The 56386-nt window shown below is 67.8% G+C and carries 51 protein-coding genes (2 of these 51 running past the window's edge); 24 read left to right on the top strand and 27 right to left on the bottom strand.

Annotated elements, in window-relative coordinates; all coding sequences use genetic code 11:
- On the bottom strand, positions 1–663 hold the 5' portion of the coding sequence (locus V5F26_RS09780; protein WP_394054481.1) for a polysaccharide pyruvyl transferase family protein. Its footprint begins 492 nt before the window's first position; only the first 663 of its 1155 coding nucleotides appear in the window; its start codon is at positions 661–663; its stop codon lies off the left edge, out of view.
- A gap of 280 nt (positions 664–943) precedes the next feature.
- Here V5F26_RS09780 and V5F26_RS09785 point away from each other — a divergent pair, with 280 nt between their 5' ends.
- Positions 944–2776 (top strand): capsular polysaccharide export protein, LipB/KpsS family, encoded by a 1833-nt coding sequence (locus tag V5F26_RS09785; protein ID WP_394947923.1) that lies wholly within the window; start codon positions 944–946, stop codon positions 2774–2776.
- Between the two features lie 9 nt (positions 2777–2785).
- On the opposite strand, the gene sseA is transcribed toward V5F26_RS09785, so the two are convergent.
- From sseA to V5F26_RS09805, 4 genes are all read right to left on the bottom strand, one after another.
- Positions 2786–3625, bottom strand: coding sequence for a 3-mercaptopyruvate sulfurtransferase (sseA, locus tag V5F26_RS09790; RefSeq protein ID WP_234052469.1), 840 nt, complete (start codon positions 3623–3625; stop codon positions 2786–2788).
- A gap of 112 nt (positions 3626–3737) precedes the next feature.
- Positions 3738–4769, bottom strand: coding sequence for a cysteine synthase A (locus V5F26_RS09795; RefSeq protein ID WP_394054477.1), 1032 nt, complete (start codon positions 4767–4769; stop codon positions 3738–3740).
- 71 nt (positions 4770–4840) lie between these two features.
- On the bottom strand, positions 4841–6277 hold the full coding sequence (locus tag V5F26_RS09800; RefSeq protein ID WP_394947924.1) for a cryptochrome/photolyase family protein: 1437 nt from the start codon (positions 6275–6277) through the stop codon (positions 4841–4843).
- A gap of 81 nt (positions 6278–6358) precedes the next feature.
- On the bottom strand, positions 6359–7240 hold the full coding sequence (locus V5F26_RS09805) for a LysR substrate-binding domain-containing protein (protein WP_234052466.1): 882 nt from the start codon (positions 7238–7240) through the stop codon (positions 6359–6361).
- A 229-nt stretch (positions 7241–7469) separates the two neighbouring features.
- Here V5F26_RS09805 and V5F26_RS09810 point away from each other — a divergent pair, with 229 nt between their 5' ends.
- A complete protein-coding gene (locus V5F26_RS09810; RefSeq protein WP_394054473.1) occupies positions 7470–7820 on the top strand; it encodes a YjiS-like domain-containing protein in 351 nt (116 codons plus the stop codon).
- A 375-nt stretch (positions 7821–8195) separates the two neighbouring features.
- Here the strand turns inward: V5F26_RS09810 and V5F26_RS09815 are convergent, their stop codons facing one another.
- The 3 genes from V5F26_RS09815 to V5F26_RS09825 form a co-directional block, all read right to left on the bottom strand.
- Complete coding sequence (locus tag V5F26_RS09815; protein ID WP_394947925.1) at positions 8196–9230, bottom strand: DUF937 domain-containing protein; 1035 nt, start codon at positions 9228–9230, stop codon at positions 8196–8198.
- Positions 9231–9486: 256 nt separating this feature from the next.
- Positions 9487–11328, bottom strand: coding sequence for a monovalent cation:proton antiporter-2 (CPA2) family protein (locus tag V5F26_RS09820; protein WP_394947926.1), 1842 nt, complete (start codon positions 11326–11328; stop codon positions 9487–9489).
- Between the two features lie 303 nt (positions 11329–11631).
- On the bottom strand, positions 11632–12234 hold the full coding sequence (locus tag V5F26_RS09825) for an invasion associated locus B family protein (RefSeq protein ID WP_234054545.1): 603 nt from the start codon (positions 12232–12234) through the stop codon (positions 11632–11634).
- Between the two features lie 571 nt (positions 12235–12805).
- On the opposite strand from V5F26_RS09825, the gene coxB reads away from it, so the two are divergent.
- The 9 genes from coxB (at position 12806) to V5F26_RS09870 (ending at position 20960) form a co-directional block, all read left to right on the top strand.
- On the top strand, positions 12806–13642 hold the full coding sequence (coxB, locus tag V5F26_RS09830; protein ID WP_394947927.1) for a cytochrome c oxidase subunit II: 837 nt from the start codon (positions 12806–12808) through the stop codon (positions 13640–13642).
- A 271-nt stretch (positions 13643–13913) separates the two neighbouring features.
- Entirely contained in the window at positions 13914–15518 is a 1605-nt protein-coding gene (ctaD, locus tag V5F26_RS09835) for a cytochrome c oxidase subunit I (protein ID WP_234052460.1), read from the top strand.
- Between the two features lie 89 nt (positions 15519–15607).
- Complete coding sequence (gene cyoE / locus V5F26_RS09840) at positions 15608–16567, top strand: heme o synthase (RefSeq protein ID WP_394947928.1); 960 nt, start codon at positions 15608–15610, stop codon at positions 16565–16567.
- 101 nt (positions 16568–16668) lie between these two features.
- Positions 16669–16848 (top strand): cytochrome c oxidase system small membrane protein, encoded by a 180-nt coding sequence (locus V5F26_RS09845; RefSeq protein ID WP_370640750.1) that lies wholly within the window; start codon positions 16669–16671, stop codon positions 16846–16848.
- Between the two features lie 22 nt (positions 16849–16870).
- Complete coding sequence (locus tag V5F26_RS09850) at positions 16871–17479, top strand: cytochrome c oxidase assembly protein (protein WP_394947929.1); 609 nt, start codon at positions 16871–16873, stop codon at positions 17477–17479.
- A 65-nt stretch (positions 17480–17544) separates the two neighbouring features.
- Positions 17545–18408, top strand: coding sequence for a cytochrome c oxidase subunit 3 (locus V5F26_RS09855; RefSeq protein ID WP_394054463.1), 864 nt, complete (start codon positions 17545–17547; stop codon positions 18406–18408).
- 12 nt (positions 18409–18420) lie between these two features.
- A complete protein-coding gene (locus tag V5F26_RS09860; protein WP_394947930.1) occupies positions 18421–18810 on the top strand; it encodes a DUF983 domain-containing protein in 390 nt (129 codons plus the stop codon).
- A 23-nt stretch (positions 18811–18833) separates the two neighbouring features.
- Positions 18834–19613 carry an SURF1 family protein gene (locus tag V5F26_RS09865; RefSeq protein WP_394947931.1) on the top strand — a complete coding sequence of 260 codons (780 nt, stop codon included), beginning with the start codon at positions 18834–18836 and terminating at the stop codon, positions 19611–19613.
- Positions 19614–19715: 102 nt separating this feature from the next.
- On the top strand, positions 19716–20960 hold the full coding sequence (locus tag V5F26_RS09870; RefSeq protein ID WP_394947932.1) for an NAD(P)/FAD-dependent oxidoreductase: 1245 nt from the start codon (positions 19716–19718) through the stop codon (positions 20958–20960).
- A gap of 57 nt (positions 20961–21017) precedes the next feature.
- On the opposite strand, the gene V5F26_RS09875 is transcribed toward V5F26_RS09870, so the two are convergent.
- Complete coding sequence (locus tag V5F26_RS09875) at positions 21018–21563, bottom strand: hypothetical protein (protein WP_394054457.1); 546 nt, start codon at positions 21561–21563, stop codon at positions 21018–21020.
- 204 nt (positions 21564–21767) lie between these two features.
- Entirely contained in the window at positions 21768–22781 is a 1014-nt protein-coding gene (locus V5F26_RS09880; RefSeq protein ID WP_394947933.1) for a P1 family peptidase, read from the bottom strand.
- Between the two features lie 180 nt (positions 22782–22961).
- Here V5F26_RS09880 and V5F26_RS09885 point away from each other — a divergent pair, with 180 nt between their 5' ends.
- Positions 22962–23693, top strand: coding sequence for a cytochrome c biogenesis CcdA family protein (locus tag V5F26_RS09885; RefSeq protein WP_234052452.1), 732 nt, complete (start codon positions 22962–22964; stop codon positions 23691–23693).
- Between the two features lie 157 nt (positions 23694–23850).
- Here the strand turns inward: V5F26_RS09885 and V5F26_RS09890 are convergent, their stop codons facing one another.
- The 6 genes from V5F26_RS09890 to V5F26_RS09915 all read right to left on the bottom strand — a co-directional run bounded on the left by V5F26_RS09890 (position 23851) and on the right by V5F26_RS09915 (position 29576).
- A complete protein-coding gene (locus V5F26_RS09890; protein WP_394054453.1) occupies positions 23851–24951 on the bottom strand; it encodes a branched-chain amino acid ABC transporter substrate-binding protein in 1101 nt (366 codons plus the stop codon).
- Between the two features lie 100 nt (positions 24952–25051).
- A complete protein-coding gene (locus V5F26_RS09895; RefSeq protein ID WP_394054451.1) occupies positions 25052–25498 on the bottom strand; it encodes a DUF6867 family protein in 447 nt (148 codons plus the stop codon).
- 1 nt (position 25499) lies between these two features.
- Positions 25500–26234, bottom strand: coding sequence for an ABC transporter ATP-binding protein (locus V5F26_RS09900; RefSeq protein ID WP_394054449.1), 735 nt, complete (start codon positions 26232–26234; stop codon positions 25500–25502).
- Positions 26231–27172 carry an ABC transporter ATP-binding protein gene (locus V5F26_RS09905; protein WP_394947934.1) on the bottom strand — a complete coding sequence of 314 codons (942 nt, stop codon included), beginning with the start codon at positions 27170–27172 and terminating at the stop codon, positions 26231–26233. The genes V5F26_RS09900 and V5F26_RS09905 overlap by 4 nt, the downstream gene beginning before the upstream one ends.
- A complete protein-coding gene (livM, locus tag V5F26_RS09910; RefSeq protein WP_394947935.1) occupies positions 27172–28659 on the bottom strand; it encodes a high-affinity branched-chain amino acid ABC transporter permease LivM in 1488 nt (495 codons plus the stop codon). Before livM ends, V5F26_RS09905 begins: the two co-directional genes overlap by 1 nt.
- Positions 28659–29576 (bottom strand): ABC transporter permease subunit, encoded by a 918-nt coding sequence (locus V5F26_RS09915; protein ID WP_234052446.1) that lies wholly within the window; start codon positions 29574–29576, stop codon positions 28659–28661. The genes livM and V5F26_RS09915 overlap by 1 nt, the downstream gene beginning before the upstream one ends.
- A 506-nt stretch (positions 29577–30082) precedes the next feature.
- Between V5F26_RS09915 and V5F26_RS09920 the strand changes: the two genes are divergently transcribed.
- From V5F26_RS09920 to V5F26_RS09945, 6 genes are all read left to right on the top strand, one after another.
- Entirely contained in the window at positions 30083–31126 is a 1044-nt protein-coding gene (locus V5F26_RS09920; protein ID WP_509210499.1) for a bile acid:sodium symporter, read from the top strand.
- A gap of 503 nt (positions 31127–31629) precedes the next feature.
- On the top strand, positions 31630–33855 hold the full coding sequence (locus V5F26_RS09925) for a GGDEF/EAL domain-containing response regulator (RefSeq protein ID WP_394945837.1): 2226 nt from the start codon (positions 31630–31632) through the stop codon (positions 33853–33855).
- A 9-nt stretch (positions 33856–33864) separates the two neighbouring features.
- On the top strand, positions 33865–35847 hold the full coding sequence (locus V5F26_RS09930; protein ID WP_394945838.1) for a sensor histidine kinase: 1983 nt from the start codon (positions 33865–33867) through the stop codon (positions 35845–35847).
- A gap of 191 nt (positions 35848–36038) precedes the next feature.
- Positions 36039–36659, top strand: a complete 621-nt coding sequence (locus tag V5F26_RS09935; protein ID WP_234052206.1) for a Maf-like protein — start codon at positions 36039–36041, stop codon at positions 36657–36659.
- Positions 36656–36868, top strand: a complete 213-nt coding sequence (yacG, locus tag V5F26_RS09940; protein ID WP_394059208.1) for a DNA gyrase inhibitor YacG — start codon at positions 36656–36658, stop codon at positions 36866–36868. The genes V5F26_RS09935 and yacG overlap by 4 nt, the downstream gene beginning before the upstream one ends.
- A gap of 340 nt (positions 36869–37208) precedes the next feature.
- The gene (locus V5F26_RS09945; protein WP_394945839.1) at positions 37209–38687 is read left to right on the top strand and encodes an aldehyde dehydrogenase; all 1479 of its coding nucleotides are present in this window, start codon (positions 37209–37211) and stop codon (positions 38685–38687) included.
- Between the two features lie 518 nt (positions 38688–39205).
- Here the strand turns inward: V5F26_RS09945 and tmpT are convergent.
- Positions 39206–39850 (bottom strand): thiopurine S-methyltransferase, encoded by a 645-nt coding sequence (gene tmpT / locus V5F26_RS09950; RefSeq protein WP_394059212.1) that lies wholly within the window; start codon positions 39848–39850, stop codon positions 39206–39208.
- 211 nt (positions 39851–40061) lie between these two features.
- Here tmpT and V5F26_RS09955 point away from each other — a divergent pair, with 211 nt between their 5' ends.
- Positions 40062–41483, top strand: a complete 1422-nt coding sequence (locus V5F26_RS09955; RefSeq protein WP_394945840.1) for an aspartate aminotransferase family protein — start codon at positions 40062–40064, stop codon at positions 41481–41483.
- 62 nt (positions 41484–41545) lie between these two features.
- On the opposite strand, the gene V5F26_RS09960 is transcribed toward V5F26_RS09955, so the two are convergent.
- From V5F26_RS09960 to V5F26_RS09975, 4 genes are all read right to left on the bottom strand, one after another.
- Entirely contained in the window at positions 41546–42151 is a 606-nt protein-coding gene (locus V5F26_RS09960) for a glutathione S-transferase N-terminal domain-containing protein (protein WP_394945841.1), read from the bottom strand.
- A 69-nt stretch (positions 42152–42220) separates the two neighbouring features.
- A complete protein-coding gene (locus V5F26_RS09965; protein ID WP_234052201.1) occupies positions 42221–43069 on the bottom strand; it encodes a 23S rRNA (adenine(2030)-N(6))-methyltransferase RlmJ in 849 nt (282 codons plus the stop codon).
- Positions 43070–43212: 143 nt separating this feature from the next.
- Positions 43213–43881, bottom strand: coding sequence for a ribonuclease T2 family protein (locus tag V5F26_RS09970; RefSeq protein ID WP_394945842.1), 669 nt, complete (start codon positions 43879–43881; stop codon positions 43213–43215).
- Between the two features lie 125 nt (positions 43882–44006).
- Positions 44007–44510, bottom strand: coding sequence for a hypothetical protein (locus tag V5F26_RS09975; RefSeq protein ID WP_394059215.1), 504 nt, complete (start codon positions 44508–44510; stop codon positions 44007–44009).
- A gap of 231 nt (positions 44511–44741) precedes the next feature.
- Between V5F26_RS09975 and V5F26_RS09980 the strand changes: the two genes are divergently transcribed.
- The gene (locus V5F26_RS09980) at positions 44742–46019 is read left to right on the top strand and encodes a type III PLP-dependent enzyme domain-containing protein (RefSeq protein WP_394946471.1); all 1278 of its coding nucleotides are present in this window, start codon (positions 44742–44744) and stop codon (positions 46017–46019) included.
- Between the two features lie 53 nt (positions 46020–46072).
- Here V5F26_RS09980 and msrP read toward each other — a convergent pair whose 3' ends face one another.
- From msrP to V5F26_RS10005, 5 genes are all read right to left on the bottom strand, one after another.
- Positions 46073–47038, bottom strand: coding sequence for a protein-methionine-sulfoxide reductase catalytic subunit MsrP (msrP, locus tag V5F26_RS09985; protein ID WP_394945843.1), 966 nt, complete (start codon positions 47036–47038; stop codon positions 46073–46075).
- Between the two features lie 147 nt (positions 47039–47185).
- Complete coding sequence (locus V5F26_RS09990; RefSeq protein WP_234052197.1) at positions 47186–47854, bottom strand: DUF992 domain-containing protein; 669 nt, start codon at positions 47852–47854, stop codon at positions 47186–47188.
- A 36-nt stretch (positions 47855–47890) separates the two neighbouring features.
- On the bottom strand, positions 47891–48415 hold the full coding sequence (locus tag V5F26_RS09995; RefSeq protein ID WP_394059218.1) for a DUF992 domain-containing protein: 525 nt from the start codon (positions 48413–48415) through the stop codon (positions 47891–47893).
- A gap of 240 nt (positions 48416–48655) precedes the next feature.
- Positions 48656–49123, bottom strand: a complete 468-nt coding sequence (locus tag V5F26_RS10000) for a DUF992 domain-containing protein (protein ID WP_234052195.1) — start codon at positions 49121–49123, stop codon at positions 48656–48658.
- Between the two features lie 134 nt (positions 49124–49257).
- Complete coding sequence (locus V5F26_RS10005; protein ID WP_394059222.1) at positions 49258–50460, bottom strand: pyridoxal phosphate-dependent aminotransferase; 1203 nt, start codon at positions 50458–50460, stop codon at positions 49258–49260.
- A gap of 364 nt (positions 50461–50824) precedes the next feature.
- Here V5F26_RS10005 and V5F26_RS10010 point away from each other — a divergent pair, with 364 nt between their 5' ends.
- The 3 genes from V5F26_RS10010 to V5F26_RS10020 all read left to right on the top strand — a co-directional run bounded on the left by V5F26_RS10010 (position 50825) and on the right by V5F26_RS10020 (position 53456).
- Positions 50825–51472 (top strand): glutathione S-transferase family protein, encoded by a 648-nt coding sequence (locus tag V5F26_RS10010; protein ID WP_234052193.1) that lies wholly within the window; start codon positions 50825–50827, stop codon positions 51470–51472.
- A 142-nt stretch (positions 51473–51614) separates the two neighbouring features.
- Positions 51615–52025: a hypothetical protein gene (locus V5F26_RS10015; RefSeq protein WP_394059224.1), complete on the top strand. Its 411-nt coding sequence runs from the start codon at positions 51615–51617 to the stop codon at positions 52023–52025.
- 285 nt (positions 52026–52310) lie between these two features.
- Positions 52311–53456 (top strand): PQQ-dependent sugar dehydrogenase, encoded by a 1146-nt coding sequence (locus V5F26_RS10020; protein WP_370640731.1) that lies wholly within the window; start codon positions 52311–52313, stop codon positions 53454–53456.
- Here V5F26_RS10020 and V5F26_RS10025 read toward each other — a convergent pair.
- Positions 53432–53794, bottom strand: coding sequence for a DMT family protein (locus V5F26_RS10025; RefSeq protein ID WP_394945844.1), 363 nt, complete (start codon positions 53792–53794; stop codon positions 53432–53434). The genes V5F26_RS10020 and V5F26_RS10025 overlap by 25 nt on opposite strands.
- A gap of 185 nt (positions 53795–53979) precedes the next feature.
- On the opposite strand from V5F26_RS10025, the gene uvrB reads away from it, so the two are divergent.
- Positions 53980–56386, top strand: partial view of an excinuclease ABC subunit UvrB gene (gene uvrB / locus V5F26_RS10030; RefSeq protein WP_394945845.1) — the 5' portion only. Its footprint extends 341 nt past the window's final position; only the first 2407 of its 2748 coding nucleotides appear in the window; it begins with the start codon at positions 53980–53982; the stop codon falls past the right edge of the window.

Below are 56386 nucleotides of genomic sequence, written 5' to 3' on the forward strand. Positions count from 1 at the left end.
GCTGGCGGAGACGATGCGCCGGCAGGCGAGGATCTCGTCGAGCCGCTCACGCAGGGCGGCCGCGGAAATGGCGGTGCGTGTGCGGATGATGCGGACGCTGTCGCGGAACTCCTCCGGCAGCTGATAGCGCAGCAGCTCGGGGCGCACGGGAGCGTCCAGGTCCGATCCGCTGAGGTCGGAAAGGTGGGCGATGACCCCGAGTTCCCACTTCTTCTCGATCTGCGGACGGTAGAATTGCGGGAGCAGCCACACCGGATCGCCGTAGGCTGCCGGGGCACCGGTTTCTTCCTGGGCGAACAGCGCGCGGGACACCGGGCCGCGCGTGGCGGCGATGCGGTAGCGGGTGCCGGGGTAGGGTGTGAAGGGCATGCGATCGGAGCGCGGCACCACATGGGGATTGCTGTAGCGCGACGCGCCTGTTCCCCACACGGTCACATCCCCGTTCTGCAGCATCTGGCCAATGGTGCCGACCGCGGCCATGCGGGTTCGCTTCGCATTGTGGCCGGCATGGACGACAGGAAGACCGGAGAGCAGGGCCACCATGACCGGGCTCAGTGCGTCGCCGAGATTGAGGTGAGATTGGTCCGCCGTCGCCGCGGCCCAGACCAGGGGCACCGCACCCAATGCTGCAGCTTCCTCTTGAATGGGGGATGTCTCCATCATTCCTCCCTGCATTCCTCCCTGGTGCATCCCAATTCGGTTCCGTTTGTGGCGTGCCGGATCCGGCGGGCGGGTTTGGTTTCGGTTTCCCGAGCGGTTGATACCCGGATTTGATCGCCTCGGCACCCTCGAAACGCGCGAGTTATACCGCTGATTCGCGTAGGGCGTGCGGCTGTGGCATCTCACGAAGCCCTGCCAAGGCGGATGGGTTCCTTTCTCGGGCGGGTGTGGAGCGGGCGAAAGCGGTCTATACCCTTTCGCAGCAGAGGCAGGTGGATGGGTGATGGTGGGTGGTCGGGCGCGACGGGCGGTGATCTTCCGCATGGTGGGGGAGGAATCGGCCACCAATGCCGCCTTGTTGGCGCAGACCGCGCGCGCCGGCGGCTTCGAGCCGCAGATCGTCCCCTTCTGGTCTGACGAGGCGCATGCGGCCTGCGATCCCGAGGGGCCGGTGCTGCTGCAGGGCGGCTTCGATGCCGCGCCGCGTCTGTCCGCCTTCGCCTTCCAGGCCCGTCATGGCTTCCGCCCGGATCTCATCGACCTGTCGGCCCACAGCCTCACCATCGACGACGCGCGCATCGACAGCCTGCTGACCGAATCGGTCTGGAGCCAGCAATTGCGCGGGGTGACGGGCGAAGCGCTCGCGGTGATGGAAAAGCTGGCGCCGGAGGTGGTGTTCGTGCCCCATGGGGCCGAGGTCCTCTCACGCCTTCTGGCGGCCGCGAGCAGCCATCTCGGCATCCGCTATCTGTATTGGGAAAGCCCCTTTTTTCCCGGCTACCACTTCGTGGATCCCTATGCGCCGCACTTTTTTCGCGGCGCCCATCGCATCGACCGCACCTGGCAGAGGGGCGAGGGCCTCGATGAGGGGGGGGCGGCGGTGCGTGCGGTGGGCTTCATTGCCCGCATCCGTGCCGAGCGCGGCTCCAAATATCAGCAGTCCACCGACAGCGGCGAGCTCGAAGGGCTGAAGGCGTGGCTTGCACAGCGGCCGGGGCCGGTTCTGTTCGTGCCGGGCCAGGTGGCATTCGATGCCAGCATCACCGTGAGCCTGCGGAACTATCCGGACCTGGCGAGTATCTACCGGGCGGTCTTCCGCAGCCTGCCCGAGGGGTGGCGCGTCATCTTCAAGGCGCATCCCCGCGGGCCCGATCCCGGCCGGGCGGAAGGGTTGCCGGAGCATGTGCGCCTGGTGCGCAATGTCTCCATCCACGATCTGTTTGCGCTCTGCGATGTCGTGGGGCTGCACTCTTCCAATGTGGGCATGGAGGCGCTGATGGCGGGGCGTCCCGTCATCGCCTGGGGAGAGCCCTATTACGGGCGCAAGGGTCTCACCATTGACATCGAGGACGGCGCGGACCTTGGGGCGGTCCTTGGTGCGGGGCCGCCGGCGGCGCCTGAGCCGGGCCGGGTCGCCGCCCTGGTGGGCCACGTTCTTGAGCAGGGGCTGGTGCGCCAGGATGATGGGGAGAGCCTGTGCCGGCGGGTGGAGGAGGCCTGCGCCCAGCCCCCCGCGCCGCGCCTGCCCTGGTATGGAGCGCCCATCCGCCGGCTGGCGAAGGCGGGGGCCGCGCTGGACGTGGAACTCGCGCGCAATGGCGGCATGGCGGCAGCGCTGCGGGCGCTTTCAAGCGCCGACCATCAGGTTCTGGAACAGCGCTTCGGCGCGCGCGCCTTGCGCCGTCACCGCCGGGGCGCGCCGGTGCTGGGGCTTACCGGCATGGCGCGGCGGATGCTGGCGGCGCACGGATTCTCCCGGCGTCTGGGCACACGGGTGACTTTCGAGCCGATTGACCTCCAGGCGGTGCATGACCCGGCCGCGGCCCTGGCCGCCGTGGCGGCGCGGGCGCGTCGCGGGGCGCGGTTGCTGCTGCTGGGCCAGCGGGCTCCCAGCCCGCGTATCATTCAGCAGATCGGCCCGGCGGAGGCGCTGGCCTGGTTTGGCGAGCAGGCCCCCGACCTCGTCGTGGACGTATTCGGCTGGGCCCATCACCGGCCGATGCGGGAGGTGGAGGGGGAAGCCCTGCTGCTCCTGCGACCGGCCGGCGCGGCTGCGCTCACCGAGGCGGACCGCGCCGCCCTGGCCGGGCCGGCGGAGGCGCCCGCCCGGCTGTGAGGGGCGCGTTCAGCCGACGGCGACAGGCTTGCCGCTGGAACCCCACTCAGTCCACGAACCGTCATAGAGCGCCTGCGGGCGCTTGCCGATGGATTCGAGCGCCAGCCAGAGGATGGCCGCGCTGACCCCGGAGCCGCAGGAGGTGATGACCGGGCGGGCCAGATCGAGCCCGGTGGCCTCGATGATGGGGCGCACCTGATCGGGCGGCAGCAGGCGGCCATTCTCCACCACGCGGGCGTGGGGCAGGTTGAAGGCGCCCGGCATGTGGCCGCTGGCCAGTCCCTCGCGCGGCTCCGGCGCCTCGCCCCGGAAGCGGGCTTCGTTGCGGGCGTCGAGCACCTGGGCGGAGCCGGCGGCGAGCACGCGCTCCACCGTGGTGATGTCCGCCACCATGGAGTGGTCCATGCGCGCGGTGAAGACGGCGGGGGCGCGGCGGGCCGGCCCATTGTCCACCGGGCGCCCCTCCGCCAGCCATTTCGGCAGGCCGCCATCAAGGATCATCACATCCTGCGCGCCGAACACCCGGAACGTCCACCACACTCGCGGCGCGGAGAACAGGCCGACGCTGTCATAAACCACGATCCGCAGGCCGTCGCCGATGCCCAGGGCGCCCGCCGCCTGGGCGAAGCTGTGCGGGTCCGGCAGCATGTGGGGCAGGTCGGTGGAGTGGTCGGCGATGGCGTCGATGTCGAAATGGACGGCGCCGGGAATGTGCTGGGCCAGGAACTCCGGCGCCCCTTCGCGCCCGCTGCCGGGCATGTGCCAGGAGGCGTCCACCACCACGAGGTCGGGCGCGCCAAGATTGGCGGCCAGCCATTCGGTGGAAACGAAGGGGGAGGTTTCGGCCATGCGCATTCTCCTGGTCGCAAGTGGGGCGTGTGCCCCATGGTTCTAGCCGGGCCGGTCCTCTCCGTCGGCGGACGCCGGGCGCGTCGTCCACAGGCCCGGCGTCGCAGGCCTGTCACAGGAAGACGCTGGGCACCTGCGCCTTGCGTTCCAGCCAGCCGGGAACCGGCAGGTTCTTGGAGCGCAGGAAGTCGGGATTGAACAGCTTCGACTGGTAGCGCGTGCCGTAATCCGCAAGGATGGTGACGATGGTATGGCCGGGGCCCATTTCCCGCGCGAGGCGGATGGCGCCGGCCACGTTCACGCCCGAGGAGCCGCCCACGCACAGGCCCTCGTGCTCCAGCAGGTCGAACACGACGGGCACCGATTCCGAATCGGGAATCTGGAACGCAAGATCCACCGGCGCACCCTCCAGATTGGCGGTGATGCGGCCCTGGCCGATGCCCTCGGTGATGGATGAGCCCTCCGAGGCCAGCTTGCCCGTGGTGTAATAGGAATAGAGCGCGGCGCCGGGCGGATCGGCGAGGGCGATCTTGATGGCGGAATTGCGCTCCTTCAGCGCCATGCCAATGCCCGCCAGCGTGCCGCCGGAGCCCACAGCGCAGATGAAGCCATCCACCTTGCCGTCGGTCTGGGCGTAGATCTCGGGGCCGGTGGTGTCCATGTGGGCCTGGCGATTGGCCACATTGTCGAACTGGTTGGCCCAGATGGCGCCGTTGGGCTCGCTCTTGGCGAGCGCCTCCGCCAGGCGGCCGGAATATTTCACGTAATTGTTCGGGTTGGAGTAGGGCACGGCGGGCACCTCCACCAGTGTGGCGCCGGCCAGCCGCAGCATGTCCTTCTTTTCCTGGGACTGGGTCTCGGGAATGACGATGACAGTGCGGAAGCCAAATGGAGCTGCCACCAGTGCGAGGCCGATGCCCGTATTGCCCGCTGTGCCTTCCACGATCACCCCGCCGGGGCGCAGCGCGCCGCGCGCGATGGCGTCCTTGATGATGCCGAGCGCGGCCCGGTCCTTCACCGATTGCCCGGGATTGAGAAACTCCGCCTTGGCGAGGATATCGCAGCCGGTTTGCTCGCTGGCACGCTTCAGCCGGATGAGAGGGGTGTTGCCAATGGATTCCACAAGGCCATTACGGATTGTCATCGATTAAGCCCTTAAAGAAAGTGGGCTCAATCTAACTCTTCAAAACGTGCTGTATCAAGGAAAAATACACATCATATTTTCGTTGATTTGAGCGCGAGCAGCGCCCGCTCGCGGGCGGCGGCATGGTCGACCACCGGCAGCGGATAGGTGGTGCCGAGCCGGATGCCGGCGTGCCGCAGCGTGGCCGCATCCGCCGTCCAGGGCTTGTGGATGAGGGCGGCCGGCAGCCCGGCGAGCTCGGGCACGAAGCGGCGCACATAGTCGCCCCGGGGGTCGAACTTCTCCCCCTGCAGCACGGGATTGAAGATGCGGAAATAGGGGGCGGCGTCGAGCCCGGTGCCCGCCACCCATTGCCAGTTGGCGGGATTGCTCGCGGGGTCCGCGTCCACCAGCGTGTCCCAGAACCAGGCTTCGCCGGCGCGCCAGTCGATGAGCAGATGCTTGGCCAGGAAGGAGGCGACCACCATGCGCACGCGGTTGTGCATCCAGCCGGTCTGCCACAGCTCGCGCATTCCGGCATCCACGATGGGATAGCCGGTGAGGCCCCGCTGCCAGGCCTTCAGCTCGCCCGGGCACTCGCGCCAGGGAAAGGCATCGAACGCGGACTGGATGTTGCGCAAGGCCATGTCCGGCATCGCCGCCAGCACATGGTGGCTGAACTCGCGCCAATAAAGCTCCGCCGTGAATTTCAGGGCGTCGCTGCCGGGCGCGGCGTCGCCCGCATAGGTCACCGCGGTGAGCATCTGGCGGGGCGAGATCTCCCCGAACCGGAGGTGGGGGGACAGGCGCGAGACGTTGGGGCGGGCGGGGAAATCCCGCCCCTGCTCATAGCCGGCGAGGCCTTCTTCGATGAAGTCGGCAAGGCGCGTCTGCGCGGCATATTCCCCGGGCCGCCAGGCCAGGCGCAGGCCGCCCGCCCAGTCGGGCCGTTCCGGCTCCAGCCCCCAGCTCTCCAGGGGCTCACTGGCAAGATCGGTGGGCGCGGCCGCGAGATGTCCCGGGGCGGGCAAGGGCGGACCGGGCGGCGGCGACGCAAGGCATGCCCGGTGGAACGCGGCGAAGGTGCGCGGCAGCCGGCCGGCGCCGGTCAACACAGTTCCCGGCGCATGCAGGAGGTGGCCGCAGAAGCGCTCCACCCGCAGCCCCTCGCGCCGCAGATGCTCGGTGATCTCATCATCCACGCGGCCTTCCGCGGCGCCCGAACGATCATTGAACAGCACCCGCTCCGCGCCCAGCTCCGCCGCCAGCTGCGGCACGATGCGCGCCGCCGGGCCGCGTCGCAGCAGCAGCCGCACGCCATGCTGGCCGAGATGGGCGGAAAGGGAGCGCAGCGACCCGGCGAGCCACCAGCGCGCGGCGCCGCCCAGGGGGCGGATGCCGGGGGAATCCTCATCCAGCACATAAAGGGCGGCGATCGGCCCGCCACCCTCGGCCGCCGCGTGGAGGGCGGGATTGTCCGACAGGCGCAGGTCGTCGCGAAACCAGATCAGGGCAGGGGCGCGCTTCATGTTTCTCTCGGGCGAAAGGCGGCGGCTAAGAGTTCCGCCGTTTCGCCCATCAGGCAAGGGCCCACTGCTGCCGGAGGCGCGCTACTGCGCCGCTTCCTGTTCCGTGAGGTTGTCGAGCCCCTGGATGACGTGCTGGGCCAGGGCCTCGGCCAGGGGCGAGGGCTCGTGGCGGTTGCGCAAGAGGCCGATATCGCAGGGCGGCAGGGGCGGAAAGCCATCGGAGGCGCCCAGCACCCGCATGCCCGGCCGCAACCCCGATTCGGGAAACACCGACACCGCGAGCCCCGAAAGCACAGCCGCCGCCACCGCGCCGCTATTGGGGCTGGAATAGAGAATGCGATGGCCGCGCCCGGCGGTGGCGAGGCGCGCGACAGCAATATCCCGCCACTGGCAGGTGGGCCGGCCGAGCGCGAGCGGCACCACCGGTTCCTGATGCACCGCATGGCGCGCCGACGACACCCACATGAGCCGCTCGCGCCGGATCACCTGGGCATTGCGGGAGGTGATCTCGGTGGCGGTGATGATGGCAAGGTCGATGGTTCCGGCGGCGATGCGCTGCACCAGCTCGGCGGTCGGCTCGCAGATCACCGTCAGTTCCACCGAAGGATGGGTGCGTGAGAAGCGGGCCATGATGTCCGGCAGGTAGCGGTCCGCATAATCGTCTGGCACGCCCAGGCACACCCGCCCCGAAAGTTCGATGTCGGCGAAGCTGGACACCGCCTCCATGTTCAGCCGCACGATGCGGCGGGCGAAATCCAGCAGCCGGTCCCCATCCTCCGTCAGGCGCGAGGCGCGGCCGTCGCGGGCGAACAGGGGGCGCCCCACGCGATCTTCCAGGCGCTTCATCTGCATGGAAACCGCCGACTGGGTCTTGTGCACCACATCCGCCGCGCGGGTGAAGCTGCCGGTTTCGGCGATGGCGACGAAGGTGCGCAACTGGTCGGGATCGAGCAAGGCGGTCATGGCGTCTCCCACGGGCGCGCGGAGCTCTCGCGGCCTCGGCTTATCCATCACGCAAAATGATATGTGAGATGAATAACATTCGCTAGCGTGATTCATGCGCAGGAGGCACAAGGGGCCGCGCTTCCGCGGCGGGGCGCGGGAAAAGACCGGTCCCGCAGCCGTTCGGAAGACACGACATTCAGCTCAGCAGAGGAGAGCGGCATCCCGTGTCGCAGTGATGGAGATGGCGATGAGCATGCACGGTGAAACCCGTAGAATGGTGATGGCTCCGGTGGGCGCGGTGGTCGCCTGCGTGGTTCTGGCGGCGATGGCTGGTATCGCCCGCGCCAACACCCGTGCGATGTCCTGGCTCAAGGCCGCGGGGCGCGTGCTCGAACACCGTCGCGTCATGGCCCGCCTGGCGGCTCTCGACGATCACATGCTCAAGGACATGGGCATCACGCGCGCTGATGTGTGCGATGCGGTGTCCGAGCCCCTTGGGGCGGACCCCACCCGCCTCCTGGTGCTGCGTGCCACCGAGCGGCGCGCCGCCCGGTGCCTGGACCAGCGTGACCGCGCGTCCAGGGCAGCGCGCGGCTGAGAGCCGGCGCCAGAGCGTCCGGGGCTTTCACGGAAATCCCGAAAACGGCCTATCCTTTTGTTTCCATGCGCTTCCTTCGAGCGAACCGGTTGCCACCGCGCTCGAAAACGCTTTGACCGAGATCTCGGCGGGTCCACCCCTCGGAGCCCGCCGATGCTGGACCCGCGCCGACCGCAACCGGCGCGGGTCTTTTTTATGGTCGTGCGGGCAGTGCCGCGGGCGTCGCCCGATAGCCCGTGCAAGAGGCGGCAAGGAAAAGCCCGCGAGTGCGCCTCGCGGGCTTTAGATTCTCCGATCATGGCCCGCCTCGTCCCCTGATGCGGGAAGCGCGGGGCGAAGGCGCACCGCCTTGTCGGGAGTGGCGTCCCGCGTCGCTTATTTGCCGTCGCCGCCCTTCTGCACGAGGCGCGGCTTGTCCGGCGGCAGGATCTCCGCTTCCGGCGTCGTCGGCCGCGAGCGGTTCAGCACGTCCAGCCAGAATTCGGGCACCGTGTAAGGCTGACGGTCAACGCCCGGCACGTTCGGCGGAAAGCCCTGGGCGAACAGCTTCGCGAAGAATTCCTGGAAGGGCTGCAACGGGTTCGCCATCGCATCGGCCTGGGCGCTCTGCGGCGGCGCCGGCGGTGGCGGCGGCGGGGGAGCAGCGGGGCTCGGTGCGGGCGCACCCGCCTGGGCCAGGGTGCTTGCCATGGCGTTCACCACGTCCTGCCAGGCATTGGCGGGGTTGGCCCGCTGCTGCGGCTGGGGGGGGCGCTGGAACATCGCCCGAGCGAACGAATCCGCCCACGGATTGCCGGTGGAATAGTTGGGGCTGCTGGCGGTGGTGGCCGAGAAGGCCAGGAACGCGTCAATCCAGGGATTGCCCGAGGAAATGGGGGCAGGCCGCGTTTCCGGCAGGCCGAGGGGCATGCGGCTGAGCAGGGCGGCGGTCATGGTCTGCAGCGCGCCGGAGGCGGCGAGCGACTTGGCGAGCCCCCCCACGAACAGGCTGGCGAAGGTGGGCATCATCTGCCGCACCATGGCGATGCCGAGCCCGGTGGAGGCCGCCACCTGGTTGGCGACCGCCCGGCTCACCTCATTGGAGCCGAACACCGCATTTAGGGCGTCGGCGCCGGCCTGGTTGATGTCCGGCTGCGAGGGGGGCGGCGGCGGCGGGCTGGGCTGGGCATAGGCGCCGTAGCCGCCGGGCTGGCCGTAGAACGAGCCGTAAGGACCGCTGAGCATCAGCGCCATCAGGGATGCCATGGCCTCGGGCGACTGGACGACATGGCGGAAGCCATCGGCGAAGGCGGGCATCATGGCGTCGGCCACAGCCTTGGTCTGCTGAGCGGACAGGCCATAGGCCCGTGCAAGATTCTCCATCCCCTGTCCCCCTTGAGCGGCGCGCAGCAGCTCCACGAACTGATCCATCCAACCTCCTCCGCCGGTTGCCGCCTGGAGGCTGAGATGGCGCCCCGCCGGTTCCGGTCCGTTTCCTCGTCCGCGAACCGCGGTTCTTGTTTTTCCGCACCCGCATGGGATGCGCAGGCATTTTTGGCAACCGCTCCGGAAGGCTGATGCCGCAGCGGATGGAGGTCGCTCTCGGTGGAGCATGCCGTCAGGCGGCTGTCGACGACAGCTTACGCCATGGCGGCGTCAAAATCACGAAGGGTTGTGGAAGGTTGCCCTAGCCGGAGAACTCGGTCTCGTGGCTCAGGATGTCCTGAGCCTCGGGATTGAGCGGGCGGGCGGGCTTCTCCGGGGTGTGGAGCGGTTCTGGCTCCACCTTGCGCCCGCGCACCAGCTCGGGCGCCGCGAAGATGCCTTCCTCGAGCTGGCGCTCAAGCCGGCTGCGGTCACGCGCGCGCACGTCCGCCACCCGCGCGTTGGCGCCCTCCGCGCTCACACCCAGGGCCCGAAGGGTGCGGCCGCCGAAGCCGAGCGCCGATTCCAGCGTCTCGCGAATCTCGAAGTCCACACCCAGCCGCATCAGCTCCATGGAGTGGATGCGGTCATAGCTGCGCACGAACAGCTTGGCGCCGGGAATGGCGGCCTTCACCACCTCCACGATGCGGTTGGCGTCTTCCTTGTCATCCACGCACACGCAGATGACCTTGCAGGTTTCCGCCCCCGCGGCGCGCAGCACCTCCAGCCGGGTGCCGTCTCCATAATAGATGTGGACGCCGAACCGGCCGGCGCTCTGGATCATCTCCACATCGTTGTCGATGATGGTGACGCCCACGCCTTCCGCCAGCAGGCATTGGGACACGATCTGCCCGAACCGGCCGAAGCCGATCACCAGCACCGTGCCGTCGGCATCGGAAAAATCATCGGCCTGCGGCTCCGGCGCGGCCCGCGAGATGCGCGGGAGGACGAGCCCCATGGCGGCGAACAGCAGGGGGCCGACAATCATGGTGAGCGCAGCCATGGCGATCAGCAAATCCGCCTGGTCCGGCTTCAGGATCCCGGTGCTGAGGCCGAGCGGGAACAGCACGAACGCGAATTCGCCCGCTGGCAGCAGCACCACTGCGGCCAGGGCCGATTGCTGCGGGGGGATGTTGTCGTTGCGGAAGACCGAATAGACCACCACGCCCTTCGTGAGCGACACCAGGACCGTACCGATGAGCAGGGGGCCGATATGGTCCACCACCACGGCCACGTTCAGCGACATGCCCACGCTCATGAAGAACATGGCGAGCAGCAGGCCGCGAAAGGCGTCCACATTGGCTTCCAGCTCATGGCGGAAGGTGGATTCGGACAGCAGCAGGCCGGCCAGGAAGGCCCCCAGCGCCATGGACATGCCGGCCGCTTCCATCAGGCCGGCAGCGCCCAGCACCACCAGCAGGGCCGCTGCCGTCATGGCCTCGCGCGCGCCCGAGCGGGCCAGCACCCGGAACAGGGGATTGAGCAGGTAGCGCCCCGCCACGACGATGAAGGCGATGGCGACAATGGCCGTGCCCGCATTGAGCATGGCCGTCATCGGGTCGCGGGCGAGCTTGCTCTCCCCCGGCGCCAGCAGCGGCACCAGCGCCAGCAGCGGCACCACCGCGATGTCCTGGAACAGAAGAATGGAAAATGTGCGCTGGCCGTAGGGGCTGGCGAGGTCCTCGCGCTCGTTGAGAAGCTGGAGGGCGATGGCGGTGCCGGACACCGAAAGCGCCATGCCGCTGACGATGGCCGCCGCGAGGCCGAAACCGAACACGAAGAAAGCCAGCAGGGCGAAGGCCAGCCCGCTCAGCAGCAGCTGCGCCGCTCCCAGGCCGAAAATGTAGCGGCCCATGGACAGCAGCCGCGAGGGCTTGAGCTCCAGCCCGATCAGGAACAGCAGCATCACCACGCCGAGCTCGGCCACCGTGGACACGAGCGAGGGGTCGGCCACGTTGAAGCCCACCGGGCCGATGGCGATGCCGACCAGCAGGTAGCCGACGATGGGGGAGAAGCCGAGCCGCTTGGCGAGGGGAACGGAGATCACCGCGGCTGTCAAAAGCGCCAGCGCCGCGACGAACAGCGCGTGATCCTCGCCGTGCATCCCCAAATCTCCCCTGCCGCCCGCGCTTGCCTGCCCCCGCGCGTGGCGGGTGCCCGTCGTTCACCTTCGAATCATCCCACGCGCGCCGGCCCGCAGGGCCGATCCGCAAGGCCGCAGGCCGGGCTGCGGGCAGATGGGAGGCGCGGCCGATGCTCAAGGCACCAGCACCCGCGCGGACCCTAAGAGCGCATCAAAGCGTGACCAAACCGTGCCGCCGATGGGGCAATGTCGGGGGTGACGCTCAGAAACTTGAACGCTGCGGCAAGCATGTCACGCCGCGCGCGGCGCGTGCTGCCGAGACGCTCACTTCAGCGCGTCCAGGCCCGGGCCGAAGCCCTCCAGGCTCAGCGGCACGCCGATGCCTTCCTCAGGGGTCTGAAAGATGATGAAGGTGGCCTGCTTGCCGCTCTTCAGGCGGGAGATGAGGTTGTCGTCCATCACCACCTCGGCCACGCAGCCGTTGGGCAGGCAGCGCACGAAGCCGGCCCGGCCCACGTCCTGGTCGTCGATCTTGAGGCCGAGGCCGGCCGGCAGCAGCACGCCGAGGGGGGCGAGTACGCGCAGCAGGCGGCTCTTCTGGTCGGCAGTCTTCAGCACGATGACGGTCAGGCCCACATTGGGCCGGTCCTCCGCCTGCACCGATTGCAGCAGCACGCACTGCTCACCCTGGGCACCGGGCGGGGTGTCGCAGCGGATCTGCCATTCCCCGTGCACCGACTTCACCACGCCCTGGGCTGCGGCGGGGCTGGAGGAACCGAGGGCGGCGACGGCGAGGGTCGCGACCAGCAGCAGTCCCTTGAGGCCGCCGAGAGCGGAAAAGGCGCGGGCCCACCACCCGGCTCCGCCGCGCAAAGCCACGCCGCGCGAGGCCGGGAAAAGGGGGAGACCACGGGACGACACGACCATCAACACGACTCCGGAAGCTGCGGGCGCCTCGACCACGGGCCGAGCTCCATCTCGAATAGCGGCATTTCGCAACGATTGCCTTAATGCTCAGGCGTTCCTGTCAACAATGGGGCGATTCCGCGTCGGGTCGCGCCATGCGCTCAGGTGGAGCCCCGGAAAGGCCCGTATCGGCGTTGCTGCGGCGCACACTGAACGAATTTCCGCGGGATGGGCTGCGGTAAATTGTCTCGCTTTGTCCCCACGTCGCCCGGGCGAGGCGCCTTCAGGCAGGCCAAGCGGAACCTCGCAATTCCATGATCCGCTGCGATAAATGCAGCGCGCACGAAAGGCTGCCTTGCTGAAAGGGTGCGTTCGCAGCGTAGGCGCTACTGTGTCGCATCAAAAAGTTGCCATGTCGCATTGCAAAGCACAATCGAATGTGTTTGCCGAAAATACGTGATGATGGCAGCCTGAGCATAACCGGCGCAAAAGCCGGCAAATGCGGCGAAAGCCGGGCCGTCCGCCCCAGGCGGGCATATCAGGCACGCACATCGGCAGCTCATAGCCGAGGCAGGGAAGAGGCGAACAAGAGATGTCGCGCAGGGGCATTGCCGCTTGCGTCGCGTCGAGTTTCTCCGCGGCGCTGTTTCTCGCTCCGGCTGCCCATGCGGGCACCGGCCAACCTTCTCCATGGCAGATGAACCTGCAGGGCGCAGCCACGCCGGTGATGGAGAGCATCCGCTCTTTCAACAGCTTCCTGCTGGTCATCATCACTTCCATCGTGCTGTTCGTGCTGGTGCTGCTGGCCATTGTGGTTGTGCGCTTCAACGAGAAGGCCAATCCGGTGCCTTCCCGCACCAGTCACAACACCCTCATCGAGGTGATGTGGACGGTGGTGCCGGTGATGATCCTGGTGGCCATCGCGATTCCTTCCTTCCGCCTGCTCCACCTGGAGTTGCGGGTACCCACCGCCGACCTGACGCTGAAGGCCGTGGGGCACCAGTGGTACTGGTCCTATGAATATCCGGACCATGGCGGCTTTGCCTTCGACTCCCTGCTGGTGCAGGACGCGGACCTCAAGGCGGGCCAGCCGCGCCTTCTCACCGTGGACAACGAGCTGGTGGTCCCGGTGAACAAGGTGATCCGCATGCAGGTGACGGCGGCGGACGTGATCCACTCCTTCGCCGTGCCCTCGTTCGGCATCAAGATCGACGCCCTGCCGGGCCGCTTGAACGAGACCTGGTTCAAGGTGACCAAGGAGGGTGTCTATTACGGCCAGTGCTCGGAGCTGTGCGGGCGCGATCACGCTTTCATGCCCATCGCCGTGCGGGCTCTGAGCGAAAAGGACTTCCAGGCCTGGGTCGCGAGCGCCAAGGGCAAGTTCGCCTCGTCCGGCGACGCGCGTGGGCGGTTGGCGGAGGCGCGCTGAGGCGTTTGGCGCGGCGGGCCGGCATTTGGATTTCACCTTCGACCCATCGCATCCGCATCCGCGGTGACCGGCGGGGCCGAGGGGGACAGAGGGGCCGGGGCACCACCGGGGCGCAGAACCCCGGGGGCCCTGGCAGCCTCGGACTTCAGGGTGCCCCGCAGGGCTTCCGCAGGTTTTGCCTGCGGCACTGAAAATAAAAAGCGAGGGTCGCTGGTGATGGCAGTTCACTGGGCGGACCCTGGGGAAGAAACGCACCAGGGAAGGACATGGCATGGCCAGTTATGCGCTGTCGGATGCCGGTCACGCGCCCATCCCCACCGGGTGGCGGCGCTGGCTGTTCTCCACCAACCATAAGGACATCGGCCTGATGTACCTGATCTTCGCCATCGTGGCGGGGATTACGGGTGGAGCCCTGTCCATCGGCATTCGCCTGGAGCTGCAGCAGCCGGGCATGCAGATCTTTTCCGATCCGCAGGTGTTCAACGTCTTCACAACGGCGCACGGGCTCATCATGATCTTCTTCATGGTGATGCCCGCGCTCATCGGCGGCTATGGCAATTACTTCGTGCCACTGATGATCGGCGCGCCGGATACGGCGTTTCCGCGCATCAACAACATCGCCTTCTGGCTGCTGCCGCCCGCCTTCATCCTGGCCGGCGCGTCATTGTTCGTGGAAGGCGCGCCGGGGGCCAACGGCTTCGGCGGCGGGTGGACCATCTATCCGCCTTTGTCCTCCAAGCTTGGCCATCCGGGCCCGGCCATGGACCTGCTCATCTTCGCGCTGCACCTGGCGGGCGTGTCGTCCCTGCTCGGGGCCATCAACCTCATCACCACCATTTTCAACATGCGCGCGCCGGGCATGACGCTGCACAAGATGCCGCTGTTCGTGTGGTCGCAGCTGGTCACCGGCTTCCTGCTGCTGCTGTCGCTGCCGGTGCTGGCGGGCGCCATCACCATGCTGCTGACGGACCGCAACTTCGGCACCACCTTCTTCGATCCGGCGGGCGGGGGCGACCCCATCCTGTTCCAGCATTTGTTCTGGTTCTTCGGCCATCCGGAAGTCTACATCCTGATCCTGCCGGGCTTCGGCATCATCTCCCATGTGGTGGCGACCTTCGCCCGCAAGCCCGTGTTCGGCTATCTGGGCATGGCCTATGCGATGGTGGCCATCGGCCTCGTCGGCTTCGTGGTGTGGGCGCACCACATGTATACGGTGGGCCTTTCGGCCGGCACGCAGTCCTATTTCGTGGCCGCCACCATGATTATCGCGGTGCCGACGGGGGTGAAGATCTTCTCCTGGATCGCCACGATGTGGGGCGGTTCCATCCAGTTCCGCACGCCCATGCTGTGGGCTATCGGCTTCATCTTTCTCTTCACCGTGGGCGGCGTCACGGGCGTGGTGCTGTCCAATGCCGGCATCGACCGGTCGTTGCACGACACCTATTATGTGGTGGCGCATTTCCACTATGTGCTGTCGCTGGGCGCGGTGTTCGCCATCTTCGCGGGCTGGTATTACTGGTTCCCGAAGATGTTCGGCTACATGATCCCTGAATTCTGGGGCAAGCTGCACTTCTGGGTCACCTTCATCGGTGTGAACCTTGTCTTCTTTCCGCAGCACTTCCTGGGCCTTGCCGGCATGCCGCGCCGCTATGCGGACTATCCGGATGCGTTCGCGCCCTGGAATTTCGTTTCCTCCGTGGGCTCCTACATCTCGGGGGTCGCCGTGCTCATCTTCCTCACGGGCACCACGCTCGCCTTCCTGCGCAAGGAGCGGGCCGGCGACAATCCGTGGGGAGAGGGCGCCACCACGCTGGAATGGACCTTGTCCTCGCCGCCGCCGTTCCACCCGTTCGAGGTGCTGCCGCGGATCCGCTGAGGATGGCGAAGGGGGGCGGCGGCGAGGGCAGACGCCGCCGCCTCCCGACAAGCCCGCAAGCCTGAACGCGTGTCGTGAGGGGTTTCGTCATGAGCGATGTGGGTATCGGCATCGGACCATCCGCCCCGCAGGCGGGCGCGGCGCTGGCGGAAGGGCTGGCGACACCGCGGGATTATATCGCGCTGCTGAAGCCGCGCGTGATGTCGCTGGTGGTGTTCACCGCCCTGGCCGGGCTGCTGCGCGCGCCGGGCGATCTGCATCCACTCCTGGGCTTCACCGCCCTCCTGTGCATCGCCGTGGGCGCGGGCGCGGCCGGCGCGCTCAACATGTGGTGGGATGCGGACATCGATGCGGTCATGAGCCGGACCCGGGGCCGCCCCATCCCCGCCGGGCGCGTTTCCCCGCAGGAGGCGCTGGCTTTCGGCCTCACGCTCTCAGCCTTCTCGGTGGTGGTGCTGGGGCTGCTGGTGAACGTGCTGGCGGCGGCGCTGCTGGCCTTCACCATCGCTTTCTATGTGGGCGTCTACACCATGTGGCTGAAGCGGACGACGCCGCAGAACATCGTCATCGGCGGCCTCGCCGGCGCGCTGCCGCCGCTGGTCGCCTGGGCGGCCGCCGCCGGCACGGTGTCGCTGGAACCGGTGCTGATGGTGGCCATCATCTTCTTCTGGACGCCGCCCCACTTCTGGGCGCTCGCCCTGTTCCGGGCCGATGACTATGCCCGCGCCGGCGTGCCCATGCTGCCGGTGGTGGCGGGAGCGGACCAGACCCGGCTCCAGATCCTGCTTTATGCCCTGGTGCTGGCGCCGGTGGCCGCGAGCCCCGCGCTGCTGGGCTTCGCCGGGCCGGTCTATGGCCTGGTGGCGGTGCTGGCGGGTGCGATGATGGTGCGCCTGGCGGTGCGGGTCTTCCGCACCCGGCAGGGGGAAGCCGCGGTGAAGGCGGCACGTGGCCTGTTCGGCTTTTCCATTCTCTATCTCTTTGCGCTGTTCGCGACCCTCCTGGGGGAAGCGCTGGCGGCGCATCTCGTGGAGGCACGCCCGTGGTGACGAGCAGCAGGACCTTCAAGCCGGGTGTCGACGCTGGCGGCGAGCATGGCCGCCGGCGCCGGCCGCCGGCCTCCGCGAACGCCACCGTGCGCAGCGCGCCGGTGATCCACCTGCCGCGCCAGCAGGGCCCCGAGGACGGCGTGGTGCTGACACCCGAGCAGAGCCGCAGCCGCCGGGCCCGCAGCATCGCCATCGCGCTGGTCCTGGCGGCGCTGGCGCTGCTTTTCTATGCGGTCACCATCGTCAAGCTCGGCCCCGGCGTGCTGGACCGGCCGCTCTAGCGCCGGTGGAAGGAGAAGGGCGATGAGGAGGCAGGGCAGGGGACGGATGGTGGCGGTGGCGCTCGCGGCGTTTGTGGGCGTCATGGTCGGGGTCACCTATGCCTCGGTGCCGCTTTATGCCGCCTTCTGCACCCTCACCGGTTTCGGCGGCAGCACCCGCGTTGCGGCCCGCGCCCCGGAGCGGGCGGAGCACCGCCAGATCGCCATCCGCTTCGATGCCAATGTGGCCGCGGGCCTGCCCTGGAGCTTTGCGCCGCAGGAACGGGAAATGGTGGTGCGCATCGGCGCCCCGAGCCTTGCCTATTACGGCGCCCGCAACAGCTCCGCCACCGAGACGGCGGCCAATGCCACCTACAATGTGTCGCCGCCCCAGGCCGGCGCCTATTTCGTGAAGATGCAGTGCTTCTGCTTCGAGGAACAGCATCTGGGCCCCCATGAGAAGGCGGACCTGCCGGTCGCCTTCTATGTGGATCCGGCCATTCTCGATGATCCCGATCTGCGGAGCCTGCCCGCCATCACCCTGTCCTACACCTTCTTCCCCGCGCGCACGCGGGCGGCGGCGGGAGAGGGGCGCGGGGCCTCCGCGGCGCCGGAGGGCACCGCGCGGGCGGCGAGCGCGCCGCCGGGCTGAAACCAGGCGCCCGCCAGTTCCGGGCGCTGCAAACGAGGCATGGAAGGCAAGGGAGGCCGTTCGCCATGGCCCATACGGATGTGGAGGCTCACGCACCCCTTCAGGCTCACACCAGGGGGCATGATTATCATGTGGTCAATCCCAGCCCCTGGCCCATTGTCGGCTCGGCCTCCGCGCTGGTGATGACGGCGGGCGCGGTGCTGTGGATGCACGGCGGCACGGCGCTCTACATGACGCTGGGGGCGCTCGGCATCGTCTTCACCATGGCGGGCTGGTGGCGGGACGTGATCCGCGAGGGGCACCAGGGCTTTCACACCCAGGTGGTGGTGCTGGGCCTGCGCTACGGCATGATCCTGTTCATCGCCTCGGAGGTGATGTTCTTCGTGGCGTGGTTCTGGGCCTTCTTTAACTCGTCTTTGTTCCCGGGGGATGCCATCACCTTCCAACGCACCGAGGTGCTCGGCGGGGTGTGGCCGCCACAGGGCATCGAGACCCTGGACCCGTGGCACCTGCCGCTGCTCAACACGCTGATCCTGCTCACCTCCGCCACCACCCTCACCTGGGCCCACCATGCCCTCATCGAGAATGATCGGGACGGGCTGAAATGGGGGCTGTGGAGCACGGTGGGCCTCGGCCTGCTGTTCACCTCGCTCCAGGCCTATGAATACGCTCACGCCCATTTCGCCTTCGCCGGCAACATCTATGGCTCCACTTTCTTCATGGCCACGGGCTTCCATGGCTTCCATGTGATCGTGGGCACGGCGTTCCTCGCGGTGTGCCTGGTGCGCGCCTATCAGGGGGATTTCACGCCCGAGCGTCATTTCGGCTTCGAGGCCGGCGCTTGGTATTGGCACTTCGTGGACGTGGTGTGGGTGTTCCTGTTCGCCTTCATCTATGTGTGGGGTTCCATTGGTGGTTCCACCCATTGAGGGAGCCGGAACATGCCCTCTGCCCCGCATCATGAAGGCGCCCCCGCATTTGCCGCCGGCGTGGCTGGGCGCTGCCCGCGCTGCGGGCGGGGGCACCTGTTCAAGGGGTTCCTGAGCCTCGCGCCGCGGTGTGATGTCTGCGGGCTTGATTATGCCTTCGCCGATTCCGGGGACGGGCCGGCGGTGTTCGTCATCCTCATCGGCGGATGCGTGGTGGTGGCGCTGGCGCTGTGGGTGGAGGCGGTCTACGAGCCGCCGCTCTGGGTGCACGCCGCCTTGTGGATCCCGGCCATCCTGGTGGTCACGCTCGGCCTGCTGCGGCCGCTTAAGGGGGTGATGGTGGCGCTTCAATATCGTCACCGCGCGCAGGAGGGGCGGCTCGACCGGAGAGCACCCCCGTGATGGCGGCGAAAGGGCGGATCAGGATGCATCTCGCCGCGCCGCCCGCCGACCCGCCGCGGCCGGTGGATCAACGCCTGCGCCCCGCCTTCTCCATCGCCGCGCTGCTGGCGGTGGCTGTCGGAGTGGTGGTGTTGGCGGGGCTCGGCACCTGGCAGCTCCAGCGCCTGGGGTGGAAGGAACATCTGGTGGCCGTCGCCGTCGCCCGCGCCCATGCGACCCCGCAGGAGGTCCCGTCGCCCGCGCGCTGGCCGCTGCTGACACGGGAGGCCGATGAATATCTCCATGTCCGGGTGCGCGGCGTGTTCGACCATGTGCGCGAAACGCTCGTCTACACCGTGCGCGGAACGCAGGAGGGGCCGCCTTACGGCCCCGGCGCGTTCGTCATCACGCCTTTGATGCGGGTGGGGGAACCGCCCATCCTGGTCAATCGCGGCTTCGTGCCGGAGGATCGGCGCGATCCGCAGGGCCGCGCGGCGGGGCAGGTGACGGGGGAGGTGGAGATCACCGGCCTGCTGCGCCTGCCGGAGGATGCAAGCTGGTTCGTGCCCCGCAACGATGCCGCCCACGGCGCCTTCTACCGTCGAGACCCGGCGAGCATCGCCCTGGCGCGTGGGCTTCACGGGGCAGCGCCCTTCATCATCGACCTCGACCCGGGCCCGGTGCCCGGGGGCCTGCCTTTGGCCGGCACCACCCGCCTCGCCTTTCCCAACCGCCACCTGGAATATGCGCTGACCTGGTACGGCCTTGCGGCGACCCTGCTGGCGGTCGCCGGGGCGGTGGCATGGTCGCTCCGCAGGGCGTGAGAGCTCGGGCTCTGTCGCTCGCCTCCTTGCCGCCCCAGGATGGGCGTGCTCGTGTCATCGCTCGCGCCTAAGATCGAGCATCCCACGGGGAGACTCAGTGTCATGGCGCGTTGTGATGTGGTCGTTCTGGGGGCGGGAATCGTCGGGGTCTGCGTGGCGCTGCACCTCAAGGCGCAGGGGCTGTCCGTGGTGCTCATGGATCGCGCGGCGCCGGGGGATGGCACCTCGTTCGGCAATGCCGGGGTCATCGAGGGCAGCGCCCTTTTCCCTGTGGCCTTCCCGCAGGATCCCGTCACGCTGCTGCGCCACGCCTTGAAGCAGGCGCCCGAGAGCAATTACCACCTTTCCGACCTGCCGGCGCTCGCCCCCTGGCTGTGGGCCTATCTCCAGAATTCCTCGCCGCAGGGGCTCGCCGCCACCGCGCGTGACCTGCGCCCGCTGCTGAACCGCGCCCGCGCCGAGCACCATGCCCTCGCCGAGCCGGCCGGCGCCATGGGGCTGCTGACCCCCACCGGCTGGCTGAAGCTCTACCGCGACCAGGCTGCCTTCGAGGCCACCGCCGCCGAGCGCGCCTTGGCCGATGAGCTCAAGGTGGCTTACACGGTGCTCGACGTGAGCGGCGCGCAGGCGCTCGAGCCGGCCCTGAAGCCCCATTTCGTCAAGGCCATCCACTGGCACGACTGCGACAATTGCTCGGACCCCGGCGGGCTGGTGAAGGCCTATGCGGCCCTGTTCGAAGCGCGCGGCGGCCTGTTCCTGCACGGCGATGCCCGCAGCCTGCGCCGCGCCGGCGCCTATTGGCGGGCGGAAACCGCTGAGGGCCCGGTGGATGCCGAAGAGGCGGTGGTGGCCTTGGGGCCCTGGAGCCTCGATGTGCTGGAGCCGCTGGGCGTGAAGGTCCCGCTGGTGTCGAAGCGCGGCTACCATGTGCACCTTGCGCCTGAAGGGGGCATGCGCCTCGGGCGCGCCATCGTCGACGTGGCGGGCGGCTATGCGCTGCAAAGCACGCGTTACGGCATTCGCCTGACCACGGGCGTCGAGCTCGCCGCCCGCGATGCGGCGGCGACACCGGTGCAGGTGGCACGCGACATTCCCCTGGCCCGCGAGTTGCTGCCCCTGGGCGCTGTGCGCGAGAGCGAGCCATGGCTCGGACGGCGCCCGGCGCTGCCGGACTCAAAGCCCATCATCGGCCCGGCGCCGGGCCTTGGCGGCCTGCATCTGGCGCTCGGCCACGGCCATTGGGGGCTCACGCTCGGCCCCGTCACCGGCCTGCTGCTTGCGCAGATGATGACCGGGCAGAAGCCTTTCACCGATCCCAAGCCCTTCTCGGCACGCCGCTTCCTGTAGCGGCGCGCCGCCCCGCTGTTTTCGAGCGAACCGGCTTCGGCCTCGCTCGGAAATGCTCTAGCCCCTGACGTAATATTCCCGTGGCCGCGTGCCTTCCCGGAAGTAGCCGAACAGCGCGGCGGCACCCACCACCTGCGCCAGGATGCCGGGCGCGAGGGCGGCGAAATCCGCCACCGTCGCGCCATCGGGCGCCATTGCGGAGCGGATGGCGAACTGGCTGTAGGCCGAAACCAGCACCCAGGCCGCCAGCAGGGCCGGCGACACCATGAGCGCATGGCGCGACTTCATCACCGTGAGAACGATGAAGCTGACGCCCCAGGCGAACAGGACCAGCTGCGGCCACAGGCCGAGCCGCAGCAGCTGCGCCTGGATGGTGGAGCCGGCGAAAGTCTCGCTCAAAGCCCAGCTCGCGCCGGAAACGCCAGTGGCCGCCACCAGGGAAAACAGTGCCGCCAGGGGCAAGGCGGTGATGCCGCAGGCGCACCAAAACAACACCATGAGGGCCCCGCCCAACCGGGGCGTCTCCCGTTCCGTGGCTCGGCGGCGGGGCCGGGGGGCCTTGGGGGGCGTGGAAAGCGGCACGGCGGAACGCGGTTCGGTCATGTCAGGTCCTTCGGCAGGTCCGTCGGCAGGTCCATCGGCGCGCTCCGGGTACTGCGCGGCCGCTCGGATGAGGAGAGCACATCAAGGGTTGGAGGTTTAGAGCATCGGGCCGATTCGATGAAACATGGGGGTGGTTCGCTCTCTCGCGCGGCGGGGAATACGGCGCCTGCCCCTGGTTCAGGCCTTGCCGGTGCGGGCGGGTTCTCAGGGCTGGAGCGGCGTGGCAGGGGCGCCGAACAGGTCGCGCCAGCTGGGCTGCGCGCCTGGAAAGGGCAGGGCCTTGGCACTGAACACCGCGCGCGCCACCGCCCGGGCGAGCACGCTCGCCGCGCAGGCGCCGATGCGCGCCAAATCGGGGAGGGGCTCGGCCAGGGGGCGGCGGCCGGTGGCGAGGGCGAACACGCTGTCGCCATCCAGCGGCGTGTGGATCGGAAACAGCGACAAAGCGAGCCCATCCTGCGCCATCACGGCCAGGCGTTGCGTCTGGGCCGGCGTCAGGACGGCGTCGCACGCCACGACGGCCAGGGTGGTGGCCATGCGCGCCACATGGCCCTTGAGGGCGGGGGCGGAGGCCTCGTCGGGAACCGTGGCTGGCAGGCCCAGCCCGCCGAATTCCGCAGCGCGCTCATAAGGCGCCGCGCGGAAATAGGGGCCGGTGCCGAACAGCGGATTGCCCACCGCGTTCACGGCCACCACCGCCCCGACCACATGGCCAGAAGGCAGGACCGCGGACGCGGAGCCGAGCCCGCCCTTCACCGTGGCTGTAGTGGCGCCCAGGCCGGCGCCGACGCTGCCCAGAGCAAAGTCGAGCGCCGCCGCCTTCAGCGCCGCGCGCCCGAGTAGCCCATAAGGCGGCTCGGCGCCCCATGCCTTATCGCCGCCGTTCAGCAGATCGAACAGCACGGCCGAGGGCACGATGGGCACTCGCGCCGTTCCCACCGCGAAGCCGCGTCCCTGCGCCGCCAGCTCGGCCATCACCCCGCCCGCCGCGTCCAGCCCGAAGGCGGAGCCGCCGGAGAGCACCACCGCGTCCACCGCCTGCACGGTGGCGGTGGGGCCGAGCGCATCGCTCTCGCGGGTGCCGGGGCCGCCGCCGCGCACATCCACTGCGGCAACGGTGGGCTCATCGCACAGCACCACGGTGACGCCGGTGCCACGACGCGCGTCGTCCGCATGTCCCACCTTCAGGCCCGGAACGTCGGTGATGAGATTGCGCATGGTGTCCTCCCGCTGGCCTCTCCTTGTAGAGCGCCTTCGCGCCTGCGGAAACGGCCTGGGGCGGGCGCACTGGGCCCGTGCAGCGCTCACAAGCCGGGGAGCGCGGCGAAGTGCGGCTTGCCGGCGGCGCCCGCACGGCCCATGAGGGGGGCGGATTTGAACGATTGCCGTCAAGGTTCCATGGCCGACGTCACCCTTCCCGCCGCCTTCCTGGCTGGCCTCGTAAGCTTCGTGTCCCCCTGCGTGCTGCCGCTGGTGCCGCCCTATCTGTGCTTTCTGGGCGGCAGCACCCTGGAGGAACTGGCCGGCGATGAGCCGGTGAAGGAGGTGGGGCGGCGCGCCATCTTCGGGGCCGCGCTGTTCGTCTCCGGCTTCTCGCTGGTGTTCGTGCTCCTGGGGGCGGGCGCCTCCGCCATCGGCGACCTTCTGCGCGCCCACCTGGACGTGCTGTCCATCATCGCCGGCTTCGCCATTCTGGTGATGGGGCTGAACTTCCTTGGCGTGTTTCGCATCCAGCTCCTGCATCGCACGGCGCGGCCGCATGTGAACGAGCCCACCGGCCTGTGGGGCGCATTCGTCATGGGGCTTGCGTTCGCGTTTGGCTGGACGCCGTGCCTCGGCCCGGTGCTGGGGGCCATCCTGGCGGTGGCGGGCTCGGAGGGCGCGGTTTCCAAGGGGGCGCTGCTGCTCGCCACATATTCGCTGGGCCTCGGCGTTCCGTTCCTGCTGGCGGCGGTGGCGGTGCGCCCGTTCCTGGCGAGCCTCGTGCATGTGCGCAAGCTGCTGCCGGTGATGGAAAAGGTGATGGGCGCGCTCCTGGTGCTCACCGGCATCGCCTTTATGTCCGGCTGGATCGCCCATGCCAGCTACTGGCTGATCGAGACCTTTCCGGCGCTGTCCACCATCGGCTGAGAGGGCGCCGCGCGGTTGCCGCTCGCCGGCCAGCTCCTCCCAACCCTTCCGCCTAAGCTGCGGAGGGCGTTTGCCGCGGAGCCGCGAGGCGGGCCTTGTCCCATGAAAAAGCCCGCGCACAAGGCGCGGGCTTCGTTTCTTCGGCGCAGCGCTCAGCTCAGAGCTGCTTGTAGGCGCCGTCCTTCCACTCATAGACCACGTAGTCGATCTTGGTGATGTCGCCCTTCTTGTCGAAGGAGAGCGGGCCGAGCACGGTGTTGAACACCTTGCCGGAATGGATTTCCGCCGCGATCTTCTTCGGGTCGAGGGACTTCGCCGCCTCAGCCGCCTGCTTGATCACCTGAACGGCGGCGTAGGAATAGAGCACATAGCCTTCAGGATCGACGCCCTTGGCCTGGAAGGCGGCGACGATATCCTTGGCGGCCGGGTTGTTGCGCGGATCGGGGCCGAAGGTCATCAGCGTGCCAGCGGCGCCGGGGCCAGCGATGGTCCAGTATTCCTTGTCGGCGATGCCGTCGCCGCCGAACAGCACGGTGTTCATGCCCTGGTCGCGCATCTGGCGCACGATGAGGCCGGCTTCCGGGTGCAGGCCGCCGAAATAGACGAGGTCGATGCCATTGGCCTTCAGCTTGGAAACGAGGGCCGAATAGTCCTTTTCGCCGGGATTGATGCCCTCATAGAGGACTTCCTTCATGCCGCCCTTGTTCATGGCCTTCTGGGTCTCGTCCGCGAGGCCCTTGCCGTAGGGGGTCTTGTCGTGAACGATGGCGACCTTCTTGCCCTTGAAGTTCTTGACGATGTATTCGCCGGCCACCGAACCTTGCTGGTCGTCGCGGCCGCAGGTGCGGAACGTGTTCCACATCTTGCGTTCGGTGAAGGTGGGGTTGGTGGATGCAGGGCTGATCTGCAGCACACCGGCTTCTTCATAGTCGGTCGATGCCGGGATGGAGACGCCCGAGTTGAAGTGGCCGACCACATACTTCACGCCGTCGGAAATGAACTTGTTGGCGGCGGACTTGCCCTGCTCGGGCTTGCCCGCGTCATCGCCCACGGAAAGCTCGATCTTCTGGCCGAGAATGCCGCCCTGGGCATTGATGTCGGCCACCGCCTGCTCGGCGCCGGTCTTGAGCTGGGCGCCGAAGGCCGCGGCGCCGCCGGTCATGGGGCCGCCCACGCCCATCTTCACCTGAGCCTGGGCCCCGCCCGCGAAGGCGAGGCTGGCGCCGAGCGCAAGCGACGCCAACAAGAGTTTCCTCATCTCATCTCTCCCCTCGTGTGCCCGCCCCGCGATTCGGCGCGGCCGGGCAGGAAATGGCGCGGCGCATTGTGCCGCAATTGATGGGCCTGTCGATGGGGCCTCACGGCTCCTCGACGCTGTCCTGGCGCCGCCAGCTGAAGGGGCCGGCGGGGGTGAACATCCAGCCGTACTGCACGCTCATCTGCCACTTGCGTACGTGACGGAACCCCAGCACCGCCACCGCCAGCAGGAACAGGAACTCGGCCAGCGAGGTCAGCGGCTCCAGCAACTCGTCGTTGAACAGGGCGAAGTGGCAGAAGCGCACCGCCACCGCGAGCAATGCGCAATAAAGGACGAGCTGCGCCAGGGAACCCCAGCCCCGCGCTACCGCCTTGCCGGTGAGCCACGCGGCCCCGCCGCCCATGGCGAGCGAGACCAGGACGAAATCGCCGAGCGAGGTGCCCATGACCGCGTCGGGCCAGGCGATGATGGCGAGGGCCAGTCCCACCAGCACGATGATGGGGCCGATGAGCCATGGCGAGGACGAGCGGCCGGGGTCCGACGCCATCTCAATGCCCCCCTTCAAGGTAGGCGGCGCGCACTTCCGGGCGGGCCAGAAGATCGGCGCCGGTGCCGCTCATGGTGATGAGGCCGTTGACCATTACATAGCCGCGATGGGCCAGCTTCAGGGCGTGGTAGGCGTTCTGTTCCACCAGGAACACGGTGAGCCCCTCGGTCTCGTTCAGCATGCGGATGGCATCGAAAATCTGCCGCACCACCAGGGGCGCGAGGCCCAAAGAGGGCTCGTCCAGCAGCAGCAGGCGCGGCCGGCTCATGAGCGCGCGGGCGATGGCGAGCATCTGCTGCTCGCCGCCGGAAAGGGTGCCACCGCGCTGGCCGATGCGCTCTTTCAGGCGGGGGAAAAGCTCGAACATGCGTTCGAGATCCTCCGCGAAATGGGTGCCGCCCTCCATTGCGGCGCCCATCTGCAGGTTCTCGTAGACGGTCATGCGCGGGAAGATGCGCCGGCCTTCGGGCGACTGGGCGATGCGCAGGCGCATGATCTCATGGGTGGGCAGGCGCGTGATGTCGCGCCCCGCGAAGGTCACCCGCCCCTCGCGGGCCTGGGGCGAGCCGCAGATGGTCATCATCAGCGTGGATTTGCCGGCCCCGTTGGCGCCGATGAGGGTGACGATCTCACCCTCCTTGATATCCACGTCGACGCCCTTCAGGGCGATGATGTTGCCATAATAGGTCTTCACGCCCCGCACCGAGAGCAGGGGGGTGGCGGTGGCAGCAGTCATGCGTGAACTCCCGCCACGGCTTCCACCTCTTCCTCATCCTCCACGCCCAGATAGGAGGCGATCACCTTGGGATCGTTGCGCACCTCCTGCGGCGTGCCGTCGGCGATCTTGCGGCCATATTCCAGCACCACCACGTGGTCGGAAATGCCCATGACCACGCTCATGTCGTGCTCGATGAGCAGGATGGAGGTCTCGTGCTCGGCGCGGATGGCGAGGAGCAGGGTGTTGAGCTCCAGGGATTCGCGGGGATTGAGGCCGGCGGCGGGTTCGTCCAGGCACAACAGCGCGGGGCGCGTGCACATGGCGCGGGCGATCTCCAGCCGCCGCTGGTCGCCATAGGGCAGGTCGCCGGCCGGATCGTCGGCGCGGGCGGTCAGCGCGATCTTGTCGAGCCAGTACAGGGCGTGGTCCACCGCCTGCTTCTGCTGGCGCCGCCAGGAGGGCAGGTTCAGCAGCGCGGCGGGGTTGATGAGGCCGGCCTGGGTCAGCGACATGTGCTGCGCCACCAGCAGGTTTTCCAGCACCGTCATGCCCGCGAACAGGCGGATGTTCTGGAAGGTGCGGGCCACCTTGGCGCGGGAGGAGACCTTGTGATCGGCCAGGCGCTCCAGGAGATAGGTGGTGCCCGCCGCGGTGCGGGCGGAGGCGAGGCCGCCGCAGGTGAGCGCGTCCAGCTCCGCATCGGTGGCGGGGCCGCCCTGCATCAGGGCCAGCCGCCCGGTGGAGGGCTTGTAGAAGCCGGTGATGCAGTTGAAGACGGTGGTCTTGCCGGCGCCGTTGGGGCCGATCACCGCCGTGACCTCGCCGCGGCCGGCGCGGAACGAAACGTCGCCCACCGCCACCAGGCCGCCGAAGCGCATGGAGAGGTGGTCCACCCTCAGCAGCGGGTTGAGATCCCAGCTTTTCGGCGCGGGGGAGGGAGAGGCGGCTTCAGCCATCAGCCGTGGCCCTCCTTCACCAGGGCGCCGGACACGGCCTTGCGCTCCTTCAGGAATATGGTGGGCATGCGATTGGCGACCAGCCCGCGCGGGCGCCACACCATCACCGCCACCATGGCGAAGCCGAAAATGAGCATGCGATACAGCGAGGGGTCGAAATCGGAGCCGAACAGGAAGTCCGCCTTCAGGAAGGAGAGGTTGCGCAAGAGCTCCATGCCGCCGATGAGCAGGATGGCGGCGGAGGCCACCCCGATCTGCGAGCCCATGCCGCCCAGCACCACGATGGCCAGGATCACCGCCGATTCCATGAAGGTGAAGCTCTCGGGCGAGACAAACCGCACCCGCACCGCGAAGAACGCCCCCGCGAACCCGCCGAACATGGCGCCGGTGGCGAAGGCGGTAAGCTTGGTGAGCGTGGTGTTGATGCCCAGCGAGCGGCAGGCGATCTCATCCTCGCGCAGCGCCTCCCAGGCCCGGCCCACCGGCATGCTGCGCAGGCGGATGGTGGCGAGCGCCGTCAGCGCGGCCAGCCCCAGGATGACGAAATACAGGAAGATCATCCGGTGCATGGAATTGTAGTCGAGGCCGAAAATGGCCGCGAAACCATCATCACCGCTATTGAACGGCACGCCGAAGAAGGTGATGGGCGGAATGGAGGAAATGCCAGCCCCACCATTGGTGAGCGACACCCAGTTAATGAGCACCAGGCGGATGATCTCGCCGAAGGCCAGCGTGACGATGGCGAGATAGTCGCCGCGCAGCCGCAGCACCGGAAAGCCCAGGATGATGCCCCAGAGCCCGGCCAGCAGGCCGGCCACCGGCAGGCACACCCAGAACGACCACGACGCCCAGAAGCCCTCCGCCACATGGGCGTCGAAGAAGGCATTCAGCGGCACGCTGCTGGAGAGCAGGGCAAAGGTGTAGGCGCCCACCGCATAGAAGGCGACATAGCCGAGATCGAGCAGCCCCGCGAGGCCGACCACGATATTCAGGCCCCACCCCAGCATCACGTAAGTGAGAATGTAGATGCCGAGATCCACCCAATAGCGGCTGAGCGAGAGGCTGCCGGAAAAGACAATAGCGATAAAGGGATAGAGCAGCGCAAACGCGAAGAAGGCAGGCTTCAGCGCCGGCGCGATGCGCTGTGAGACGCCGGCCAGCGCGGCCGATTTCGCCCGCGGTGGCCGGCCGGGACGCCACACCGTGAGGTTCAGCACTAGCCGTAGAACCATCACCAGCCCGGCGAACACGGACACCAGCCCGAACCGGTAGGTGAGGGTGAGCGGCCCGGAGCCCGACTCCGTGGCGCGGAAGCCCACCAGGGGCAACAGCAGCAGGCCCGTGATGATGCCGCTGAGCACCGCATCCTTGAGCGCCGGCAGCAGCACGGCCTGGGCCGGCGGGGCGGGCGGCGCCGGCTGGGGCGCCGGCGCGCCCTCGGGAGGCGTGTCCTCACGCTCCCACAGGTCGGAACGGTGGTCCGCCATCACACCTTCTCCACTTCAGGCCGGCCGAGCAGGCCCTGGGGCATGAAGATGAGCACGACGACGAGGATGGAGAAAGCCGCCACATCCTTGTATTCAATTGAGAAATAGGCGGACCAGAAGGTTTCGATGAGGCCGATCAGCAGGCCGCCGAGCACCGCTCCGGGCAGCGAGCCGATGCCGCCCAGCACGGCGGCGGTGAACGCCTTCACCCCCGGCACGAAGCCGTCCGCGAAATTCACGACGCCATAATACATCAGGTACATCACCCCCGCGACGGCGGCGAGGGCGGCGCCGATGACGAAGGTGAGGGAAATGGTGCGGTCCACATTGATGCCGAGCAGGGCGGCCATCTTGCGGTCCTGCTCGCAGGCGCGCTGGGCGCGGCCGAGGGGCGTCTTCTGCACCAGCCACCAGAAGCCGAACAGGAGCCCGGCGGTGACCGCCATGATGATGATCTGCTTGTAGGCGAGGGTGACCTGATAGCCGTTGCGCTCCATCAGCACGATCACGTCGGGCACCATGGGCGGCAGCGGCTTGTTGCGCGGGCCCTGGGCCACCTGCACGAAGTTCGACAGGAAGATGGACATGCCGATGGCGGAGATCATGGGCGCCAGGCGGAACGAGCCGCGCAGGGGGCGATAGGCCACCCGCTCGATGGCCCAGCTCACCAGCCCGGTGAACACCATGGCCACAACGAGCGTGATGGCCAGGATGAGGAAAATGGAGCTGATGCCGATGACCGTCGTCAGAAGCAGCACGCAGATGAGGCCGATGAAGGCGCTCACCATGAACACGTCGCCGTGCGCGAAGTTCACCATGCCGATGATGCCGAACACCATGGTGTAGCCGATGGCGATCAGGCCGTAGATCGACCCGAGGGTCAATCCGTTGATAAGCTGCTGGAGGAAGATGTCCATCCGCCGCTTGACCCCTCTGCTCTGGTGGCCCCGCCTACAAAATCATCGTGCATGATGTTTGGGCGAAGCGCGTTTTTTTAACTCATAACCCGCCCCGGCGGCCGACACAATTCTCACCTCAGCCGGCTCGCGGCTCGCCTTGCGGTGGCGGGGTCAAGCTTGGGCCAGCTGGGCGCGCATCGCAATGGAGCGGCTGGCCCGCGGACTTCGGGCGTGCCGGCCGCTTGCACTTTCGCTGCATTTCTGGGGACGGACGGGGGGTGCCGGGTCTTTTGCCTGCGGTGCAAGCGCAGCATGGTTGACCGAAAGTGAAACGCGGACCAAGTTGCCGGCGCTGCCGAGGCACAGATCGGCGGCAAGCCCGCCCGGTTCCGGACCCTTTCCGGCGGCCGGAGCAGCCAAAAACAGGCCGACGCGTTCCTTCGGAAATTCGCCGTCGCCGAGGGAGGATCTCACCCCGAGTTCCTCAAGCCATAAGCCGTCTGCCCCAGCCCATGACCTCCTCCATGCCCCGACGCATCAAGATTGACCCGTTTCTTCCTGCCCTTGTGGCGGTTGTTGTGCTTGCCCTGGTCTGGCCGCAGCCGGGGGTGACCGGGGGCTTTCTCCACGCGGACCGCGCGGCCACCTGGGGCATCGGCGTCATCTTCTTCCTCTATGGCGTGTCGCTCGCCACCCGGCGGCTGCTGGAGAGCGCGACCCGCTGGCAGCTGCACCTGGTGGTGCAGCTCGCCACCTTCGCGCTGTTCCCGCTGGTGGTGGTGCTGGCCATGCCGCTCATCAACCGGCTGATGCCGGAGGAAGTGGGCATCGGCTTCTTCTTCCTGGCGGCGCTGCCGTCCACGGTATCGTCGTCGGTGGCGATGACGTCGCTGGCCAAGGGCAATGTGCCGGTGGCCATCTTCAACGCCTCGATCTCCTCGCTGATCGGCGTGTTCGTCACGCCGCTGCTGATGGCGTGGTACCTGCACGCAACCGGCGGCTCCATGGCGCTGGGCGATGTGATCGTGAAGCTCATCATGATCGTCATCCTGCCGCTGGTGGTGGGCCAGCTGGTGCGCCCGCTGCTGCTGTCGTTCGTGGAGAAGCACAAGCTGATCGTGAAGATCGCGGACCGGGCGGTGATCCTGGCGATCGTCTACAACGCGTTCTGCGACAGTGTCGCGGAAGGGGTGTGGAGCGGGCACAGCGCGCTGCTGCTGATCGGCATGGTGGCGGGTGTGGGGCTGCTGTTCGCGGTGGTGTACTGGCTGCTGGGGCTGTTCTGCCGGTTTGCGGGGTTCAACCACGCGGACACGACGGCGGTGCTGTTCTGCGGCTCGAAGAAGTCTTTGGCGACGGGGCTTCCCATTGCCAAGGTGATGTTCGGCACCTCGCCGCAGCTGTCGCTGATCATCACGCCGATCATGATCTACCACTTCCTGCAGCTGGTGGTGATCGGCTTCATCGCCGGCGGCCGCGCGGCCAAGGGCGAGGTGCTGGAAGCCCTGGCCCAGGAAGAAGCCGCCGAACCCTCCCTCATCGCCGACGACCCACGCGACAAGGCCTGAACAACCGGGCCTGAGAGGCGGGCTGCCGCGGAGAGAGCAGGGCGCGCGGTGCTCAGGCTGGCCGCGCGGTGTCTCTTCCCCGTTCCTGGAAATTCCGCACCGGGGCCGGAGGGAGCCGTGCGCCCGCGCCTCACGGGTGTCCGCTTCAAGCTGTCCGCCGTGCCGCAGCCGTGGGGCATCACGGTCCCCGCGGCCCACCCCTGCCGAAGCCATTTCGTCATATGTGAACGCTGGTTATCCAACCTGGCCTTACGGCATTGGGCTCCGGGGCTCAGAATGCGCCGGCGCGCCCATTGCATGGATAGCCCTGGCGCTCCGCGCGCCGGCGGCTGGTCGGCATCCCTGGATGCTCGCAGTTGCAGCACGGCTGGGTTGTCTGCGCCCTGAGAATGGGCTTGTCAGCGCGAGAAATACAATCGAAGGTATGGCGTAATGCCAACCTCAGGTTATAGTCCTATACCAACGTAGTAGTCGGGTCTCACATCGTTGCGCGGGAGGGGAAGGTGGACACCAACCTTCGGGAAGCGATCGATCGGGACGATCTGTTTACCTTCTCCGATGAGGGGCAAGGTGATTTCGCTGCGGCTGACGTGCCTTGCATCACCGTTCTCAGCGTCGACGATGATGGCTTGTTTCAGCGCTCCCTTGAACTGTCGCTGACACGCTTCCGGTATCGGGATGCGTCGGTGGAATTCCTCAAGGCGAACTCCGCCACCCAGGCGGCCAAGATCCTGTCGGAGCGGCCGGATATCGCGCTGGTCCTGCTCGACGTGGTCATGGAAACGGACGATGCGGGCCTTCGCCTTGTGCGCAATCTGCGCGAGGTGATGGGCAATGCGGAAGTCCGCATCGTGCTGCTCACCGGCCAGCCGGGCATGGCGCCCATGCTGCCCTCGCTGGAGATGCTGGACGTTTCCGACTACTGGCTGAAGACCGAGCTCAGCAATACCCGCCTCCACAGCATCCTGGTGAGCAATCTGCGCACCTGGGAGCAGATCCAGGCGCTCGGCCGGGCGCAGCGTGGGCTGCAGAGCATCGTCGAGGCCAGCAACGCCTTGTCGCGCGCTCGGGGCTTCGAGGATTTCGCCGGCCGCATGATCCTGGAGCTGGCCGGCCTCTTCGGGGTGCCCGCCGACGGCCTGGTCTGCGTGCGGGCGGACAGCGCGGCGAGCGATGTCAGCACCATCATCGGCGCCGCCGGCCGCTTCCAGGGGGCCTTGGGGCGCGCGCTGTCCGGCCTCGATGACAGTCGCATCCGGGGGCTGATTGAGGTGACGCTGGCGGGACGGCAGTCCCTGGAGGATGACAATTGCCAGGTCATGTTCTTTCCGGGCAACGAGCCGGAGACCGGGCACGCCGCCGCCTATCTGGCTACCGGCCGGCCGCTGGACGGCACCGAGCGCGAGCTGTTGCGCGTGTTCGTCAGCAACATCGCCACCGGCTTGGCCAATGTGGCCCTGTCGAGCCGCCTCGACCGGCTGGCCTATGAGGATCAGCTGCTCGCCATTCCCAATGCCAATGCCCTGCGCCGCGCGGTGGATGCGGCCCTGGACATGGCGGCGCCGCGCAATCGCATGCTGCTGATGCTGGAGCTGGACCAGTATTCGGAAAGCTGCGTTTCGCTGGGCGTTGAACAGGGAAACGAAATGCTCAAGGTGGTGGCGGAGAGGCTCCAGAAGCTGTTCCCACCGCCCTGCATGGTGGCGCGCCTGCATGAGGATACCTTTGCCGTTCTCGGTCCTTCCGATCTGGTCTGCGCCTCGCGCCTGCAGGAGCTGGAAATCGGGCCGGATACGCAGCGGGAGCCCTTCATCGGCGTCGATTCCGCGTGCCTCGACCTGGATCACGCCCGCGGCTCGGGCCAGAGCGTGCTGGCCACCGGCCTGCTGCTGCTGAAGAAGGCGCGCCTTCTCGGGGGGGCGGAAACGCTCCATTACGAGCCCGACCTCGATGTGGACGTCGAGCGGCGGTTCATACGCTCGCGCGAGCTCTACCGGGCCCTGCAGCGCGATGAGATCGGCGTCGTCTTCCAGCCCCAGGTGGATCTGGCCACGGGCCGGGTGGAAGGCGCGGAGGCGCTGGCCCGCTGGACCCAGCCGGATGGGCGGGTGATCCCTCCAGGGGAGTTCATCGCCATTGCGGAAGCCAACGGCCTCATCGTGCCCTTGGGCCTTCGCATCCTGCGCAAGTCCTGCGCGGCGCAGGCGGAGCTGAACAAAGCGGGCTTCGGCCTCACTTTGGCGGTGAACGTTTCGCCGCGCCAGCTGGCGCGGGAGGAGTTTGCCCATGAGGCGCTGGCCTGCTGCCAGGAGTTCGGGGTCGATCCGCGCACCATCGAGCTGGAGATCACCGAATCCATCGCCGTGGAGCAGCACCGGCAGGCGGGCAGCGTGCTGAATGAGCTTCAGGCCATGGGCTTTCCCCTGGCCATTGATGATTTCGGCACCGGATATTCCTCGCTCACCTTGCTGCGCGCACTGCACCCGGCGAAGCTGAAGATCGACCGTTCCTTCGTCAGCAGCCTGGGCGATCCCGGCACCGACACCACCATTGTCGAGATGATGGTGAAGCTTGGCCACCGCATGAAGCTCCGCGTGCTGGCCGAGGGGGTCGAGACGGAGACCGAGGCAGGGTGGCTGCGCGGGGAGGGCTGCCATCTGGCCCAAGGCTATCTGTTTGCGCGGCCGGAGCCCCTGGACGCTCTGCTGACGCGCCTGCGCGCCGCCTGAGGCCGGGGCATGGCCACCACACTTGCAGCGGGGCAACGACTGAAGTCGGTGATCGCCGCGGCAAGGCGGGCCATTGTCGTCGTCTATCGGCAGCGTTGGCGGGTGGGCATTTTTCTCGGCCCCTGGGTGCTCGCCGTCGCGATCGCCGTGCCGATGCTCTGGAACCAGATCGAGAGCGGATATCGGGAAACGCGGATCACGCGCAGCGCCGATATCATGCGCGGGGCAGCGGACCTCATCACGCGGGTGCTGGACCGGCTGGGGCGCGACATCCTCTTCCTCGGCGCGCTGACGGCCCGCCTGCCGGAACAGGAGCTGCGCCCCGATGGCATTGGCGGGCAGCTCTTCCTCAGCTTCGCCATCAGCTCTCCGGACTATGACCAGGTGCGCTGGATCGACGAGAAGGGCTGGGAACGGCTGCGGGTGGACCAGCGGGCGCGGGTGACCACGCTCGTTCCCCCAAGCGGGCTGCAGGACAAGTCGGCGCGGGCCTATTTTCGCGATGCCAACGCCCTGCCGATGAAGGGCATCTATTATTCCGCCCTCGACCTGAATGTGGAGCATGAACAGGTGGAGGTGCCGTTCCGCCCCATGCTGCGCGTGGCCACCCCTTTGCAGCGCGATGGCCGTCGCCAGGGCATCGTCATCATCAATTATGCCGCCCAGAACCTGCTCGACCGCATCCGCCGCCTGGCGGGCTCGGATCGGCGGGTGTCCTTGTTCATGGCCAATCGCGAGGGCTCCTGGATCATCGGGCCATCCGAGGATCTGGAATGGGCGTGGCAGCGCGGGCGCGATGATGCCGGCATCGCGCAACAGGCCCCGCAATTGTGGGCGGCCTTGAACCGCGGCGCCACGGGTGAGCTGGACGAGGGGGCCACCCATTGGGTGTTCCAGCGGCTCGACCTTGGCGGAAGCCTCATCGCCGCGCGCGATGCCAGCGTCATCGGCGGCCCGGGCACCCAGCTGTTCCTGCTGATCCGCATGAAGGCCTTTCGCGGGGAGGGGGGTGAGGCAGAGGCCAAGATCATCTTGTCGGTGATCGCCATTCTGCTCATGGCCATGGTGTTCGTCATCGCCGTCCGGCTGGCCCACGCGCTGGAGCAGGAGGCGCTGCAGACCCGCGCGCTGCAGGCTGCGAACAGCGCCCTGGTGGAGGCCAACCAGCACCTGGAGGACGCGCACCAGAGCATTGCCCGGGCCGAGCGTCTGTCCTCGCTGGGCCTCATGGTGGCCGGGGTGGCCCATGAGCTGAATACCCCGCTCGGCGTTGCCACCTTGAGCCTCAGCCGGGCCATGGACGCGGTGGGCAGCCTGGAGGGGCGGCTGAAGGCCGGCCTGCGCCGTTCCGATCTCGAGGCCTTCCTGGAGACCGATCGCAGCGACCTGTCCCTGGCCCAGGATGCCCTGCATCGCTGCGCCGACCTGGTGCGCCGCTTCAAGCAGGTGGCCCTCGATCGCGCGACCGTGGCGCGCAGGCCCATGGACCTGGCCGAAACCATCCGCGACGCGGATCCGCGCCTGCACAAATGGGATGCCAGCGGCGGCATCACCCTCTCCTGCGACCTCGAGGAGGGGGTGGAGATGGACAGCTATCCCGGGCCGCTCCAGCAGGTGGTGTCCAACCTCATCGGCAATGTGCTGAAGCACGCCTTCCCGGAGGGCCGGCACGGCAGCGTCCACATTCGGGCGCGGGCGGATTGGGCGGACAATGTGCGCATCGAGGTCGAGGATGACGGCGTCGGCATCCCGCCGGATGTGCTGCCGCACGTGTTCGAGCCCTTCTTCACCACCGCCCGGAGCAGGGGGGGTACCGGCCTCGGCATGCACATAGTGCATCAGATCGTGACGGAACTGCTCGGCGGGCGCATCGAGGTGGTGAGCCCGCCTCCCGAGGGGAGCGGCGGAGCCCGACGCACCGGAACCCTGATGACCATCATCCTGCCGCGCATTGCGCCGCTGTCGCAAACGCCGCCCGCTCCGCAGCAGTGACGCGAACGCACCTGGGCCATGACGGGGGCGTGGGCATTCCGTCGTTCACAGCGCGGGCCCTTTCCATTAGAGCGTGTCCGTAGGGAGCGCGTCCTTGCCAGGGCGTGACCCCTTTGGCTTGGCGGGGCGGCGGCCGGTCCGCCGCCAGCCGGTTTAGCCCGTCGCATGTTTGACGGTTTCAGGAGATGGTTGTGACCGATCAGCCCAAGCTCGTCCTGGCGTCCGGCTCCCCGCGCCGGCTGGCGTTGCTCAATCAGGTGGGGATCGAGCCGGACCTGCTGATGCCGGCCGAGCTGGACGAGACACCCGAGCGCGGCGAGCTGCCCCGCCGCCTGGCCCAGCGCCTCGCGGCCGAGAAGGGCAAGCTGGTGGCGGGGCGGGCGCGTGAGGCGGGCATGGAGGCCATCATCCTCTCGGCCGACACGGTGGTGGCCGTGGGACGACGCATCCTGCCCAAGCCGGAGCTGCGGGACGAGGCCGAGGAATGCCTGCGCCTGCTCTCTGGGCGCAGCCATCGGGTGTTCACCGGCGTCTGCTTGGTGGATCCGCGGGGCCGGGACCGCATCCGGCTGGTCGAGACCCGGGTGCGCTTCAAGCGCCTCTCCCGGGACGAGATGACGGACTATCTGGACTGCGGCGAATGGCGCGGCAAGGCTGGCGGCTATGCCATCCAGGGCATCGCCGGCTCGTTCGTGGTGAAGCTGGTGGGCTCCTACACAAATGTCGTGGGGCTGCCGCTCATCGAGGCGGTGGGCCTGCTGGCGGGCGAGGGTTATCCTGTGCGCGCGGGCTGGGTGGAGCGCGCCCAATGAGCGACACCGACAAGACGAGCGGACCGGCGGCCAACCCCGCGAAACCCTGCCCCATCTGCGGTAAGCCGCAGGTGGAAAAATACCGCCCCTTCTGCTCCAAGCGCTGCGCCGACGTGGACCTGAACCGCTGGCTCTCCGGCGCCTATGCCATTCCCGTCACCGCCGAAGAGGACGAGGACGGAGAGGTGCCCGAGCCGCCCCGCCGCTGAGGCCCCTTCCACCACACTTGAATTTCAGAGCCGCCGGTACGCTCTCCTGGCCGCGCCTTTGCGCGCGCGCCATCGGGACGCGCGTTTACAATTTATTGATTAATGAAGGGAAGTTTAAAATTCGCCGGCAAATCGCCGAGCCCTCTGCTGGCGTGCTCGCCTCTGTTACGGGACCGGCGGGCGCGGGGATGAGTGAACTTGGCGGGGCTGCTTCGGCTGGCTTTCCAGGTTGAGATTTTGCCGGCGAAAGAGCGTGGATTGCGCTGCCTTGCCTTGACGCCGCCCCCGGCGCCACGCCAGTTTTGACGCTCGAGGCCCATTTCGCGGCCGAGGAGCCATCATGACCGCGACGGCGGAACCTGTAGAGCACCCCACTTTTCGCACCCAGGCCTTCATCGACGGCGCCTTCGTGCCCGCCGCTTCGGGGCACACCTTCAGCGCCGTCAATCCGGCCACGGGCCGGGTTCTGGCGGAAGTCGCCGCCGGCGATGCCGCCGATATCGACCGGGCCGTGGCCGCCGCCCGCCGGGCGTTCGAGGATCGCCGCTGGGCCGGGCAGCGCCCGCTGGAGCGCAAGCGCACCCTGCAGCGCTTTGCCGAGCTGATCCGCGCCCATGGCGACGAGCTGGCTCTCACCGAGAGCCTCAACATGGGCAAGCCCATCTCCGACGCCCGCGCCGTGGACGTGCGCGCCACCGCCGATTGCTTCGCGTATTACGGCGAGTGCGCCGACAAGGTCTATGGCGAGGTGGCCCCGACCACGGCCGACAATCTCGCCCTCATCCTGCGCGAGCCGCTGGGGGTGGTGGGCTGCGTGACGCCCTGGAACTTCCCCATGATCATGGCCGCCTGGAAGGTGGCGCCGGCGCTCGCCATGGGCAATTCCGTGGTGCTGAAGCCGGCCGAGGAATCGCCCCTCACCGCCCTGCGCCTGGCGGAGCTGGCCCACGAGGCGGGCATTCCGGACGGCGTGTTCAACGTGGTGCCGGGCCTGGGCGTGGAAGCGGGCAAGGCGCTGGGCCTGCACATGGACGTGGACGCTTTGGCCTTCACCGGTTCCACCGAGGTGGGCCGCTATTTCATGCGCTATTCCGCCGACAGCAACCTGAAGCGCGTCTATCTGGAGCTGGGCGGCAAGACCGCTTTCGTGGTGGCCCACGACGTGCCGGACCTGGACGCGGTGGCGGAAGCCGTGGCCGGTGGCATCTTCTTCAATCAGGGGGAGATGTGCACGGCGGCCTCGCGGCTGCTGGTGGACAACCGCATCCGGGCCGATCTGGTCGCCCGCATCGCCGCCCTCGCGCCCCGCTGGATGCCGGGCAATCCGCTGGATCCGGCGGCGCCGGCCGGCGCGGTGGTGAGCCGGGAGCACCAGCAGCGTATCCTCGCCGCCATCGATCGCGGCGTTGCGGAGGGCGCGCGGGTGGTCACCGGCGGCACGGCGGTGCACCAGGAGACGGGCGGCGTGTTCGTGGCGCCTACCGTGTTCGACGATGTGGCGCCAAACTCTGCCTTGGCTCAGCAGGAGATCTTCGGCCCGGTGCTGTCCGTGATCGGTTTCGACGGGCTCGACGAGGCGGTGGAGATCGCCAACGGCACCGTCTACGGCCTCGGCGCGGCGGTGTGGAGCGGCGATCTGGCGGCGGCGCACAAGGTGGCGCGGCGGTTCAAGGCGGGCATCGTCTATGTGAACTGCTTCGATGCCGACGACATCACCACGCCCTTCGGCGGCGTGAAGCAGTCCGGCTTCGGGCGCGACAAGTCCTTGCACGCTCTGGAGAAGTATTCGGACCTCAAGACCGTCTGGACGCGCCTTTGATCCCAACGGCCCGTGAGCACCGCTCATGGGCCGCAGGTCAAGCCCGGGCAGGCTCGAGGGGGGCCTTGTGGCACTGGTTGAAGACCGGCGCTACTGGCATGAGTTCTGCCCTTCCGGCGGGCTCGGATTCTCAGCTTTTGCCCGCTGAGGAGTCCCCCGGACAGCTGTTCATGGCTTGGTGCGGGCGATTGGGCCGGGGCTTGGGCCGGATGAAGCGCCAAATCCCTGGCCAGCCGCCTTAAAGCCAGCACCTTTCGGCGCAGACGGCGCAGGCGGCGCGGGCCTATGCCGGTGCATCAACGTGCTCTGCGCGCCGCTCCTTCCTCCCCCGCTTGCGGGGAGGGGGCAAAACCGCTGGGAAGGCGGGCCCGGTCGCGAATCGAAAGGCGCTGCCTCGCAGCGCCAGAAAGCCTCAAAGGTCGAGCTTCCGCCCCACTGAGGTGGTCCGCGCTCCCTTCCCAAAGTGGGAGAGGGAACGCGCCCTTCGGCAACCTGCGTTTCTTGACGGTCGATCAAGCCTAGGGCTTGGCCCGGGTGAGCAGCCAGGCATTGTCGGTCGCCTCGCATTTGCCCTTCAGGCCGCCCGGCAGGGGCTGGCAATCAAGGTGGGCGATGGTGTAGGCGCCGTCATAATGGGCGTGGACCTCTTCCCCGCTTACGGCGAAGGGCGGGCCATCGGCGGCCGACTGGTCATAGGCGATCACCAGCAGCAGTTGCGGCACGCCGCCGGTCAGCTCCAGGATATGCCGGGTGTAAAGGCGGCGCATCTCCGCCGGCAGCGCCACCAGGGCCGCGCGGTCGTAAACGGCGTCCACGGGGCCGAGCGCGTCGGCGGTGAGCTGGAAGATGTCGCCCTGGAAGATCTCGATGGAGGGGGCGGCATAGCGCATCAGCGAACCCATGGCCGTGATGGTGGGCTCGACCCCCAGTTCCTCGAACAATTGCGCCACGGCAAGCGCGCACAGCTCCGCCCCCGCCACCTTCACCCCGCGTGAGAGCAGCCAGGCGATGTCGCGCGTCTTGCCGCACAGGGGCACGAAGACCCGCGCGCCGGGGGGCAAAGCGAGCCTGTCGAAATATTTTTCCAGGAAGGCGTTGGTCTTGCCTTCGTGAAATCCGATCTGGTTGTTGGCCCAGCGTGCCTGCCAGAAGTCCGCTTCCATGTGCGAAGGCCTTTCCTCGCCCGGTTCCGTGCGCCGTCGGATATATCACGAGGCGACGGCGCATGGCGTCATCGCGGCGTCATGCTGCGCTGTTTCTTGACGGGAAACAGGAATTCAAATTTGCTGGACAAGCGCCGCGATGCGCCCAGAGACGGGCTCCCCAGGGCCCGACACGGGGCTGCCGCGCGGGCTCACTAGGAGCAACTGCATCGTGTCATCCTCCCCCCTGTCCAACTCGACGGCCCACTGGCGCGCGCTCGACGCCGCCCACCACCTGCATCCGTTCTCGGACACCAAGGCGCTCAACGCCGAAGGCGTGCGTGTCATCACCAAGGCGGAAGGGGTCTATGTCTACGACAGCGACGGGAACAAGATCTTGGATGGCATGAGCGGCCTGTGGTGCTCCCAGGTCGGCCACGGGCGCAAGGACATCGTGGATGCCATCGCCGCCCAGCTGCACCAGCTCGATTATTACAACACCTTCTTCAAGACCACCCACCCGGCCGCCGCCGAGCTCGCCGCCGCCATCTCGGATGTGGCGCCGGAGGGCATGAGCCACGTCTTCTTCACCTCCGGTGGCTCGGAGGCCATTGACACGGTGCTGCGCCTGGTGCGGCACTATTGGGCCTCCATGGGCCGGCCGCAGAAGTCCATCTTCATCTCGCGCAAGAATGCCTATCACGGCTCCACCATGGGCGGCGCCTCGCTCGGCGGCATGACGCCCATGCACGCCCAGGGCGGCCTGCCCATTCCCGGCATCATCCATGTGCAGCAGCCCTATTGGTGGGCCGAGGGCGGCGCCATGGACCCCGACGAATTCGGCCTTTATGCCGCCCGCGAGGTGGCCCGCGCCATCGACGAGGCGGGAGCGGAGAATGTCGCCGCCTTCATCGGCGAGCCCATCCAGGGCGCCGGCGGCGTCATCATCCCGCCCGCGAGCTATTGGCCCGAGGTGGAGAAGATCTGCCGCGAGCGCGACGTGCTCCTGATCTGCGACGAAGTCATCTGCGGCTTCGGGCGCACGGGTGAATGGTTCGGCAGCCAGTTCATGGGCGTGAAGCCGGACATCATCACCTTCGCCAAGGGCATCACCTCCGGCTATTTCCCCCTGGGCGGCGTCATCGTCGGCGACAAGGTGGCGGAAGGCTTCATCGAGCACGGGGGCGAGTTCAACCACGGCTACACCTATTCCGGCCATCCCGGCGGCTGTGCGGCGGCGCTGGCCAACCTCAAGATCATGCATGAGGAAAAGCTGGTCGAACGGGTGAAGCACGATATCGGGCCCTATCTCCAGGAACGCTGGCTGAAGCTTGCCGAGCATCCGCTGGTGGGCGAGGCGCGCATGGTGGGCCTCATCGGCGCGCTGGAGCTGACCCCCGACAAGGACACCCGCGCCGCCTTCGCCGGCGAAGAGGGCACGGTGGGCCTCATCTGCCGCGATTTCTCCTTCCGGGAGGGGCTGATCATGCGCGCGGTGCGCGACGGCCTGATTCTGGCCCCACCCTTCACCCTCTCCCACGCCGAGGCCGACCTACTGGTGAACACCGCCTGGAAGGTGCTGGACCTGACCCATGCGGAGCTGAAAAAGCGCGGCCTCATGGTTCCCGTGCCGCGCGTCGGCGCGGCCGCGTGATTGCAAAATGAAAGGGCCGGCGGTGTGATGCCGCCGGCCCTTTTTCTCACGTGGCGTGCGCCTCAGCGCGGCGTGGTCTCGGCGAACATGGGGCAGCGGCCGGCGAAGGCCTCCTGCCAGGCCACCAGGCGGGGGTGGTTCGCCCGCCATTCGCCGCCGAAGCGGAAATCCAGGAAGCCCAGCGCGCAGGCCAGCGAGATTTCACCCACGCCGATGGGGCCATCGGCGGCCGGTGGCGTCGCGTCCAGCGCGTCCAGGGCGCGGGCCATCTTCTGGCGCTGGTGGTCCAGCCACTTGTCCTCGTGCTTCTCCACCGGGCGGAAGCGTCCTTCGTAGAGCACCAGCACGCCGGCATCCATCAGCCCGTCCGCCAGCGCCTGCAGCTTCAGCGCGCCGATATAGGCCTTGGGCTCCTTGGGGAGCAGCTTGCCGCCACCGGCCACCTGGTCGAGATAGGCGAGGATCACGCTCGAATCGTAAAGCCATTCGCCGTCATCAGTGAGCAGGGTCGGCACCTTGCCGAGCGGGTTCTGCTGGCGCAGCGTGTCGCTGGGGTCGACGGTGTCGGCCAGCTGGAGGTCCAGCGGAAGCCCGAGAATGGCGGCGGCGAGCCGGATCTTGCGGGCAAATGGCGAGGTGGCAGAATAGCGCAGGAGCATGAAGGCCATCCGGCTTTCGAGGGCAGGGCGCGCATCCCTACACCTTTCCGGGATTTTCTTCACCCAACCAGGAGGCGCTCACCGTTCCGCGGTGAGCCAGGACACGCGCACCCGCCCCTTGCCGTCCTTCGCCATCAGCGGGTTGATGGCGGTGAGGATGGTGCGGGCCTCATCCGCCAGGGTGAAGGGCGGATTGACGATGATGAGCCCGCTGCCCGACAGCGTATCGAGGCTGCGCACCTCCGAAAAATCGATCTCTACCCGCAGCGTCTTGGGCAGCTTCAGCTGCGCCACCTCGCGACGGAAGGCATCCACCGCCCGCAGGTCCTTGATCGGGTACCACAGCATGAGAATGCCGGTGGCGAAGCGGGCGTGCGCGGTCTTCAGGCCTTCCACCAGGCGGGAAAACTCCCCCTGCTCCTCGAACGGAGGATCCACCAGCACCAGGCCGCGCCGCTCGCGCGGGGGCAGGTGGGCGCCCAGCGCCTGCCAGCCGTCCTGCGGCAGGATCTTGGCGCGGTGGTCGTCGCCCAGCCGCTTCTCCAGCTTCGCGCGCTCATCCTTGTTGAGCTCGCAGAACAGGAAACGGTCCTGCGGCCGCGACAGCGCAAGGGCCAGGGCCGGCGAGCCGGGATAGAGGCGCCGTCCTTCCGCCCGCAGGTTCCGGATCGTCTCGAAATAGGGCGCGAGCAGCGCCGTCACCTTCTCCGGCAGATCGGCGGCCAGAAGGGTCTCGATGCCCGCTTCCGCCTCCAAGGTGCGCTGGGCGCTGGCGCCGTCGAGGTCGTAAAGCCCTGCGCCCGCATGGGTATCCAGCACGCGGAAGGGCGCTTCCTTCTTGGCGAGATAGGTGAGAACGCGGGCGAGCACGGCGTGCTTCATCACATCGGCCGGATTGCCGGCATGGAAAGCGTGGCGATAGTTCATGGGGGCGGGGTCACCGGGCGTGTTTGTGGCGTGCGTGTGCGGGGCTGCCACCCCCGCACACGCATCTATAGAAAGTGCGCCCCGTTTTCACGACCGATCACACGCGCGATCGGTCACATGGAAAATAGTGCGAGGCGCAGGCTTCAATTGCCGCGCACGGGGGGCATCACCATTTTCGGCAGGCGGCAGGAGCGCCGGTCCACCTCCGGGCAGGAGCGGAAGGCGAAGTCGCGCGACAGGCAGATGCGCACCTCGCGCAGGCGACGCTTGTCGCAGTCGACCGACATCATGTCCGGTTGAAGCCCCGGATTGGCGGTCCGGAAGGCGGTTTCCAGATCCTGGGGCGACACCATCAGGTAGTCGTCGAGCCGGGCGAGTTCGGCCGGCACCACCACCTTTTTGCGTGCGGCCCGGATGGCGGCGAAATAGCCCTGGGCATCAAGGCCGGAGCAGGTGCCGTGCTTTTTCCATTCGTGGATCACCAGCCGCTTGCTCGGCATGATGTCCAACATGGAATCCACGAGCCGGTTGGACACGTAGGGGGCCGGCTGCTCGCAAAATTCCGGGAAGCCGCGCTCATATTGCGGCCACAGGCCGTGCACCACGAACGCATAGGGGCGGCTCAGGGCGCACTGCGGTTCATTGGCGGCACGGGGGCCCTGGGCCTCGCAATAGGTGGGCGACCAGGACAAGGAGAGCACGTAGAAATCGAAGCCGTCGGGCGTGGCTGCCTCAGCATGAGGCTGGCGTGCCTCCGCCCATGCGGGATGCGCACCGCCGGCCGCCAGAAGAAGGAGCAGGACCGCGAGCATGCGGACCGCGGTGCCAAGATGCTGCCCCGCGCCGAGCGGGCCCAGCCGTTGCCTGTCTCGCCGCCCCTGACGGATGAAAGGGGTGATGGACGGCCCACGCACGCGCGGCGGGACCGCCGCAGACCTCACGGCTGAACCATCTTGCAGGACGGAGCGAAGGCATATTCGCGGTCAAGGCCGACGATGCACCATTCCACGCCCCAGGAGGCGCCAACGAAGCCACCCGATTCGACAATGGCGTAGTAGATCGGGCGCTTGTGGGCATCGGAGGTGTAGACGGTGCCGCGGCAATAGCGGCGCGGCAGATATTCAGGACCCCACGGCCGGAAAGCGATCTCGCTCAGATGCTCGAACTGGGTGATGGTGAGGTCCGAGGACCAGAACCGCCGCTCCGTCTCGCCGAAGCGCTGGGCGATGAGATTGAGCGCGGACTGCTCGTCGCAGGCCGGCACATCGCCGGAATAATTGGGGCCGGAGAGCCAGAAATTCAGCTCCAGCAGATTGGCGGCCTCGGCGCGGGGGGCGCTAAGGCCCAACGCCACGGCAAAAGCGGCCGCCCCGAAGCTGGCCAGACGACCGAAAACCTTGCGGTTCGCCTTGCCGTTCGCGGTGCGCACCCCATTCCCCATGGTCGTCTCCACTCGTCGCTGTTGCCGCAATGCGGCCAAATCGGTGCGAACGATGGCGCCGTCGAACCGGTTGGTCAAGCGCAACGGAGCCACACTCCTTGAGAAATCGTCAACGGAGCGGCACCCTGTCGGTGGCGGGCGCGCGGGTCCCTGCCGGGATGCGGGCTGGGCTGGCGAGGTCGCGGGAACGCAGGGAGGCATCTCGTGTCTCAATCACGCTTCGCTTTTGGCATGGGGGAGAATGGTCGCGCGGCGCCTGATGGGGGAGACCGGGGGCGCCTTCCGCGCTTCCCCAGCGGCCGTACGGCGGCCCTGGAGCTGCGACCCGACCACCCCGTATATTGCTTCCGGCCCGACGTGCTGCGGGCGGATGCGCGGACGTTCCTCTCCGCCTTTCCGGGCAACACGGCCTATGCGGTGAAGACCAATGGCGAGCCCATGGTGCTCGACACCCTGGCGCGCTGCGGTATCTCCACCTTCGACGTGGCGAGCCCGGCTGAGTTCGCCGCCGCGCGTGCGGTCTGCCCCGGGGCCGAGCTGCTCTACATGCATCCGGTCAAGGCGCAGGCCGATATTCGCCTGGCGCTGGAGCATTATCGGGTTCGCGCCATGGCCCTCGATCACGAGGACGAGGTGGCCAAGATCCTGCGCATCGTGCGTGGGCTGGATCTCGACCCTCAGGATCTCACGCTATTCGTCCGCATCGCCACCAAGGGGGAGGCGGCCTACGAGCTCTCGCGCAAGTTCGGCGCGGCGCCCGGCCATGGGGCGGAGCTGCTGCGGCGGATCCATGGCCTCGGCATCCGCTGCGGGCTGTGCTTCCACGTGGGCAGCCAGGTGGAAGACGCCTCCACCTACGAACGGGCCATCGCCATCGCCGCCGAAGTGCGCGACGCGGCGGGCGTCCCCCTCGTTGGGCTCGACGTGGGCGGCGGCTTCCCCGCGCTTTATGCGCGCGATCCGCGTCGCGAGGACAAGGCGATGCCGCCATTGAGCGAGATTCTCGCCGGCCTTGGCGGAGCGGTGGAGCGCCATGGTTTTTCCGGCGTGCCGCTGGTGGCCGAGCCGGGGCGGGTCATCGTCGCGCGGTCATTTTCGGTGATCGTGCGGGTGCTTCTGAAGAAGGGGCAGCGGCTCTACATCAATGACGGCATCTGGGCGTCCCTGTCGGATTCCTGGACCGGAAAGATCCTGCTGCCCGTGCGCCATATTCCCGATCCGGCGCGGCGCCGTAGGCCGGTGCGCGCGGCTGCCCTTGAGTCCTTCCGCATCTATGGCGCCACCTGCGACAGTGTCGACGTGCTCTCGCGTCCCTTTTACCTGCCGGCGAGCGTGGATACGGGCGACTGGATCGAGATCGGCCACATGGGGGCCTATTCCCTTTCCCTGCGCACCCACTTCAACGGCTTTTACCCCAATACCTTCATGGAGGTGGATGAGCCTTTCGATGCCGGCGACGCGCCTCAGGGCTTTGCCGAGGCGGAGCATCGCAGCGGCGGGGAGGGGTAAGGTGTGTCCGCGCCGTGTGGTGCTCCGCCGGGGAGGGGGCGTTTCGGCGCGGCTCAATACCAGATGCGTTCCTTCTCGCGTCCCGCGTAGAGGCCGGCGACGTATTCGCCATAGCCGTTGAAGAGCTGAGTCGGGCGGCGCTCGCCGGTGGCGATGTCCTCCTCGCTCGCCTGGCTCCAGCGGGGGTGGGGCACCTTGGGGTTCACATTGGCCCAGAAACCGTATTCGGCGCCCTGCACCTCCTCCCAGAAGCTGAGCGGCTGGGTGTCGGTGAAGCTGAAACGTACGATGCCTTTGATGGATTTGAAGCCGTATTTCCAGGGCAGCGCCAGCCGCAGCGGGGCGCCGAACTGGCCGGGTGCCGGCTTGCCATAGGCCCCCGTCACCACGAAGGCGAGCTCGTTGCGCGCCTCCTCCAGCGTGATGCCTTCCACATAGGGCCAGGGATAGCGGAAATCGCGCTGGTTGGGGGCCACCTTGGGGTCGCGAAAGGCCTCCATCTTGAGGAACTTGGCGCCCGATGCGGGGCGCGCCAAGTCCACCAAGGCGGAGAGGGGAAAGCCGGTCCAGGGAATGGCCATGGACCAGGCCTCCACGCAGCGGTGGCGGTACAGGCGCTCTTCCAGCTGCACCTTTTTCAGCAGGTCGTCGATGTCGAATTCCTGCGGCCGCTCCACCATGCCGTCCAGTGCCACGCGCCAGGGGCGGCGCTGAAAGCGCGCCATGGCGGGGGCGACGTTCTTGGCATAGCTGAATTCGTAATAGTTGTTCACCGTCGAGGACTTGGCCAGCGGGGTGATCGGCCGGTCGAGGGTGTAGCGGGGATTGGTCGGGGCGGGATAAAGACCCGCGCTCGGGTCCTCCGGTTCGCCCGCCAAGGCGCTCGCGGGGGTAAGGGCGGCGGCGCCCGCCACCAGGCCGGCGCCAGCGGCCAGCAGTTCGCGGCGGTTCAGATAGACCGATTCCGGGGTGGCGGCGGCTTCGGGAAGTTCCCAGCCGCGCCGACGTCGCACCAGCATCCGCGTGCCTCCTTGGCTGTCGCGTCAGGCGGGTGGCGGCGGGTCAACCGGCCGCGGCGCCCTTTCCCGCGCTGGCGGAGGATCGGGATCCCCGGGCCTGGGCGCAAGTCACACCGGCGTGTGGCGGGTGGCGCGCGGCCTTGGCGGTCAGCGCGGCGGCGGGTCGCCTGCGACCTGCGGTGTCGAGGGTTCCAGGGTCAGGGTGGCGCCGGCGATGGAGAGGCTGAGGCCGCTGTCCGACGACACGCTCAGGGGCTGCAGCGTGACCTGCTTGGCCGGGTCCTGCGCCGCGAGCACGTTGGCGGAGAAGCCGGGGCCGAGGGAGAAGCCGGAGGTGAAGCCCACATAGGTTCCCGCCAGCGCGCCGCGCTCCAGATTCGGCGAGGTGGCGAGCACGCCCCACAGCATGCTGCCCTGGTCGGACACGCCGATGTCGAGGCCGGTGCGCACCAGGGTGCCGATATAATAGTGATTCTGGCCCATGCCGGGCCGGAACTCGCAGCGCACGCGCCGGGAGGAGCCGAAGCCGGTGGCGGTCGCCATCTCGCCCCGGCATTCCAGCAGCCCGGCCGAGACGTTGGGCATCTGCGTCCCGCCAGAGGCCGGGGCGGGGGTGGACGCCGCAGAGCCGGAGGATCCGGCGGCCGGCGGCGTCACGTTGATTTGCGGCAGCGTCAGCGTGCCGGATTGGGCGCCGCCCTGCGCGGGTGCGATGCCGAGGGCCGGGCCCGGGGCTTGGGCCCGTGCGGAAACCCCGGCGGTCGCCGTCAGCAGGGTCGTCGCCGCGGCGAGAAGAGCGGGGCGGAAGTTGGTCATATGGATCTCCTGCCCCGATCTTGCACGCCTTTCAGGTCATTTGGTGACCTTGGCCTTCTTCGGCATGGGAATGGAGACTTCTTCCAGCTTCATGTCCGCCACGCCAGCGGCGATGGTGGCGCCGGTGATGCCTTCCAGGGACAAGGGCTGCAGGGCGATGGTCTGGGTGGAACCGCCGACCAGCACGTTCACGCCGCCGCCGATGGCCCAGGCCGCATTGGCCGAAACGCCCACATACTGGCCGCTCAGGGCGCCCGCGCCCATCTCGGTGGTGGGGGCGAACACGGCCCAGGACAGGGTGTTGCCGGAGGTGATGCCGAGGTCGATGCCGAAGCGCGACACGGTGCCCTTGTAGGTGCCCTTCACAGTGTAGGGCTCAATGCGGCTGGAGCGCAGCTCGCAGGTGAGATCCCGCACCGAGCCGAGCACGTAGCCAACGGAAGGCGCAACGCTGCAGACGAGCACGCCGATCTGCACCTTAGGCGTCTCGACGGCGGCGGCAGGAGTAGCGGAAATGGCCGCGACAGCGGCGAGGCCGATCAGGCCGGACATGGTACGCATGGGATCCCCCAATGAATGCGATGGGCCGAGGAAAGGACTCCCCGCGGACACACGCAATGACCTCTTAGAACGAGATCGTGGCCGCATTTTCGCGAGGGTCCGAAAATGCGCGCACCCCCGAAAAGCTAGCGGGGGTGCGGCTTACGACAGGTTTGCCGTCGGATCTGATCTTGGCAATTCCCGGGCGCCCGCCGCCGCCGTTGCGGCCGGCGGCGAATCACTCCGGGCCTGCCGGGCCGATCAGCGCAGCGTCATGTCGGAGACGGTCAGGCCGACGTTGATGCCGGTCTGGGCCTCGACGGAGAGGGGCTGCAGGGCGATGGTGTTGTTGTTGCCACCCACCAGGGCGTTGGCACCGAGGCCGGCGCCGATGGCGGCGTTGGCGGAGGCGCCCACATAGCTGCCGCGCAGGGTCTCAGGACGGATCGAGGAGGACGGAGCGAACACGCTCCACACCAGCACGCTCGAGCCGCTCACGCCGATGTCGAGGCCGAGACGGCGGATGGTGCCCTCATAGGTGCGCACCTTGCCGTGGCGGGGCTTGAACGTGCAGCTCATGTCGCGCACCGAGCCGAGAATGAAGCTCACGTTCGGCGCGAGGGTGCACTTCAGCTGACCTACCTGCACGCGGGACTGGGCCGACGCGGGCAGGGCGCTGAGAGCGAAGAGGGCCGCGGCGGCGAGGCCGGCCTTGAAAACAGTCTTCATGATGTCGTTCCTCCTGGGGAAGCCAGCGGGTTTCAGACCCGCTCCGCACGACAGCGAAGCCATAGCGTGACTTCCTCGCCGCGCCAACGCTTCTATGGGGCGGAAGCGTGTGTTCTCCCGCCCCTGTTGCAGTCTCAGCTCAGGGCGCCGCAGAAGCGCTGGATGCGCCGGCAGGCTTCCTCAAGGTCAGAGGTGGCGGTGGCATAGGAGATGCGGAACGCCGGCCCGGTGCCGAAGGCCGAGCCATGCACCACCGCGACGCCTTCCGACTCCAGGAGCTGGGTCGCGAACACCTCGTCGGAGGTGATCTTCACGCCCGACGGCGTGGACTTGCCGATGGCGCCCGCACAGGACGGATACACGTAGAACGCGCCTTCCGGCTTGGGGCAGGTGAGGCCCTTGGTCTGGTTCAGCATGGACACCACCAGGTCGCGCCGCTCCTTGAAGACCGCATTGTTCTTCGCGATGAAGTCCTGCGGGCCGTCGAGGGCTTCCACCGCCGCCCACTGGGCGATGGAGGAGGGGTTGGAGGTGGACTGCGACTGAAGGGTGCCCATGGCCTTGATGAGGGCCTCGGGGCCGCCGGCATAGCCGATCCGCCAGCCGGTCATGCAATAGGCCTTGGACACGCCGTTGAGGGTCAGCGTGCGGTCATAGAGCTTGGGCTCGACCTGGGCCGGAGTGACGAACTTGAAGTCGTCATAGACCAGGTGCTCGTACATGTCGTCCGACAGCACCCACACGTGGGGGTGCTTCAGCAGCACGTCGGTGAGGGCCTTCAGCTCGTCATGGGTGTAGGCCGCGCCCGAGGGGTTCGAGGGCGAATTGAAGATGAACCACTTGGTCTTCGGGGTGATGGCCGCTTCCAGCACCTCGGGGCGCAGCTTGAAATTGTCTTCCAGGCGCGTTTCCGCCGGCACCGGAACGCCGCCGCAGAACTGCACGATGTCCGGATAGCTCACCCAATAGGGGGCGGGGATGATGACCTCGTCGCCGGCATCGAGGGTGGCGACCAGCGCGTTGAACAGCACCTGCTTGCCGCCGGTGCCCACCGAGATCTGCGAGGGCTTGTACTCGAGATCGTTGTCGCGCTTGAACTTGCGGGCGATGGCGGCCTTCAGCTGGGGAATGCCGTCCACAGCGGTGTACTTGGTCTCGCCGCGGCGGATGGCGGCGATGGCCGCTTCCTTGATGTTCTCGGGGGTGTCGAAATCCGGCTCGCCCGCGGACAGTGCGATGATGTCGCGTCCCGCCGCCTTCAGTTCCCGCGCCTTGTTGGAAATGGCGATGGTGGGCGAGGGGTTGATACGCTTCAGGGCGGACGAAATCAGGCTCATGGCCGGTTGCTCCGGACGCGCCCGCCCGCAGCGGCGGATCCGCGGCGGCCGCAGGGCGCAGGTTTGGCACGAATTGAGCGCGGCAGGTCAGCCGGCGCGGGCGGACACTAGTGCAGCCGCCGCGCCGGAACAAGCGACGATGATGAATGGAAGGGGCAGCCATGCGTGATGAATGGGCGCGGGCTGGTCCTGGCGGTGGCGCGCCCTTGCGCCGGGTCGCGGGCGATGCCACATCCACCCCCAAAGCATTTCTTGGCAAAAAGTCGCCGGAACGACGCGAAGAAAAGGCTTCAATGCAAAGAGGAGGCAGGTCGCGCCCGCTGGCGTGGCTCAAAATCGCCTCCATGGTACGGGGATGGGGACGGTGCTGAAGCTTTATTCCATGCAGTCGTCGGGAAATTCCTACAAGGTGCGGCTGATGCTGGCGAAGCTGGGCCTGCCGTTCCACCTTGTGGAGGTGGATATCTTTGCCGGCGAGCATCGCACCCCGGAATTCCTGGAGCTGAACCCGGAAGGTCGCGTGCCGCTGCTGGATGTGGACGGGCGCCTGCTCGCCGAGTCCAATGCGATTCTCTTCTATCTCGCTGAGGGCACCCGCTTCCTGCCCGACGACGCGTTCGAGCGGGCCGAAACCCTGCGCTGGATGTTCTTCGAGCAGAACAGCCACGAGCCCGGCATCGCCGCCGCCCGCTTCTGGCTGACCCAGGTGCGTGGCGGCCGCGAGCTGCGCACCCATGATGTGGAAAGCTGGATGGAGGACGGCTATGCCGCCCTGGCGGTGATGGAGCGGCACTTGAAACGGCACGATTTCTTCGCCGCGGACCGCCTCACCATCGCGGATCTGGCCCTTTATGCCCACACCCATGTGGCGGAGGAGGGCGAGTTCAGCCTTTCCACATTTCCGCGCGTGCGCGCGTGGCTCAGGAGAGTGGCGGCCGACCCTGACCATGTGGACATGGCCTGGCGCCCATCTGTCGCGGTAATAGAGCGGGGAGAACTCGCGCGGCCGTGAGGGGTTGCCATGATGTCGCCACCATCTACCCGGGTGCCGCCGCGGCGCAGCCATAGTCCTCGGCCACTTTCAATTGTGCCGGCGGCGCTGATTCGCCGGCCTGAACATGGCAGTGCCGTGATTCGATTGGTGTGAGAGCGTCATGCTGAAGTCCCTCGCCGCCGAAACGAGCTCCTCGACCGTCTCCCCCGCCGCGGCGGGTGCGCGCCGCGAGCTGGTGCGCGCGGAGGCGTCCTTCGATGCCTGGCCGGCCAACCCGCGCGGCTTTTCTGCCGCCGATCCCGATACGCTCGCCCGCGCCGTGCGGGCCCACAAAGCGGGCGATGCCTTCGCTCAGGCTGCGCTCACCATCGCCCTGATGTTGGCCATCGGCACGGTTGCTGTGGTGCTGTCCTCAGGCCGCGCTGCGGCGGCCGGTTTCCTGGCGGAGCGCGTGGTTGACCATGCGGCGACCTTCGCCGCGCTGGCTCTCGCGGGCGGAGCGCTTCTTTTCGCCACCCGCATGACGCTGCGCCGCGTGCGCGTGCGCGCCCGGCACCGCCATTGGAAATGAGGTGGGTCGCGCCTGGCGCGCGGGCATTAAAGGTGTGATGCGGGCGCCGGATCCTCCGGCGCCTTTTTTGTGTCCGTGGCGGCGTTGTGCCCGTACGCGCCTTGGATCAGGATGCCGCCTGTCGCTCGGGGCGGAAGATTGCCTCTCTCCGCTTCGCTGAACACGGCCCGCTGCCGGGAGGAAGCCATGCTTCACCCTCTCACCGAAAATCTGAACCGCATGCGTGAGACGGCGCGGACGGCCGTCACGCGGCGTGGCGCGGCGCTGGTTCTGGTCGCGGCCACAATGATGGCGGCGGGCATCGGCTCCGCGTGGGCGTTGCCTGAAAAGCCGGTTCGATTCGGTGGCGAGCTGGTGCGGGTGGACCCGTTCGCTTCCGGCCTGGACCACCCCTGGGGCATGGCTTTCCTGCCGGACGGGCGCCTGCTGGTCACCGAGCGGCCGGGGCGGCTGCGGGTGGTGGAGCGCAATGGCAGCGTGGGCCAACCCATCACAGGGGTGCCGGAAGTGGCGGCCGTGGGGCAGGGCGGGTTGCTGGATGTGGCGCTCGACCCCGCTTTCTTCGACAATCGTCTCATCTATCTGAGCTTCGCCGAGCGCCGGCCCGACGGGCTGGCGACAGCGGTCGCACGCGCCAGGCTGAGCCCCAATGCCGATTCTCTATCCGACCTCACGGTCATCTTCCGCCAGCAGCCGGCATGGTCGGGGGGCAACCATTTCGGCTCGCGGCTGGCCTTCGCGCCCGATGGTACCCTGTTCATCACGCTGGGTGAGCGGTTCGACCTGAGGGACAAGGCGCAGGATCTTTCCACCACCCTGGGCAAGGTCGTGCGCATCAATCCGGACGGCTCCATCCCCAAGGACAATCCGTTCGCGCGGATGACCGGCGCGAAGCCGGAAATCTATTCCTATGGCCATCGCAATGTGCAGGGCGCCGCCATTGAGCCGTCCACCGGGCGCCTCTGGACCGTGGAGCACGGCGCGCGCGGGGGCGACGAGGTGAACCGCCCGCAACCGGGCCTCAATTATGGCTGGCCCGTCATCAGCTATGGGCGCGATTATTCCGGCGCGAAGATCGGGGAGGGCACGTCCAAGATCGGCATGGAGCAGCCGCTTTTCTATTGGGATCCCTCCATCGCCCCGTCCGGTGCCGCTTTCTATGACGGAACGCTGCTGCCGGCGTTCAAGGGACACCTGTTCGTGGGTGCGCTGGCCGGTGCGGCACTGGTGGAAGTGAAGGTGCGCGACGGCGTGGTGATGGGCGAGGAGCGACTGCCCATGGGGGCGCGCATCCGTGACGTGCGCATGGGCCCCGACGGTGCGCTCTGGCTCGCCACCGATTCGTCCGAAGGCCAGATTTTGCGCGTGGTTCCCGCCACGACGCCACGGCCCGGTTCGGTGGACGATCAGAATTCGTGGAAGATAAAATAGGCGCCCGCCGCGATGAAGGCGAAGCCCACCAGGTGATTCCAGCCCAGCGGCTCCTTCAGGTAAAACACCGAGAAGCCGGCGAACACCAAGAGGGTGATGACCTCCTGCATGGTCTTGAGCTGGGCGGTGGAATAGGCCTGCGAGCCGAGCCGGTTGGCGGGGACCGCCAGGCAATATTCAAAGAAGGCGATGCTCCAGCTGGCAAGGATGGCGAGCACCAGCGGCGACGACTTGTATTTGAGATGCCCATACCAGGCGAACGTCATGAAGACGTTGGAGGCCAGTAGCAGGACAAGCGGGGCGATCTGCGGAGGCAGGACAGAGGTTAGCGCGGGCATGGGTTTCGGCTGACGGGGCTGAGCGGCGGATAGGCTCCAGCAGGCTTCACTAGAGCATTCGCAGGTACGGTTGAAACGCGCAAATGCGTGAGGTGGCGACGACGCCATGCGTTTTTCGCGGAGGGCGGCGGCCGCACCTGGCGAAGGGGCTTTTCCGGCGGCGGCGCCACGCCCATATTGGCGCCATGGCCAAAGCATCCCGCCCCGGAAAGCTCGGGGAGCGCTCCCAGCGCGCCTTCGAGCCGGCGCCCCAGCAGGCGCTCGACCCTGACCTCGCTCGCTCCCTCGGGCTGGAGCCGGGTGATCTCACCCTCGCTCCGGAATCCTCCGGCGCCTCCGCCACGGTCCAGGCGCTCAGCCGGCTGATCGAGGGCGGGCGGCCGGAGGTGGAGGGGCAGACCTGGGTGCCCCACCGCCCGCCGCGCCCGGAGAAATCGGAAGGCGGTGTTGCCTTCACCATGAAGAGTGAGTTCAAGCCCTCCGGCGACCAGCCCCAGGCCATCGCGGAATTGTGCGCCCAGGCGCAGCAGGGCGAGCGGGACCAGGTGCTGCTGGGCGTTACCGGTTCGGGCAAGACCTTCACCATGGCCAAGGTGATCGAACAGCTTCAGCGGCCCGCCATCGTGCTCGCGCCCAACAAGACGCTGGCGGCCCAGCTCTATGGCGAGTTCAAGAGCTTCTTCCCCGACAATGCGGTGGAATATTTCGTTTCCTATTACGATTATTACCAGCCGGAAGCCTATGTGCCGCGCACGGATACGTATATCGAGAAGGAGTCCTCCATCAACGAGCAGATCGACCGCATGCGCCATGCGGCGACGCGCGCGCTACTGGAGCGTGACGATGTGATCATCGTGGCGTCCGTGTCGTGCATTTACGGTATCGGCTCGGTGGAAACCTATTCGGCCATGACCTTCGACCTGAAGGTGGGCGAGCGCATCGACCAGCGCGCCCTTTTGGCTGATCTCGTGGCCCTGCAATACAAGCGCATCCAGGCCGACTTCGCGCGCGGCACCTTCCGCGTGCGCGGCGATGTGGTGGAAATCTTTCCGGCGCACTATGAGGACCGCGCCTGGCGCGTCTCTCTGTTTGGCGACGAGATCGAGAGCATCCAGGAATTCGACCCGCTCACGGGGCAGAAGAGCGGCGATATGAAGAGCGTGCGCGTCTACGCCGCCTCCCATTATGTGACGCCGCGCCCCACCCTCATCCAGGCCATCACCGGCATCAAGGCCGAGCTGAAGATGCGCCTCGAGGAGCTCTACAAGATGGGCCGCCTGCTGGAGGCCCAGCGCCTGGAGCAGCGCACGCGCTACGACCTCGAAATGATGGAGGCCACCGGCTCCTGCGCCGGCATCGAGAATTATTCGCGCTGGCTCACCGGCCGCAAGCCCGGCGAGCCGCCGCCGACTCTGTTTGAATACGTGCCGGACAACGCCATGGTTTTCATCGACGAGAGCCATGTGACGGTGCCGCAGATCGGCGCCATGTATCGCGGCGACTTCCGGCGCAAGGCGACGCTGGCGGAATACGGCTTCCGCCTGCCGAGCTGCATGGACAACCGGCCTTTGCGCTTCGAGGAATGGGAGGCCATGCGCCCCCAGACCGTCCATGTCTCCGCCACCCCCGGCCCCTGGGAGATGGACCAGACCGGCGGCGTGTTCGTGGAGCAGGTCATCCGCCCCACCGGCCTGGTCGACCCGCCGGTGGAGGTGCGTCCCGCCCGCAGCCAGGTGGATGACCTTCTGGGCGAGATCCGCGCGGCGAGCGCCAAGGGCTATCGCACCCTCGTCACCGTGCTCACCAAGCGCATGGCCGAGGATCTCACCGAATATCTGCACGAGAACGGCATCCGCGTGCGCTACATGCACTCGGACATCGACACCATCGAGCGCATCGAGATCATCCGCGACCTGCGGCTGGGGGCGTTTGACGCGCTCATCGGCATCAACCTGCTGCGCGAGGGCCTCGATATTCCCGAATGCGGGTTGGTGGCCATCCTCGACGCGGACAAGGAAGGCTTCCTGCGGTCCGAGACCTCGCTGGTGCAGACCATCGGCCGCGCGGCGCGAAACGTGGATGGCCGGGTGATCCTCTATGCGGACAACATCACCGGTTCCATGTCCCGCGCCATGGCCGAAACCACGCGCCGCCGCGAGAAGCAGATCGCCTATAATGTGGAGCATGGCATCACGCCCGAGAGCGTGAAGAAGGCCATCGGCGACATTCTCAACTCCGTCTATGAGCGCGACCACGTGCAGGTGGATACGGGGCTGATGGAGGAGGGGGCCGCCTTCGGCCACAACCTCAAGGCCGTCATCGCCGACCTGGAAAAGAAGATGCGCGCCGCCGCCGCCGATCTCGATTTCGAGACGGCCGCCCGCATGCGCGACGAAATCCGCCGCCTGGAGGCCACCGAGCTGGCGGTGGCGGACGACCCCATGGCGCGGCAGGAGGCGGTGGAGGACAAGTCCGGCGGCTTCCGGGGGCCGCGCAAATATGGCCGGGCCGCTAACATGCCGCCGGAGAGCGGCAAGGCCGCCGGGAAGGCTCCGGCGGGGCGTGGCGCGTCCGCGCGCGAGCGGAGCGCGA

The organism is Xanthobacter variabilis, assembly GCF_043831965.2.
Classification (GTDB): Bacteria; Pseudomonadota; Alphaproteobacteria; order Rhizobiales; family Xanthobacteraceae; genus Xanthobacter.

Excerpts from the sequence above, each read along its gene's own strand:
- V5F26_RS09785 (WP_394947923.1), top strand. The coding sequence starts at position 944 with ATGGTGGGTGGTCGGGCGCGACGGGCGGTGATCTTCCGCATGGTGGGG.
- sseA (WP_234052469.1), bottom strand. The coding sequence starts at position 3,625 with ATGGCCGAAACCTCCCCCTTCGTTTCCACCGAATGGCTGGCCGCCAAT.
- V5F26_RS09795 (WP_394054477.1), bottom strand. The coding sequence starts at position 4,769 with ATGACAATCCGTAATGGCCTTGTGGAATCCATTGGCAACACCCCTCTC.
- V5F26_RS09800 (WP_394947924.1), bottom strand. The coding sequence starts at position 6,277 with ATGAAGCGCGCCCCTGCCCTGATCTGGTTTCGCGACGACCTGCGCCTG.
- V5F26_RS09805 (WP_234052466.1), bottom strand. The coding sequence starts at position 7,240 with ATGACCGCCTTGCTCGATCCCGACCAGTTGCGCACCTTCGTCGCCATC.
- V5F26_RS09810 (WP_394054473.1), top strand. The coding sequence starts at position 7,470 with ATGAGCATGCACGGTGAAACCCGTAGAATGGTGATGGCTCCGGTGGGC.
- V5F26_RS09815 (WP_394947925.1), bottom strand. The coding sequence starts at position 9,230 with ATGGATCAGTTCGTGGAGCTGCTGCGCGCCGCTCAAGGGGGACAGGGG.
- V5F26_RS09820 (WP_394947926.1), bottom strand. The coding sequence starts at position 11,328 with ATGCACGGCGAGGATCACGCGCTGTTCGTCGCGGCGCTGGCGCTTTTG.
- V5F26_RS09825 (WP_234054545.1), bottom strand. The coding sequence starts at position 12,234 with ATGGTCGTGTCGTCCCGTGGTCTCCCCCTTTTCCCGGCCTCGCGCGGC.
- coxB (WP_394947927.1), top strand. The coding sequence starts at position 12,806 with ATGTCGCGCAGGGGCATTGCCGCTTGCGTCGCGTCGAGTTTCTCCGCG.
- ctaD (WP_234052460.1), top strand. The coding sequence starts at position 13,914 with ATGGCCAGTTATGCGCTGTCGGATGCCGGTCACGCGCCCATCCCCACC.
- cyoE (WP_394947928.1), top strand. The coding sequence starts at position 15,608 with ATGAGCGATGTGGGTATCGGCATCGGACCATCCGCCCCGCAGGCGGGC.
- V5F26_RS09850 (WP_394947929.1), top strand. The coding sequence starts at position 16,871 with ATGAGGAGGCAGGGCAGGGGACGGATGGTGGCGGTGGCGCTCGCGGCG.
- V5F26_RS09855 (WP_394054463.1), top strand. The coding sequence starts at position 17,545 with ATGGCCCATACGGATGTGGAGGCTCACGCACCCCTTCAGGCTCACACC.
- V5F26_RS09860 (WP_394947930.1), top strand. The coding sequence starts at position 18,421 with ATGCCCTCTGCCCCGCATCATGAAGGCGCCCCCGCATTTGCCGCCGGC.
- V5F26_RS09865 (WP_394947931.1), top strand. The coding sequence starts at position 18,834 with ATGCATCTCGCCGCGCCGCCCGCCGACCCGCCGCGGCCGGTGGATCAA.
- V5F26_RS09870 (WP_394947932.1), top strand. The coding sequence starts at position 19,716 with ATGGCGCGTTGTGATGTGGTCGTTCTGGGGGCGGGAATCGTCGGGGTC.
- V5F26_RS09875 (WP_394054457.1), bottom strand. The coding sequence starts at position 21,563 with ATGACCGAACCGCGTTCCGCCGTGCCGCTTTCCACGCCCCCCAAGGCC.
- V5F26_RS09880 (WP_394947933.1), bottom strand. The coding sequence starts at position 22,781 with ATGCGCAATCTCATCACCGACGTTCCGGGCCTGAAGGTGGGACATGCG.
- V5F26_RS09885 (WP_234052452.1), top strand. The coding sequence starts at position 22,962 with ATGGCCGACGTCACCCTTCCCGCCGCCTTCCTGGCTGGCCTCGTAAGC.
- V5F26_RS09890 (WP_394054453.1), bottom strand. The coding sequence starts at position 24,951 with ATGAGGAAACTCTTGTTGGCGTCGCTTGCGCTCGGCGCCAGCCTCGCC.
- V5F26_RS09895 (WP_394054451.1), bottom strand. The coding sequence starts at position 25,498 with ATGGCGTCGGACCCCGGCCGCTCGTCCTCGCCATGGCTCATCGGCCCC.
- V5F26_RS09900 (WP_394054449.1), bottom strand. The coding sequence starts at position 26,234 with ATGACTGCTGCCACCGCCACCCCCCTGCTCTCGGTGCGGGGCGTGAAG.
- V5F26_RS09905 (WP_394947934.1), bottom strand. The coding sequence starts at position 27,172 with ATGGCTGAAGCCGCCTCTCCCTCCCCCGCGCCGAAAAGCTGGGATCTC.
- livM (WP_394947935.1), bottom strand. The coding sequence starts at position 28,659 with ATGGCGGACCACCGTTCCGACCTGTGGGAGCGTGAGGACACGCCTCCC.
- V5F26_RS09915 (WP_234052446.1), bottom strand. The coding sequence starts at position 29,576 with ATGGACATCTTCCTCCAGCAGCTTATCAACGGATTGACCCTCGGGTCG.
- V5F26_RS09920 (WP_509210499.1), top strand. The coding sequence starts at position 30,083 with ATGCCCCGACGCATCAAGATTGACCCGTTTCTTCCTGCCCTTGTGGCG.
- V5F26_RS09930 (WP_394945838.1), top strand. The coding sequence starts at position 33,865 with ATGGCCACCACACTTGCAGCGGGGCAACGACTGAAGTCGGTGATCGCC.
- yacG (WP_394059208.1), top strand. The coding sequence starts at position 36,656 with ATGAGCGACACCGACAAGACGAGCGGACCGGCGGCCAACCCCGCGAAA.
- V5F26_RS09945 (WP_394945839.1), top strand. The coding sequence starts at position 37,209 with ATGACCGCGACGGCGGAACCTGTAGAGCACCCCACTTTTCGCACCCAG.
- tmpT (WP_394059212.1), bottom strand. The coding sequence starts at position 39,850 with ATGGAAGCGGACTTCTGGCAGGCACGCTGGGCCAACAACCAGATCGGA.
- V5F26_RS09960 (WP_394945841.1), bottom strand. The coding sequence starts at position 42,151 with ATGGCCTTCATGCTCCTGCGCTATTCTGCCACCTCGCCATTTGCCCGC.
- V5F26_RS09965 (WP_234052201.1), bottom strand. The coding sequence starts at position 43,069 with ATGAACTATCGCCACGCTTTCCATGCCGGCAATCCGGCCGATGTGATG.
- V5F26_RS09970 (WP_394945842.1), bottom strand. The coding sequence starts at position 43,881 with ATGCTCGCGGTCCTGCTCCTTCTTCTGGCGGCCGGCGGTGCGCATCCC.
- V5F26_RS09975 (WP_394059215.1), bottom strand. The coding sequence starts at position 44,510 with ATGGGGAATGGGGTGCGCACCGCGAACGGCAAGGCGAACCGCAAGGTT.
- V5F26_RS09980 (WP_394946471.1), top strand. The coding sequence starts at position 44,742 with ATGGGGGAGAATGGTCGCGCGGCGCCTGATGGGGGAGACCGGGGGCGC.
- msrP (WP_394945843.1), bottom strand. The coding sequence starts at position 47,038 with ATGCTGGTGCGACGTCGGCGCGGCTGGGAACTTCCCGAAGCCGCCGCC.
- V5F26_RS09990 (WP_234052197.1), bottom strand. The coding sequence starts at position 47,854 with ATGACCAACTTCCGCCCCGCTCTTCTCGCCGCGGCGACGACCCTGCTG.
- V5F26_RS09995 (WP_394059218.1), bottom strand. The coding sequence starts at position 48,415 with ATGCGTACCATGTCCGGCCTGATCGGCCTCGCCGCTGTCGCGGCCATT.
- V5F26_RS10000 (WP_234052195.1), bottom strand. The coding sequence starts at position 49,123 with ATGAAGACTGTTTTCAAGGCCGGCCTCGCCGCCGCGGCCCTCTTCGCT.
- V5F26_RS10005 (WP_394059222.1), bottom strand. The coding sequence starts at position 50,460 with ATGAGCCTGATTTCGTCCGCCCTGAAGCGTATCAACCCCTCGCCCACC.
- V5F26_RS10015 (WP_394059224.1), top strand. The coding sequence starts at position 51,615 with ATGCTGAAGTCCCTCGCCGCCGAAACGAGCTCCTCGACCGTCTCCCCC.
- V5F26_RS10020 (WP_370640731.1), top strand. The coding sequence starts at position 52,311 with ATGATGGCGGCGGGCATCGGCTCCGCGTGGGCGTTGCCTGAAAAGCCG.
- V5F26_RS10025 (WP_394945844.1), bottom strand. The coding sequence starts at position 53,794 with ATGCCCGCGCTAACCTCTGTCCTGCCTCCGCAGATCGCCCCGCTTGTC.